This is a genomic window from Streptomyces chilikensis (assembly GCF_001642695.1).
GTDB lineage: Bacteria > Actinomycetota > Actinomycetes > Streptomycetales > Streptomycetaceae > Streptomyces > Streptomyces chilikensis.
This window is the reverse complement of record NZ_LWCC02000118.1, coordinates 1-42,438: the sequence shown is the minus strand read 5'-3', so window position 1 is coordinate 42,438 and position 42,438 is coordinate 1. Positions and strand designations below refer to the sequence as shown.

Here is a 42,438-nt window from a genome sequence, read left to right as displayed (position 1 = left end):
CCGATGCAGTCCGAACCGCATGACGTCAATCGCCAAGGCGGTCCTCACCCTGGAGCGGCAACGCTGAAGAAGCTCACTGACGGCTATGTGATCGACGAGGAGAACCCGTCGTGCAGTGAGACGGCACGGGAGCCCGATCCCTCCGACAGCCTGCGGACGTTCGGCGCGGTGATGCAGGCCCTTCGCGAGCACGCCGGCTACAGCAGAGCCGAGTTCGCCGACATGGTGAACTTCTCCAAGCACACGGTGGAGTCCGTGGAGTTGGGCCGGAGGATGCCCGACGTCGCCCTGGTGGAGCGCTCCGAGGAGGCGTTGGGCAACACGGGCGCACTGCGCAAGGCGTCAAAGCATGTGACGCGAGGCCGTGGCGATGTCGGCCTGGCCGCCTGGTTCCGGCAGTGGGCCCGCCTGGAGCGTGAGGCGGTGAGCCTGTGCACGTACGAGTGTCGGCTGGTGCCGGGGCTGCTGCAGTCGGAGGGGTACGCGCGGGCGGTGTTCGAGGGCACCGTGCCGGTAGCGCCAGACAGCTTGATGGAGAGCTTCATGGCTCGGCGGATGGAACGGCAGCGGATGCTGTTCGAGCGGCCGACGACACCATTCAGCTTCATCGTCGAAGAGCACGTCTTCCGGCGCCGCTTCGGGAACCCGGACCAGATGCGGCAGATACTCGACCATGTCCTTGAGCTGAGCTCGCCGCGCAACATCACACTGCAAGTGGTGCCGGTGGAGGCTGGGTTGCACGCCTGTCTTGACGGCCCGATGCGACTCTTGGAAACCCCCAGCGGGCAGCGGTACGGATACTCCGAGGGGCAGCAGAACGGCCGGCTGATCTCCGACGTGAAAGAGGTGAGCCTCCTCTGCCAGCGCTATGACACACTGCGCTCGCAGGCCTTGAACGCCAAGGATTCACGGGGTCTGCTGGAGCGACTCCGAGGAGAGCTATGAGCGCGAAGTCGGAACTGGCGTGGTTCAAGTCCAGCTACAGCGGCAGTCAGGGTGACGACTGCGTGGAGGTCGCCGTCAGCGAACAAGGCGTGTGCGTGCGGGACTCCAAGGACGTAACGCGCCCCCACTTCGCCATCGGCAGCGAAGGGTGGATGCGGTTCGTGGGGTTCGCGGCCGAGGCCTAAATGAGGTGAGTTTTCTGTCCGGCAACGGGCTGCCGGACACGACAGTAGTACTTCCGCCTAGGGCGGGTGTCGGGGCCGCGACGACGGCAATCGCGGACTGCTTTGCGTGGCGTGAGACCCAGGCAACGGCGGTCCGCGCCCGGCCGTCCGCTTCGCCGAAAGAACTACAGGGTGAGCGGTGACCGAGGCGCAGGGTCTTTGAGAAGTGATCTTGTGTCCGGGTTCGTCATGCCAGGCCGAGGGCGGTGAGGGCCCGTAGGTGGTCCCGGGCGGTGTGGCGGAGGGCTGCTGCGATGTTGGTGTGGCCGTCCTGGCGGTGGACGCCGATGGCGAGGTTGCGCAGGCCGGCCATGACGCGGGGCAGGTGACGGGTGCGGACCTTCGAGGCGTCCTCGTGAAAGGTGCGGTCGCGGACGTGGTGGAGCTGGTTCTCGATGCGCCAGTGGCCGCGGATCCAGGCGGCGAGTTCGCTGCCGGTGGCCGCGCCGGGCGGCAGGCTCGTGACCAGGTAGATCCGCTCGATCGACAGCTTGTCCGTGCCCAGGTCCCTTCTCCAGCGCACGACTTGGAGGGCCTGGCGGGCGTGAGGGTAGTCGAGGTGGGCGAACGCGGCCGTCTTGAGACATGGGGTATCCCCTGCTCGAAGAGCTTGGGGGGGATCTCGTCGCGGTGGTGGCCGCGTCCGCGTTCGTAGTGGTCCAGGTGGATGTCCCGCCAGGGCAGGTGCCGGACCTTCGCGTGTAGGGCGGGGTGGTTCCGCTTCACTACGGCCAGGTAGTGGGCTCCGCGTTCGTGCAGGTAGGCGGCGTGATCGTGCTGGGTGTGCAGGGCGTCCGCGGTGACAACCACGCCGGTGAGCTCGATGTCGTCCAGGAGCGGGGCGAACGCGGGGATCTCGTTGCTCTTGCCGTCGATCTGGCGTTGGGCGAGGACCTGGCCGCTGTGGGTCATCGCGGCGATCAGGGCGGCGGCCGGGCGGTGCGGGAGCCGCGGAGTGTCTTGCCGTCGACGGCGATGACCCGTCGTCCCGGGCCCGAGGTCCGGCGTTCCTGGAGGAAGCCGCCGATGGCGCGGTCGAGGGCGTCGCCGTCCGCGGCGGCCAGGACGAGACGGATGGTCGTGGCGTGGGGCGGCCGGATGAGGCCGGTCAGCGGGTCGGGCCGGAACCCGAGCAGGGCCAGGACGCGCTGGGGGGCGTCGGCGACCCATTCCCCGATCGCCGTGATGGAGGCGGCGCCGGCCAGAACGGCGGCGGCCGCGGCGGTGAGCAGGGCCGTCCACGGGTGACGGATGCCGCGACGGGATCGCGGGTCAGGCACTGCGGTCAGATGACTCCGCAGGTCAGCAACCATTTCGGGCGGGACGGGGCCAGAGGTGTCCCCCAGTTGCCGGAGGCATGAGGGCATGCGGGAAGATGGGCGCGCAGGCATGGACTCGCTCGGTGCTCATACGGACTCGACACCCACATGATCACCGGCGGCCATGCCTGTTCTGCGTCCAGGGGCCTGCCCAGCAGAAGTCGACAAGCTGTCACATCCAGCGCTCAGCAGGCGAACCGCCCACCTCGCCACTTCTCAAAGACCCTGGGCCGTCGCCACCCTCAAATCCTGGCGACTCCTCTGCAAGATCCGTTGCTCGACCACCCGCATTACCGGCCTCGTCCAAGCCGTCCTCTGCCTGCATCTGGCCAGCTCAGACTGAGGATGGAAACGCTCAGGGACGATGAAGACCAGCACCACTGTGTCGTGCCAGCACCGATGCACCGGCGATCAACCCGCTGAAGTAGGTGACAACCCGACAGCGAGCAAAACCTCCAATCATCTTCCATGAAGACGATCAGTTGTCCACTGAAAAGCGCTGCTCAGCGGAACGGCTCACAAGCCGTTACGATGAAGGCGGGTTCCGAGCAGGGGGCGGGCCCAGCAGCCACGTGCTGCGCGCGAGGGGTAGCCAGGAGACTGGCGGTGAAGGGGGCAGGGCGTGGGGCGATACGAAGGATCTGCCGCATCGCCACTCGCCGTTATTGCCCGCGCCAGCACACTGCAGGCTCGAGAGTCTTCAGCACTCGCCCTTGCTCGGCAGTTGGTCGCGGTTGCGGCGGGAAGCAATGAGAAACTGGCCACCTTCCTCGGCATCGATACTCCCCCTTCTTCCGATGTGCGCCCACACTGTTCCTCCGTGCGCGCACGCCGCGTCCTCACCACCCACGGTTTGTGGAACAGTCGGACGTTGCTGGAGCGTTCGATCTCACAACTACTTGCACTGCAGAATTGTGGCCCGCGGAGCGTTGAGGAAGTCCTGGCCGGACTGCTTGTAGCCCTCACCTCGCCCGCCGTACACGAACACTTGCCAATCGAGGACGAAGATCTTCTGAGCAGCCATCACCCCGCAAAAGAAGAAGCGGCGCCTCTCACGGCACAAGGCTTCCTGGCAGCCATTCGCGGGCGAAGGGGTGTTAGATGAGTGAGCTACGTATCCTTCCTCTGGCTGGGAGGTACCGTAACAGCTTGAATAACGTTGTAGAAGATTTCTACATTCCTTGCTTGAGAGTTGGGCGTCGCTACGACCGTGCAGTGGGCTACTTCACGAGCGGTTCTTTGGCGGTGGCCGCAGAAGGAATTGACGAGTTCGAGCGCGCAGGCGGAAAGATACGCCTCGTTGCCAGCCCAAACCTGCGCCAAGATGACATCGAAGACATTCATCGCGGGTATGAGTTTCGCCGCATCGTAGAGCGTTCCATCGTTAGAGAAGTCGAAGCGATCTCGCTACTCTCAGCCGAGACACTCGACAACCTCGGGCGAGTCGGACGTCTCATCGCCCAGGGGCAACTGGATGTGAAGATCGCAGTCATGCGATCAAGCCGCGGCACCGGCATTTACCATGAAAAGATCGGCATCATTAGCGATGGCCATGGCGACTTCGTAGCTTTCACAGGTTCTCTGAACGAAACAGCATCGGCTTTCTTGGACAATTTTGAGTCGATCCATGTCTTCTGTTCCTGGAAAAAAGAGGACTCTCGACGCGCAACAGACGTCCAGCAAGATTTCAACGAACTATGGGCAGGTAGGACACCCTACCTTGAAGTGCTGGACTTTCCGGCAGCAGCCCGCGACAAACTGATTGAAATAGCCAGAAACCGCGGACAATTGAGACCCTCTGCCGGCAGCATCTCCACCGGTTGGCCAACCCTGCCAGGGAACATCGAACTTCATGATTACCAAATGGAAGCCGTTACAGCATGCCTCAAGGCGCGCGGTCGCGGAATTTTCCAGATGGCCACTGGGACTGGCAAAACCATCACTGGACTCAGCGTTGCCGATCAGCTCGGGCGCCAGTTGAGGGCTATAGGGAGCCCTATGGTGACCGTCATCACCGTTCCTCTACTTACCCTCGCTGACCAGTGGACAGGAGAGCTTCGGCGCTTCGGAGTAACACCCATTCAGTGCCGAGATTCGTGGCAAAAATGGGAACCTCCGTTGCGTGACACTCTTGCGTCCATGAGGAACGGCGCTGCTCAGCACCTTGCCGTAGTGGTTACCAACGATACTTTCGCCACCCCACGATTCCAGCAGCTACTCGCTAAAACGGAAACACCAGTCCTCCTAATAGCAGATGAGGTACATAATCTCGGATCCGAGAAGCTTCAAAGTCAGCTCCCAGAGAATGCCACATTCCGATTGGGGCTGTCAGCCACCCCTGACCGCCATCTGGATCCAGAGGGAACCCGAGCTCTTATTAATTACTTCGGGGAAATCTTGATCGAGCTTGGGATTGAAGACGCAATTCGCCTAAAGGCTCTGACTCCATACAGATATTATCCGGTTCTGGTGCCCCTCGGAGACGAAGAAGCTGATCTGTACAACAAGCTAACAAAGGACATCGGCCGGCTGTACGCCCGAGCGTCCAATGACATGGAATCTGAAGAACGTCTTGCACAGCTCCTACGTAAGCGAGCAAACGTGCTAGGACACGCGGAAGGAAAGATCCCCGCACTACGGGAGGCCTTGGCTCAGCGTAGAGAAGAGCCCTTTCAGCTCATCTACTGCGCAGAAGGAGAACGTCCCACTCAAATGGGAATCTCTGGAATCCGGCAGCTAGACGAGGCCGTGACACTTGCTGGAGCAGAGCTAGGGATCCCAACGCATCCATACACGAATAGGGAAAATCCCCGAGTCCGTCGGGAAATCCTCTCTGATTTCACTTCGGGGAAGGGGATCCGTGTACTGGCATCGATGCGCTGCTTGGATGAGGGAGTAGACATCCCTGAGGCACGGGTCGCTTACATGCTTGCCAGCAGTAGCAATCCTCGACAATTCATTCAACGCAGAGGCCGGGTTCTTCGTAAGGCAAACGGAAAGAAACGAGCGGACATCATCGATTTTGTTGCCGTCCCGCCAGGGTCAAGCGAATTGTTCGAGGTTGAAAGGAATCTTTTCCGCCGCGAGCTTGAAAGATGCGTTGAGTTTGCCCGGTATGCAGAGAATCAAGGCTACGCCCTGTCTTGCCTTCGCGAGCTTCGCGAACACTACGATCTGATGGACCTATAGAAGAGGGAGAATCATGGAAGAGGACAAAGAGATCGAAAAGATCTGGGAGAACCTGAGCGATGAGGCACAGGAGCTCTTGAATGATGTCCTCAGGGTGGAGCGTGAAAATCTCCACTACAACAAGCCTGAAGGCATCGTAGAGAAGATCGTAGCAAAGATTGAAGGGATCATTAAGTGAAGATCAGCGAGATCGAGCTCACGAATTTTCGCAACTATGTAGGCAAGCAGAAGGCGATTTTCACAACTCTCGCTGGTAAGAACGTCACGCTGATCTACGGCACGAACGGTGGCGGTAAGACGACTCTCCTCAACGCATTCACTTGGGCTCTTTACGGGAAGCTAAGTCCTGACCTCGAAGATCCAGAGACGCTGATCAACCTGGAGGCTTGGTCTGCTGCCAGCGCCGGCGAAAAACTCACCGTATCCGTCACTGTGGTCTTCGATCACGACGGAAAAATGTACCGCGTAACAAGGGAACAGTCCGCTATCAAGCGAGGGTTGGCCCAGGAACTCGGCAAGGTTGAGTTTAACGTCCGCGTGACCGACCAGGACGGCGTTTCACACAAAATCATGAACCCTTCCGGGGCAATCGAAAAGATCCTTCCGAGTCGGCTCAGCGGGTTCTTCTTCATCAACGGAGAACGAATCGAACAGCTCGCTAAACCTGAAGCGTATTCAGAGATTCAGTCGGCAATCAAGACTGTGGTGGGGATTGAGCCTCTCGAGAGGGCCCTGAAGCACCTCCCCAAGGCTCGAAACCAAATCCGGCACAAGTTGAAGTCGGAGGAGACCGGCGACATCTCGATCGACAAGGTCAACAAAGAAATAGATGACCTTGAAAATCAGCAGGAGGAGGCGAAGGATGAACTCGATCTGCTGAAGTCCGAGATCCCCCATTTCAAGACCGAGTTGGATAGTGTGAATGAGCGCCTGCGCTCGTTGGAAGGGGTCGCAGAGCTACAGAAGGATCGAGCGCAGTTCGAGCGCCTACGCGATGACTCGGATGCTCTCCTAAAGGAGCTGTTGCAGTCTCGAAACCAACTCGTACGTCAGCGCGGCTACATGGTCTTTCTTTCTGGCATGCCGGAGAAAATCACATCCGTCTGTAAGACTCTCCGGGAGCAGGGACAACTGCCTGCCCCACTGAAGCGAACCTTTGTGGAGGACCTGCTCCGCGAAGCGGAATGCATCTGTGGAACTCACCTCGCGGAGGGAAGTCCGCAACGACAGAAGATTCAGAATTGGCTTGAGCGTGCCGGACTCGCTGAGGAACGATCCTGGATGATGTTGGAGGGAGCGATGGGGGGTCTGGCTGAGCAGCGGAAGTCCGCGATAGAGGAGCTTGAAAAGCTGGACGTCCAGATCGCCAGGTGCAGGAAGACCCTCCAGGAACACCGGGCTCGCATCGAGGAAATCTCTTCGAAGATCAAGAAAGCCCCCGGTGAGGACCCCGCAAAACTCGAGGCAACCCGAGACCGACTGCTCTCTGAAATCGAGGCGAAGACCAAGCGACTCGGCGTGGTTCAGGAGCGCATCTCGGAACTGGATTCGCTCCTGAAGCAGAAGTCGGCGCTGGTTGAGAGGCTCGAGGTAAAGAACGCTGCCAACAGGCGAGTTCAGCAGCGAATCGCCGTCGTTCGAGAGGCCGAAGAAGCGCTCGCTAAGACCCGCGACCTCATCTCGGAACGAACTCGCAGGAGCCTTGACAGTAGGGTCCGAAAGGTCTTCGAAAAGTCTTCTGTCAAGGACTACGTGCCGGAACTCACTTCGGAGTTCGAACTACAGCTGTGGACTGGCGTCGGAGACAAGAGGCGACGCGCGCCAAAGTCAACGGGTGAGAACATGTTGCTGTCACTGTCCTTCGTAGCCGCCTTGGCCGAGGAGTGTCGCATAGTGGCAGAGCAAGACACTCATGCGATGAGTGACATGAGCGACTTTCCAGTTGTGTTGGACGCCGCGTTCGGCAATATGGACACCGACTACCGTCGTAGAGTTGCAGACTTCTTGCCCAAGATGGCTTCGCAGGTTGTCGTTCTCACGAGTAAGGCCCAGGCTGAAGGGGCAGCCGAGGAGCGTCTAGCGCCGGCTATCGGCCGCCAATACGTGATCACAACCCACACCCGTAAGTCAGACGTCGAGGAAGTGACTGAGGCGATCAACGTGAATGGAACTGACTGCCCGTATCAGGTCGTAAATTCCTCATTTGATGGTGCCGTTCTTATGGAGGTAGAGGCGTGACAACTGAGGTTGCCCTGCCGGGCGAGTTGCGTGTTCGCAGGCCAAAGGACAAAGAAACCCTCATCCAGCAACTCTTGGCTGAGCACGACGGCATCTTCGCATCCATGGCCGAAGTTCTTCTCTTCGCAGCTGCGTTGGGGTGGTCTCGAGGGGATGATGGAAGAGTCCCGCTTAAGGCGCATGGCGAACCCATCAGATTCGATGTCTTCAAGAAGATGGCCACGGCTGAGGCGTTCATCGAATCGCTGGCCGTAATGGTTTCTCCCGGTGACACCGAGATCCTCAGTGACAGCAGGGCACTCGACAGGGTCCGGATCTTCGAGGAATACGCAAACGGTGGACTAGCAATCTTGCAGGGAGAACTCAATACAAGTAGATCACCCGTCGCTGAAACCCTGATCGACTTGGTGAGGGATGCGTGCGTCGCTGATAGGGATAGGACGAGCAAAGTACCGAGCGACATTCGCAAGATGATTTCGCCTCGCCCTGATTGGTCATAAGAGCGCGCAGGAAGCACCAGACACCGCTTGGCGCAAGACGCCCGACAACGTGGGCGTGGGGGCTTCCCCCGTATCACCACCCCCACGCCCCGGGTGCCCACGGGTCAAGCTGCGACCGCAGACACCATTCCCTCGATGGTCTGCATGTCCTTACTTCCGCCGAGATAGCCGATGCCTCGGTGCAGATGGACGATCAGTGTCTTGGCGACAGCTTCGTCAGTGGGCTCCTGGCCATCGGTCAGACAGCGTTCCTTGAGCAAGGCCAGGTAGAGGTCGCCGTATTGACCGGCAAAGGTCTTCCACGTCATTTCGACATTGGAGTCAGTGACGATGTCCTTGACGAGCGGAGTAGAAGGGTCCTTGAGTGACAGTGTCAGAGCCCACCGACATAGGACGTTCCACTGAGTAATACCTGTGTTGCGCTTCAACCGCACGAGTCGGTCGCGTGCCGGCTGCGAGAGCCGGACCGTATCAAGCGACATGCTGCTCTCCTGCATTCCACCAGTAACCAGCCTTGACGGTGGTGGTGAATGTAGTGTCGTCGTGGACCAGGGTGTAGGTGTGCGCGATCGATTTTTTAAGTCGCCCGAGCAGGTGCTCGTCAATTTCCTCGTCGGTGGAGAGCAGCAGCACCTGGTGACTGGCGTTCGGGAAGTAGCGCTCAACGAGGTGCTCACGGTGGCGGCTGTCGAGCCGGCCGAGCGGAGTGTCGATGACGCTTGGCAGCCGGTTGCCCGCGACTTTCACGAGCCCCCACAGAAGGGAGACGGCAAGTAGCTGCCGCTCGCCGGCGCTGAGGCGGATCGGGTCGATGGGCTCACCCTCGGGATCCGATAGGGAGAGCGTGAATTTGTCCGTGTCGATGCGGAGGCCCTGGACGAGCCCATTCTTTCGCATCAGCTCGTTGAAGCTCTGCTTTACAGCAACTTCGAGGCGGCTGATGTGACGCTTGAGTAGTGCCCCGCCAAAACGCTCCAGGGTTTCTCGCGCCTTCTCGGAGTAGGTGATGACACGCTGGACTTCCTCAACCCTGATCAAGGTCTTCACGCGCTCCTGGTGGCTACGCTCCAGGGCATCACTGATGTTTGCTCGTCGGCGCCTGAGCTCGGCGACCCGCCCCTCAGCACGCTCGACTGCGGCTCGAGCGACGGCAAGAGCATCCAGATGCTCGCTCCGTGCTGTCTGGAGTGCAGCCACCTTGCTCTTGGCCGGCACACCTTCAAGCTGACGCTCCAACTGATGCAGGTGCTCAGCGGCTTCAGCTGCTGCTCGGAGGAGTTCCTGGGCACGAGCAGTATCGCTCAGGAGAGCCTGGTCGAGCGCCGATAGCTGAGAGAGCGCGTTTTGCGGGAGGCCGAAGTTGACCTCGAGCTCGGCAGTCTCCGCCCGCTTCTTACGATCCGCGTCCAGCTGCTTCAGTACCGCATCCCGCGCTTGCGTGGGCACCTCATCACCCAGAAGTTCGAGGATCCACTGATCGCGTTGCTCCAGCACTCCCAATACTTGGTTAGCTTGAGCAGCATCCTGCTCGCGTTCTGCCTGCGCACGCACTTCGTCGAGCTGCTTGCCAAGCATCAGGAGAGGAAGCGGGCCTGCAGCGACATTCACCAGAGCGGCTCTGGTATCGGCCAGCTGCTGGGATACACGGTCCCGCTCACTCTCCAACTCCTTGCGGCGCTCGAAGAGGACTCCCCCCTCCTGTCTGAAGGCAGTTTCGACTGCAGCAAGATCTTTCTTGGCCTTGGAGTACTGATTACGCAGCCCGGACAGTTCCTGGTTCGCGACTTCGACGTCCCGGTCCGCGGACTCAAACTCACGCTCTTGGTTCCGGATTTTCTCCAGTACTTCTTGATCCTCACCCGAGAGGCGCTGCCGCCGCTGAAGCGCGAGGAGGTCAGCACGAAGCTGCTCGACTGTACTGACGCCAAGGAGTGATTGGACCGCGGACTCGATCACAGAGGCGGCACGCTCTGGGTCAGCGAGGGATTCGATCTTTTCGCCGTCAAAGAAGAACAGGGAAGCAACTTCAAGTGGCAACAGATCTTCGATATGATCCGCCCAGTTCTCGCTCAGCGCTGGGCTGATCTTGAATTCTGGCTTTACTGCACGACGGCTGGACTTAACGCGCTCACCGTAGGTGTCGTCGACAAAGACGTTGAGAAATTCTTTGACGGATTTCCCGCTAGTTCGCCAGCTACGTACGACTTTGTAGTAGTGCTCATGTCCCTCGACTGGAACCGTGAACTCGACGGTGATTGCAGCGCCTCGGGAAGGGTCCGCCTTTCGGTTGATACTTTCCCGTAGATAGGTGTCGTAAGCGCGGTTTCCACGGCCGCTGCAACGGGCTCGCGGCCCGTACAGAACGAGCTGAATGGCGTCAAGCAGAGTTGTTTTGCCACAACCGTTGAGCCCACCGATCAGGACGATCGGACGATCCTTCTTGGTCAGCAGATCGAGGGACTGCTTCCCGCTGTAGGCCCCGAACTCTTCAAGGGTGATCTTATGCAGGAGCATCGGTGATGGTCTCTTCGTCCAGAGTCATGTAGGTAGGCGTACTGTCACGGAGTTGCTGCTTACGCCTGGCGAACTCGACAGCATCATCGTGGTCGGCGTAGTAACCCCTCGAGATGGTGTCCTCAAGGGCTTTGAAAAGACCCGCTCGTCGAGTCATGGTGCGGTAGCGACGTTCGACTGAGAGGAGTTCACGGACCATGGCGAAGTGAATGTCGTCGCCCTCGCAAACCTCTTCGAGGATCTTCATTTCATCGGCACCCATGACAAGCAAGTTGTCGAGCGGATCTCCGGGAAAGTCTTCCCCCGTTTCCTCCTTATAGATCCGGGGTAGCGAATCCTCTACTTCGTGCTTCTCAAAGACCCAGAGTCGACGGATCTCGTGGAGCTCGTCGAGCGTAATCAGCTCGATATTTTTCACGTGCTCCGGAGCGTTGGCGCGGATCCAGGTCTGAGCGGAGAGGAGCTTGCGCACCCACTTTTCTCGGAAATCCTGACGGTACGGTCCGTGGATGGCCTCGTCGTTGAAGAGCTGAATCTTGCCATTCATGCGACGGAAGTCCCGGGCCGGCTTATCGGGGCGCGGGTATGGAACCTTCTTACCCGGGGGAAGCTCCGGGTCGTCCTCGTCCTCGATGTACCCGAACGGGGCATCAAGATCGTTCCGCAGTTCGAGGAGGGGCTCCATCCAGTCCTTCTCCTCGTCATTCTGGATCATCGCGGACATCGACTTGTCCTGCTCAACGAGCGTGCAGGTCCAGCAACCGAATCGGCTAGAACCACAGGACGGTGTTGTTGAGTCGACCACCAGCGGACACTCGCCGTCACTGGAAGCGCCCTGGTACATCGTGAGGAGATCCTTGTTGGAGTAGCCCCAGGGGTTGGGCTGCTGCATCAGGAAATCCCACACCTCGTCGTTGGTCCAGTCCTCAACAGGGCTATATACCAGCGAGTTGGGCAGGTTGGCGTTCGGGGAGAGTCGCTCTCGGACTCGGCGTTTCTCGTGCTTCTCCATGGCACGCGCACGAGCTTGACTCTCAGCCTTACGGATACCAAGAACCAGGATCGCCTCGCCATGCTCAGCAACGACTTCCCGAATGAAGTTATTCGACGGCTTGATTTTCAACCGCTCAGTGCACCATCGAAACTTGGGACGGGGCGCCGGGTAACCTCTGCCAATGAGGTTGACCCAGAAAGTGTCTTTTATCTTGGGCGTCAGTCGGTGGGGTTCGACCGGCAGGCCTTGCTCCTTTGCCGCGGCCCGCATCGTTTCAAGGGACTGAGTCACCCATGCCGCGACAACGGGGTTCTCGACCAAAGTGTCTGTGCTGATGACGTGCACAGGCTTGGTGCGCTGCTCAGTCGGCAGCGCCTGCAAGGCGAGCCAGACCAACTGGAGGACAGCCGTAGAGTCCTTGCCGCCGCTATAACCAATCACCCAGGGAACTTCGTCCGCCGTGTAGAGCTCGCGGATCTCGGCGGTCAGCTCCCCAATCACCTCAGCGAGAGACCGCCCGTCAAAGGGTTTACGTCGCACTGGTGTAATGGACAGAGGAAGAGGGATGGTCATGCGTCGCCTCGCAGATATGCGTCTTCAACTCGCTGCTCTTCAGGGCTAAGACTGAGGCCGAGATGATGACGAAGATAATTTACGGTGAGGGTTACATTTTGATGACTTTTTGAAACACGCCCGCCGACGATCGCTCGTCCTTCCCAGTCAGTATTTGAGCGCGCCCAGTCCACTGTTTTTAGTGCGGTCAATCGCTTCTTCCATTTCACCGCACTCGTTGATTCACGAAAGAGTGAATTTCCGATGCGTCCCAGAGCATGCAATGCGATTCCATGACTATGGATATAGTCTCGCCGCATCTCTGAAGCGGACAGCTCCCGCGCTCTCACCATCTTCCATTCAGGGATGGCCACGTCGATGGCCTCCCAGTACGTCTGAGCGAGCTTGGTTGCCTCTTCCGGCTTCAAGTCGAGGCCCTGGAGCAGGGCCTGGCTGCCGTAGTAAAGGGCACTAAGCGTGAACATCTTGCGTGACCTGGCGGAGAGGTTGCTCTTCTCCATCTCGACGTACCCCTTAAAGACGTACGACCGCAGCGACAGGAGCCGGGCGAGCTTGGCCTCCTCGTCGCGGTGGTCGTACAGGACGCCGATGGAGCGGGCCGGGCGGACGGCATGGCGGTTAAGGTCGGCGAACATCTGCTGGCTCCGGGCGAGCCCCGCATCGTGGAAGAAGACCACCGCGATGGTCTCGTCTCCCAGATGAGGGTTCTCCTTCAGCGCCTGTTCGATAGCGGCGCGCCGATGCTGTCCATCGTTGATCAGGAACTTGGCATCCATGGGGATGCGAAGCTGCCCCGTACGCATGCCGGGCCCCTCTGCGGCATGCCCCTCGAAGTCCATGCCTCCGTCAACTGATGCCGTGAGCGCACTGAAGACGTAATCATCGGGATTGTCCAAGATGTACTTCGCCAGAGCAGGGAGCCGCCCCTTGTTGAGGACACGCTGGGCGCGCATCTCAGGGGTGAGCTCGTCCTCATCGAGGTGGAAGATCCTCGGGATCAGACGCAGGGGGCACATCGAGACATAGAACTCGCGTCCCGCCTGGATGCCGCGGATGGCAGGGAACGTGTACTCGAAGCCGGCGGAGGTCCTGGGGCTGACGATCTTGGCCGCTGCTTGGGTCTGCACTTCGGTAACTCTAGCGCAAGTACGTCAGTGACTTAACGTACATCCCATGGATGGCATGCGTGTACCGGGCTAAGGCTTGACGTACATAAGCTGTCGAGCGGAGGGGGATCATGTCCGGCATCCCCAGGGAAGGTGTCTTGCCGTGTCGGTGTTGACACCCGCTGAGCGCGCATCGTCGGCGCCCGCTAACAGGTGTACGTTAACGACTTGACGTACAAGTTCGCTGAGGATCAGCAAGGCTGGTGGATCGCTGTGGTGGCGTACCTGGATGTGGCAGCAACGACTCGCGTCGACGCTCGGGTGGCGGACGTGGTGCTCCATTGGATGACGGAAGATTTCGGCAATGCGGGAAGCCGGACCCACGAGTACGGTCTGCGGGCGAAGAGGGCGGTGCAGGAAGCCCGGGAGTTCCTCGCCAGCACCGTCGGAGCCGAGGCGAAAGAGTTGATCTTCACAAGCGGGGCGACTGAGTCCAACAACATCGCCCTACTCGGGCTCGCAGCGCACGGCGAAGAGTCGGGGAGACGGCACATCATCACATCCGCCGTTGAGCATAAGGCGGTCATCGAACCCCTGCTCCATCTCCAAAGCCGCGGGTTCGAGGTGGAGTTCCTGGAGCCTGGCCCTTCGGGACGGGTCTCCAAGGAGGCTGTGCTGGAGAGGCTGCGTCCCGACACACTCCTCGTCTCCTTGATGCACGTGAACAACGAGACGGGTGTCATCCAACCCGTAGCGGAACTGGCGGAGGAACTACGGAAGACGCAGACATATCTGCATGTGGACGCTGCTCAGGGATACGCGAAGGTACAGCAAGATCTGAGGGCGCCCATCGACATGATCAGCATCAGCGGCCATAAGATTGGGGCACCGAAGGGCGTGGGTGCACTCCTGATCCGCCGGCGAGGCTGGAACAAGGTACCGCTGGCACCGATCATGTTCGGCGGTGGGCAGGAGCGAAAGCTCCGTCCTGGAACGTTGCCCGTTCCTCTGATCATGGGGCTTTCGGAAGCGGCGAAGATCTTCCATGCTGAGCATGCGAGCTGGCAACGGCAAGTCAGGGCAATGAGAGAGGAGTTCCTCGCAGCGCTTGGCCGCACCCGTTTCCGAATCAACGGGGATCCTGCCCATTCTGTGCCGCACATCCTCAACGTTTCCTTCGAGGGCCAAGACGCTGAGAGGCTGATCCTTCGGTTGAAGGATCAGGTGGCAGTCGCGGCAGGATCAGCTTGCACGAGCGCTTCATACACGCCAAGTCACGTACTCGCCGCAATGGGGCTGCCGAAGGAAGTGGCTACGAACGGGCTGCGCTTCTCGTGGTTCCCCAGCGAGGCTGCCAACTTCGACGCCGAGCAACTTGCCAAGACGATCGCGGAGATTCAGGCCGAAGATTTGTGATTGGAGGCGCTATCCCATAGTGCGGCGGATCAGGCGGTGGCCACGGAGCTGCCGGCCGCACCTGATCAGCTCTGCCTCCCAACCGTTCTCGGTGCCGATGAGGTGCGGGTGCTCGTACAGCCCCGCCTTGGCCTCCGAGGCCGTGAGCCGGCGGTAACGTTCTACGTCCGGATCTTCGGGCGCCAAGAACTCGTGCTTCCGATGCAGCAGGGGACGGTTGGTGGAGTTGGCGTAGGACGTATGCGAGGTCTCCAGTGTCTGGAGATCGACCATGTACGAGGACTCGATGCGAGGGTGCGGTTCCGTGTCGAAGCTCGGGTAGTTGAGCCAGGAGACGGCTCGACCCTGGTGCTTCAGCTTGGCGACCGTCCACGCCGCAGGGCGTCCTGCAGCGATTGACGCACAGTGCTCATAGAGGCGCAGAACCGTGGGCATGCTGTCCACGGCTCGCCGATGCACGTAGAGGGCTGTCGGAGTGAGCTTGCCTGCCCGGGACGCGTTCATCGCTCCTCGGACGTATCCGTCGTCCCGCAGCTTCAGCAGGAGGCGATCCGCGCGTTGGCAGGCTTCCTTATACGAGGTGAAGAACGCCCGGACGTCCACCTGCACGCTCACCGGCAGACTGCTGAAGGGCCCGCGGCCGTTGAAGAGCTCCACGGCCAAGTACAGGAGGGTATTGAGGGTCGAGCGCTTCGCGCTGTCCGCGATCTTCTGCGCGTCGGCGGAGTCGCGGACAAGACGCCTCAGCTCGTTCGGCTTCAGGTGGGCAAGGAGTTCGGCGGTGGCTCGTGGCATCTCCTCGATCTTGGGAGGCCGTCCACGTAGCTCCACATAGACTACGAGAGACGCGATTGCGGATGCGGTGTCCTCTGACGCGAGCCACTCCGCATCGGGAACGATGCGCCTCGCGAGATAGCTCAGACGCGCCTTGTCGTCTTTGAACGCGTACACGATGCCGGGCGCGGCTGATACGACTCTGCCGCCGGTGACCTGCTCGACGTAGGAGCGCAGCTCGCTCGCCCCGAAGAGGTGCTGGAAGGTTTGCCGGCTGGTCAGCAGGCCGTCATTGAAGGATTCGCCGCGCACCTTGGATTTCTCCCAGGTGAGGCGAGCGGAGACGATCAGTACGGTAGTAGCAAGTTCCCAGGCTCTCAGCAGGATTTGCCGCCGCTCGGCCTGATCCTCGATGACGTTCAGCACGTAGGTGAGGAGCACAACCGAGGAGGGCTCGAGCTTCGTACCCGACCTGTAGTACGGATCCCAACCGACCACCCTGCAGTCAAGTCTCTGCAGGGCCCGGACGTCATCACCTCGGCCGCAGCCGTAGTCGAGCACAGTCCGGTCCGGAGCGAGTTGGCCGTCAGCCAATGCCTGCCGCGCCGGCACGGACAGGGCCGTTCGGCCGATGGCCGTGCGGCGGCGATCGCTGTTCCAAGTCTGTGTCATGGCTTCTCGCACAAGAGGTTTGCTGAGACCGTTGCAGGCTATCGTCCTCGCCCAACGACAGATCGGCGGCAAGAGCAACAAGATCTCCGCCTTCGCTCCACTTCTGGACAGCATCGACATCACCGGCGCCGTCATCACCGCCGACGCCCTGCACGCCCAGCACGACCACGCTACCTACCTGCACCAACGAGGAGCGCACTACTTGGCCGTCGTCGAGCGGAACCACCCCGGGCTACATAACCGGGTCCGCCGCCTCCCTGGCGTGACGTCCGCCTGGATCAATCGAGCGCACCCGGGCCCACCACCGTGATGAGATCCGACAGTTGAAGACCGCTGCGCTCACCCACATCGACTACCAGACCAGACGCAGTGCAGGTCGGCGAAAAACCGTGGTGCGCGGGACAGCTACGAACTCGGCGTGATCCGTGGGGCATGAGGACATAAATCAAGCGGGAAGCCGAAGCTCAGTTGAGTGTCGTTCTGTGCCGAGCGGGGATAGCGTCACCCCTCCAGGGGGATTTATCACTCCACGCGTGCGGTCGGATACCTTCTGTGCGGTACGTTCGCGTCGACAACGTGCTCCGGCGTGCCGAGGGTTGGCGCGCGCATGGAGCGGCCCCCGCGAGCGGTAGCGAGCCGTGCGCGAGGGCCTGGACCACGAGTGGATAGGCGTCCACCTGTGATTTACCGGCACTTTATCGCGCCCTCGCGCGCGTACACGCCCTTCTCGAACGAGATCATCCGGCATCCGCGGCTCGGTTCCGACGCGCACCGGATTCTGACGTGGCAGCTGTCGCTGCCGGCCGACGCGGGGCAGTTGCTGTCCGAGACGGCGAAACGCTGCCGGATCGGGGCGGTGGCGTTCCAGCGGGCGAAGCGGGAGTTGATCGAGGAAGGGTTTCTGCACGAGCGGCGGCTGCAAGGGCCGGGGGGACTGTGGTTCACGCAGCAGATCGTGTCGGGCGAACCGTTGAGCGCGGCGGAGGCCGGCGAGATCTTCGGGCGGATGCCGGTGGGGCGGAAGGGGGTCACGCGGGTGTTTCCGCAGGCTGGTCCGAGTGACGGCGTACCGGCCGTCGGTGGGCCGGGTGGTCGGCGGACCGGCGGTTATCCATCCGAAGAAGACCCTGTGGAGAAGATCTCCAACCATCCGGCCGGGGCGGGCGGTTCGTGGGCGACGGCCAAGCAAGCGCCCGTGCCGGAGCCGGAGCCAGAACTTCACGCGGTACCCGACGTGCACGAGCCCGAGGTGCAGGCCGAGCCTCAGCCGCAGGCTCAGCCCCGGGCGGAGCCGGAGCCTGAAGCCGCCCCAGGGCTGCAGCAGGAGGCCCGGGAGTTCGTCCGTGCTCTCCCCCGGCTGACGCCGGACCTGTACGGCGTCCCCGTGGCCATAAGGCAGGAGCTGACCGGGCTGGTGCTGCGGTGGCTGGAGGCGGGGCACAGCGTCGGGGACGTCCGCGCGCATCTGCTGCGCGGGATGCCCGCGGACGGCTCCGTCGTGCGGCGGCCCGGCGGGCTGGTGCGGTACCTGCTGCGGGAGGTCCCGCCCGTGCGGACGGCGCGGAGCCGCGCCGCCGACGACCACACCGCGCCCGACGCGCCCGGCGCTTCCGCAGCTCCCCCGCCGCCGCCCGCAGGCGAGCTGCGGGAGTGCAGGGGCGATCACGACTACGTCACCGTCTTCCGGCCACGCGGTGACGAGATGCTCTGCGAGCGCTGCCTCCGCGAGGGGGTTACGCCGGCGCCCACGGGCGTGACCATGCCGGTGGTGTTCGTGCCCGCTCCCCGCAGCGGCCACCCGGACGGCCAGGCCCCCAGTCAGGTCCCCGGCCGGCTCACCAGCCTCGGCTGGCGCGAACGGCTCAGCCTCCTGCGGCCCGCGGGGGCGGTCTGACGGCACGGGGACAGCAGCAAAGGCATGGCGGCCGCCGTCGGCCCCTGGCCGGTTTTACCGCAACGCAACCCCGTCAGGGCACGTTGTGGTCGAGGTGACCCGACAAGGGGTGAACGGGACAGACTGGACGCCACGCGACATCAACACTACCGTTGATGTATGAACGCTCCGATGCCTGAGGTGGCCTTCACCGAGTTGTTGCGCAGCCCAGCCGACACGGCCGAGCGGCTTCGCTCGGTGCGGGCGGTGCGTTTGCGGCGGCGGGACGCCGATGACCTCGTCCTGATGCGCGCCGACCGGCTGAACGGTGAGGCCGAGGTGGTGGACTTCACCGCCACACTTCTCGCCGAGATGCTGCGGGACGACGAGGGCGGCACGTCGGCCATAAGGCGTGCCCTGCCCCGCGTGCTGCCTTGGCTGCGCTTTCTGCCGGAAGGCTCGGACACCGAGATGCTCGAGGAACTGACGGATGTGGCCGTCGCCAGCCGGGGCCTGGACACCGTGGCACCGGTGGCCCAGGTTCTTGCCGAGTGGCGGCATACCGCAGAGATCTACGCCGACCCCCACCTGTTGTCGGAACTGACTCGCGATCGGGGCGGCGACGCGGGCCCGGTGACCTTTCCGTCGGAACCTGAAGCGGGCTCGGAAGACGCACGGTGAGTCCACGTCGGGGGGACCGAGCAGCACCGCCGCCCAGCAGCGCGGAGTGGGCTCTACGCTTCGAGAACAACGATGCTGCCGCCGGCTGGGAAATCCTGTGCAAGCAAGCGCCCGGCAACGCTCGTACCGTCTGGTACGTACTCACCACCGAGCCGCGTGCGCGGCCTGCCACCACACGCCATCACCGCTTGAAGCGGGATCTGGCCACGGTGCGCTTCAAGGGTGTGGCGCTCGAGCAATGGCAGTACGAGATCACGGGCTCGGGGCGCATCTGGTACCTCATCGACGATGAACACCGCACCTGCTGGATCACCTACGCCGGGATCGGCCATCCCAGGGCGACGGACTGAGCAGGAGGGCCACAGGAACAGGGGCGACCGGATGGGCGCGGCCGCCGCCATGGCACCCTGGATGGGTGAACCTCTCGCTCCGCAACCCCGTCGGCGGGCACGTTCCCGTCGCCGGCGGCCTCAGCACCGTCGGCCTCTCCTACGCCCGTGAGCTCGGCGCCGAGACCGTGCAGGTCTTCGTCGCGAACCCCCGCGGCTGGGCCACGCCCACCGGGAACCCGGCCCAGGACGAGGCGTTCCGCGAGGCCTGCGCGCGGGAGGCGATACCGGCCTACGTGCACGCCCCGTACCTGATCAACTTCGGCTCGCACACCGAGGCCACCGTGGAGCGCTCCGTGGACTCGCTGCGGCACTCCCTGCGCCGGGGCCGTGAGATCGGCGCCCTCGGCGTCGTGGTGCACACCGGCAGCGCCACCGGCGGCCGGGAGCGGTCGGTCGCGCTGAAGCAGGTCCGGGAGCACATGCTGCCGCTGCTGGAGGAGCTGACCCACGACGACGACCCGTTCCTGCTGATCGAGTCGACCGCCGGGCAGGGCTTCTCGCTCTGCTCCCGCGCCGAGGACTTCGGGCCGTACTTCGAGGCCCTGGACTCCCACCCCAAGCTGGGGATCTGCCTGGACACCTGCCACATCTTCGCCGCCGGGCACGACCTGACCGGCCCGCACGGCATGCGGCAGACGCTCGACGAGCTGGTGGCGACGGTCGGCCCGGGCCGGCTGAAGCTGATCCACGCCAATGACTCCAAGGACGTCGTCGGCGCGCACAAGGACCGGCACGCCAACATCGGCGAGGGTCACATCGGCGAGGACCCGTTCCGGGAGCTGCTGCGCCACCCGGCCACCGAGGGCGTGCCGCTGGTGATCGAGACGCCCGGCGGCAAGGAGGGCCATGCGGCCGATGTGGAGCGGCTGAAGAAGCTGCGGGAGCAGCAGCAACCGTAAGGCAGCCCTACAGCCCTACAGGTCGGGCCCTTCGCCCGGCTGCTCCTGGTAGGAGTAACGCTGCTCCGTCCAGGGGTCCCCGACGTTGTGGTAGCCCCGCTCCTCCCAGAAGCCGCGCCGGTCCGCCGTCATGTACTCGACGGCGCGGACCCACTTGGGGCCCTTCCAGGCGTACAGGTGGGGCACGATCAGCCGCAGCGGGAAGCCGTGCTCGGCGGTGAGGAGCTCGCCGTCCTTGTGGGTGGCGAAGATGGTGTGCTCGGCGGCGAAGTCCGACAGCCGCATGTTGGAGCTGTAGCCGTACTCGGCCCAGACCATCACGTGGGTGACGTCCGGCGCGGGCGGCACGGCCTCCAGGACGAACCGGGCGGGCACGCCGCTCCACTCGGCGCCCAGCATGCTGAACCGGGTGACGCAGTGCAGGTCGGCGACGACCGTGCTGCGCGGCAGGGCGCCGAACTCGGTGTGGTTCCAGGAGTGCTTGCGGCCGTCGGCGGTGGCGCCGAAGACCTGGAACTCCCACCGCTCCGGCCGGAACCGTGGCACCGGCCCGTAGTGGGTCACCGGCCAGCCGCGCTGCAGGCGCTGTCCGGGGGGAAGTCCCGGCTGTGCCGCTTCCCCGGACGCGTGTTCCTCCGGCTGACCCATGTCACCCATGTCACCCATCCTGACAGACCCTCCGCGAGCCGGAGGAACCGCCTCGGCCGAGCGAGGGGAGAAAAGGAACAAGGCGGGTAAGTGTGAACTTACTGGACGCGGCGACGGCTGGTTGTCATCATGCGGGCGCAGCAGCAGTCACGCGGCGCAGCACCCGTCGCATCCGATCCACGCCTGGAAGGACCCGCCGCATGCAGGGCGACCCCGAGGTCATCGAGTTCCTCAACGAGCAGCTGACCGCCGAGCTGACGGCGATCAACCAGTACTTCCTGCACTCCAAGATCCAGGACCACAAGGGCTGGACCAAGCTGGCCCGGTACACCCGCGCGGAGTCCTTCGACGAGATGCGGCACGCGGAGGTGCTCACCGAGCGCATCCTGATGCTGGACGGCCTGCCGAACTACCAGCGGCTCTTCCACGTCCGCGTGGGGCAGAGCCTCACCGAGATGTTCGAGGCGGACAAGCAGGTGGAGGTGGAGGCGATCGACCGGCTGCGGCGCGGCGTCGAGGTGATGCGGGCGAAGAACGACATCACCTCGGCCAACATCTTCGAGGCGATCCTCGCCGACGAGGAGCACCACATCGACTACCTGGACACCCAGCTGGAGCTGATCGAGAAGCTGGGCGAGTCGCTGTACATCTCGACGGTGATCGAGCAGACCCAGCCGGACTCCCAGCAGGTGGGCTGAGCGCTCTCCGTGGCCGGTGTGCCCGCAAACGCATGCCGTGGCAGGGAATTGCGGGCACGCCTCTGGACGGCACGCCTCCGGGCGGGCACCCGGGGAGAGCCAGGCGGGCGCCCGGGAGCGCTCAGGCGGCCTCGGGGTAGGCGCGTGGGGCCGCGGAGGGGCCGGGCACGGGCTGGGCGCCGTCGGCGGGGAGGACCAGCGCCTCGGCGGGGCGGCCCTGGTCGATCAGTTCGCGGCGGGGGCAGGCGCCCCGGCCGAGGATGGCCTGGATCCGCCGGACGCAGCCGCCGCAGTCGGTGCCGGCCTTGCAGGCGGAGGCGACCTGCCGGGGGGTGCACGCACCGGCCTCCGCGTGGCGCCTCACCTGCTCCTCGGTCACGCCGAAGCAGCTGCACACGTACACGAAGGTTCACCCCGGTCCTGGGTCCGCCCGCTCGAACAGGCCTCTTCCGGAACCGCGGGTTCCGTTTGGTGAGGCAAACCTAACCTAACCCACCCGGCGGTGCCCGGAAAGACGGACGGGGCGCGGATCCCTGTGATCCGCGCCCCATCCCCGGGTTCGCCCCCAGGTCCGTCCCCGGGCCGTGCCCGGCACCCGCCTCAGCAGGTCAAGGTCACTGCGAGCGGTACATCTCCGCCACCAGGAACGCCAGGTCCAGCGACTGGCTGCGGTTGAGCCGCGGGTCGCAGGCGGTCTCGTAGCGCTGGTGCAGGTCGTCGACGAAGATCTCGTCGCCGCCGCCCACGCACTCGGTGACGTCGTCGCCGGTCAGCTCCACGTGGATGCCGCCGGGGTGGGTGCCGAGCTCCTTGTGGACCTCGAAGAAGCCCTTGACCTCGTCGAGCACGTCGTCGAAGCGGCGGGTCTTGTGGCCGGAGGCCGCCTCGAAGGTGTTGCCGTGCATCGGGTCGGTCACCCAGGCGACCGTCGCGCCGGAGGCGGTGACCTTCTCCACCAGCTCGGGGAGCTTGTCGCGGACCTTGTCGGCGCCCATCCGGACGATGAAGGTCAGCCGGCCCGGCTCGCGGTCCGGGTCGAGGCGCTCGATGTACTGGAGCGCGTCCTCCGCGGTGGTGGTGGGGCCGAGCTTGATGCCGATCGGGTTCTGGACCTTCGAGGCGAACTCGATGTGCGCGTGGTCCATCTGCCGGGTCCGCTCGCCGATCCAGACCATGTGCCCGGAGACGTCGTAGAGCTTGCCGGTGCGGGAGTCCACCCGGGTGAGGGCGGTCTCGTAGTCGAGCAGCAGCGCCTCGTGGGAGGCGTAGAACTCGACGGTCTTGAACTCCTCGGGGTCCGTGCCGCAGGCGTGCATGAAGTTCAGGGCGTTGTCGATCTCCCGGGCGAGCTGCTCGTAGCGCTGGCCGGACGGGGACGACCTCACGAAGTCCTGGTTCCAGGCGTGCACCTGCCGCAGGTCGGCGTAGCCGCCGGTGGTGAAGGCGCGCACCAGGTTCAGCGTGGAGGCGGAGGCGTGGTACATCCGCTTCAGCCGCTCCGGGTCGGGGATCCGGGACTCCTCGGTGAACTCGAAGCCGTTCACCGAGTCGCCGCGGTACACCGGCAGGGTCACCCCGTCGCGGGTCTCCGTCGGCTTGGAGCGCGGCTTGGAGTACTGCCCGGCGATGCGGCCGACCTTCACCACCGGCACGGAGGCGGCGTAGGTGAGGACGGCGCCCATCTGGAGCAGCGTCTTCAGCTTCGCGCGGATCTGTTCGGCGCCCACGCCGTCGAACGACTCCGCGCAGTCGCCGCCCTGGAGCAGGAACGCGTCCCCCTTGGCGACGGCCGCCATCCGGGCCTTCAGCTGGTCGCACTCACCGGCGAAGACCAGGGGCGGGTAGCTCGCAAGCTCCGTGACGACCTTGCGCAGGGCGTCCTGGTCGGGATACTCCGGCTGCTGGGCAGCGGGCAGGTCACTCCAGGTCGGCACGAAGGCGGCGGGGCTCTCAAGGTTCACGGTCACGCCAGCAAGCGTAAGGGGTGCCTTCCTCGGACCGGATGAAAAGCCCAAAGTGTGGGACGGACCATCCGGACCCCGTACACCCGCCGCCACGGTGCGGTACTGTTCCCGGCATGTTCGCGCACTCGCACCAGACGCTCACGCACCGCAACTGGTGGTGGACCGCTCCCTCGGCGGCCCACTGACTGCGCGTATCCAGAACTCGCGAAGGCCGCCCGAGGGGCGGCCTTCGGCGTTCTCGCGACCGGGCCGCTCCTCCCCACCACTTCCCACGGAGGAGCACCCGCCATGGACCTTTCGCTGCTGCCCGGCGACGGACGCCCGTTCGCCCTGCTGCGCCGCCGCACCCCCGGCCGTGACCACGACCTCGTCGAACTGCTGGTCGGCCCGGTCGCCGCGTACGAGAAGCTGGCCGACCTCCCGGACCGGGCGCTGGCCCTGGTGCCGTTCCGGCAGATCCGCGAGCGCGGCTTCGACGTCCGCGACGACGGCACGCCGCTGCTGGCGCTGAGCCCCGAGGAGACCTGCGAGATCCCGCTGGCCGAGGCCCTGGAGCAGCTTCCCGCGCACCCGGTGCGGGTGGAGGACGGCGGCTTCGACCAGGACGACGCCTCCTACGCGGCCACCGTGGAGCGGGTGCTGCGGGAGGAGATCGGGCGCGGCGAGGGCGCCAACTTCGTGATCCGCCGCACCTACCGGGGCCGGATCGACGGGTTCGGCGCGGCCGACGCCCTCGCCCTGTTCCGGCGGCTGCTGGAGGGCGAGCGGGGCGCGTACTGGACGTACGTGGTGCACACCGGGGAGCGCACGCTGGTGGGGGCGAGCCCGGAGGTGCACGTGCGGATGTCGGGGCAGGCCGTGGTGATGAACCCGATCAGCGGCACCTACCGCTACCCGGCCGGCGGGCCCACCCCGGAGGACCTGCTGGAGTTCCTGGGCGACGCCAAGGAGACCGAGGAGCTCTCCATGGTGGTGGACGAGGAGCTCAAGATGATGTGCACGGTCGGCGACATGGGCGGCGTGGTCGTCGGGCCGAGGCTGCGGGAGATGGCGCACCTGGCGCACACCGAGTACGAGCTGCGCGGCCGTTCCACGCTGGACGCCCGCGAGGTGCTGCGGGAGACCATGTTCGCGGCGACGGTGACCGGTTCCCCGGTGCAGAACGCCTGCCGGGTGATCGAGCGGCACGAGCCGCAGGGGCGCGGCTACTACGCGGGCGCGCTGGCGCTGCTGGGCCGGGACGCGGGCGGCGCGCAGACCCTGGACTCCCCCATCCTGATCCGCACCGCGCACATCCGCGCGGACGGCGGACTGCGGGTGGACGTGGGGGCGACGCTGGTGCGCGGCTCCGACCCGGCGGGCGAGGTGGCCGAGACCCACGCCAAGGCGGCCGGGATCCTGGCGGCGCTGGGCGTCCGCCCGGGCCGGCCGCGTGAGGAGCGGGCGGCGCCCCGGCTGGCGGACGACCCGCGGGTGCGGGCCGCGCTGGACGCCCGGCGGGGGGAGCTGGCGCCGTTCTGGCTGCGGATGCGGGGGCCCGTCGAGGGCGCCGCCGAGGCCCCGGCGCTCACCGGGCACGCGCTGGTGGTGGACGCCGAGGACACGTTCACCGCGATGCTCGCGCACCTGCTGCGCGCGCTGGGCCTGACGGTCACCGTGCGCCGCTTCGACGAGCCGGGGCTGCGCGGGGCGGTGCTCGCCCACGAGGGGCCGGTGGTGCTGGGTCCCGGCCCGGGCGACCCGGGCGACGGGGCGGACGCGCGGATGCGGTTCCTGCGCGGCCTGACGGCCGAGGTGCTCCGGGGGCACCGGCACGGGGTGCTGGGCGTCTGCCTGGGCCACGAGCTGATCGCCGCCGAACTGGGCCTGGAGATCGTCCGCAAGCGGGTGCCGTACCAGGGCGCGCAGACCACGGTCGACCTGTTCGGGCGGCCGGAGACGGTCGGCTTCTACAACAGCTTCGTCGCCCGCTGCGACGACCGCGCGGCGGCGGAGCTGGCCGGGCGCGCGGTGGAGGTGAGCCGGGCCCGGGACGGCGAGGTGCACGCCCTGCGCGGGCCCGGGTTCGCCGGCGTGCAGTTCCACCCGGAGTCGGTGCTCACGGTGCGCGGCATCGAGGTGGTCCGGGAGCTGCTGGCCGGGCTGGGCCGGGAGCCGGGTCAGGCGGCGGGCCTGGGCACCAGCACGTTCTCCGAGCGGCGGCCCGCCAGGTAGTCCACCACGTTCGACGCGGTGGTGTGCGCGATCTGTCCCACCGCGTCGGCCGTGTAGTAGGCCTGGTGGCCGGTGACCAGGACGTTGGGGAAGGTGACCAGGCGGGCCAGGGTGTCGTCGTCGACGAAGTCCAGGGACTTGTCGAGGAAGAACAGGCCCTCCTCCGCCTCGTAGACGTCCAGGCCGACGCCGGTGAAACGGCCGGCCCGCAGTTCGGTGACGAGCGCGGCGGTGTCCACCAGGCCGCCGCGGCTGGTGTTCACCAGGATCGCGTCGTCCTTCATGGCCCGCAGGGAGTCCGCGTCGATGAGGTGCTCGGTCTCCGGGGTGAGCGGCACGTGCAGGCTGACCAGGTCGGAGCGGGCGAGCAGGTCGGCGATCGGGACGTAGGCCATGCCGAGTTCCAGGCACCGCGGGTTCTCGGCGACGTCCCAGCCCAGCAGCCGCATGCCGAAGCCGTGGGCGATCCTGGCGAAGGCGGCGCCGATCTTGCCCGTGCCGATCACCCCCGCGGTCCGGCCGTGCAGGTCACGGCCCATCAGGCCGCCGATCCGGAAGTCGAAGTCCCGGGTGCGCCGGGCGGCCCGCGGGATGCTCCGGTTGCACGCCAGGGCCAGCGCCCAGGCGTGCTCGGCGACCGAGTACGGCGAATAGGCGGAGACCCGCGCCACGGTCATGCCCAGCCGTTCGGCGACGGGCAGGTCGATGTTGTTGAAGCCGGTGGACCGCTGGGCGATCAGCACGGTGCCGCCGGCCGCGAGGGCCTGCAGCACCTGGTGGTCCAGCACCGCGTTGACCGGGGTGACCACCACCTCGTGGCCGAGGGCCAGCGCGGCGGTGTCCGCGTCCAGGTTGACGTCCAGGCAGCGCAGTTCGTGCCCGAGCGGGCCCACCGCCTCGGCGAAGGCCGCCTCCAGGAGCGGCTTCTCGTCCTGCTGGACTCCGAACGCGAGGATCTCCATGCGGTCGACCCTACGCACCGCGCGCCGTGTCCGCGAGCGGCCGAAGGGCCCTTTCCGGCCGGTTTCAGTCCTCGTCGAGACCGGTCTCGATGGCGTACCGGACCAGTTCCACCCGGTTGTGGAGCTGCAGCTTGCCGAGGGTGTTCTGGACGTGGTTCTGGACCGTCCGGTGGGAGATCACCAGCCGCTCCGCGATCTGCTTGTACGACAGGCCCTTGGCGACCAGGCGCAGCACCTCGGTCTCCCGCTCGGTGAGCCGGGGCGCGGGCGTGGCGGGGGCCGGCCCGGACGGCCCGGACGTCCCGGCGGCGAGCCGCCGGTACTCGCCGAGCACCAGTCCGGCGAGGCCCGGGGTGAAGACCGCCTCGCCGACGGCGGTGCGGCGGACCGCGTCCAGGAGCTCCTCGGTGGAGGCGGACTTCACCAGGTAACCGGTGGCGCCGGACTTCACGGCCTCCAGCACGTCGGCGTGCTCGCCGCTGGCCGAGAGCACCAGCACCCGCAGCGAGGGGTCGGCCCCCACCAGTTCGCGGCAGACGGTCACGCCAGGCTTCAGCGGCAGGTTGAGGTCGAGCACCAGCACGTCGGGCCGGGCCGCGCGGGCGCGCCGCACCGCCTGCTCGCCGTCACCGGCCGTGGCCACCACCTCGAACCCCGCGCCGGCCAGGTCCCTGGCCACCGCGTCCCGCCACATCGGGTGGTCGTCGACCACCATCACCTTCAACGGGCTCTCCCCCATCGGTTCCGTTCTCCTCGGCTCTTCGTGCGTCTTCGGCTCTTCGTCCGTCTTCGGCTCTTCGTCCGTCTTCGGCTCTTCGTGCGTCTTCGTGGTGCGGGGCCGTCAGGCCTCGGGGACGGCCTTGGGGACCCGCAGTTCGACCTCGGCCCCCTGGCCGGGCACCGAGAACAGCTCGGCGGTGCCGCCCAGGTCGCGCAGCCGGCCGCGGATGGACTGGGCGACGCCCAGCCGCCCCTCGTTCTCGGCCGCCTGGAGCCGGCCCTCGGGGATGCCGGGGCCGTCGTCGCGGACGGTCACGATCACCTGGCCGGGTTCGTCCTCCAGCAGGATCCAGGCCCGCGCGTCCTCCCCCGCGTGCGCCCGGACGTTGTCCAGCGCGGCTCCGACCGCCGCGGCCAGTTCGCCGGCCACGGGGCCGGGCAGTTCCACCGGGGTGCCCGGTTCGGCCAGGGCGATCCGGGGGCCGGTGGCGTGCCGGGCCAGCAGGGCGCGCAGGTCGACGGGGCCGTCGGGGTGCTCCCGGCCGGGCTCCTGGCCGCCGTCGCGGGCTCCTTCGCGGGGACCGGCGTCGCGCGGGCCGGGCAGGCCCCGGGAGATCAGCGCGCGCAGCGCGGACTCCTGCTCCCCCGCCAGCCTCACCAGCTCCGCGGTGTCCGCCCCGCCGCCGGTGGCGCCGTCGGCGGCGCGCCGCCGGATCATGGCGAGGACCTGGAGCACGCCGTCGTGGATGTCGCGGGCCAGCCGCTCGCGCTCCCTGGTGGCGGCCTCGATCTCCAGGGCGCGGGCCAGCGTCCGCTCGGAGGCCCGGGCCACCTCGACCACGTATCCGATGGCGATGGCGGCGACCCAGACCAGGATCACGTTGTGCACCGTGTCGCGGGTCGGGGCGCCGCGTTCCACCAGGTTGGCGGCGGCCACCAGGGTGGAGGCGAAGGCCGCCCAGCGCCAGCCGCCCTTGACGGCGTAGGCGAGGACGGCGCCCGCCGTCCATATCGACGGCAGGGTGGGCCCGCCGGCGTGGATGCGGGCGGCGGAGTCGGCCAGCGGGGTCAGCAGGATGCCGGTGACCGCGATGCCCAGGTCGACGGCGAGGAAGCCGCGGGTGCAGCTGCGCGCGTCGGAGACCTTGCGCACGGTGGCCAGGGTCCACACCGCCAGCACGGCGAGGTAGCCGACGGCGACCCGCGGGCGCACGAAGTGCTCGTGCGCCGACGCGAACAGGGCGACGGCGTACAGAACGGTCAGCACCCGGTAGGCCTTCAGCGCCTGCCAGAGCGGTTGCTCGACCGACATCCGGCCGTGTGTCTCCCGGGCCACGTGGCCCTCCCCCCGTTTCCCCCGTGGTGTCCCCGTGCGGCGGCTGGGCCGCCCGGGGATCAGTGGCCTTCCGGCGTCCTGCCGCCCGCCGCGGCGGCCTTCTCGGCCTTGGCCCGCTCGGCGGCCTTCTCGGCGCCGGCCGCCTTCTGCGCCTTGGCGGCCTCCGCGAGCTGCCGCTTGGCGGCGGTGGCGTACATGTCGACGTACTCCTGGCCGGAGAGCCTCATCAGCTCGTACATGACCTCGTCGGTCACCGCGCGCAGCACGAAGCGGTCGTTGTCCATGCCCTGGTAGCGGCTGAAGTCCAGCGGCTTGCCGATCCGGATGCCGGGGCGCATCAGCTTGGGCATCGCCCGGCCGGGCGGCTGGATCTTCTCGGTGTCGATCATCGCGACCGGGATGACCGGGGCGCCGGTGGCCAGCGCCACCCGGGCCAGGCCGCCGGGCTTGCCGCGGTAGAGGCGGCCGTCGGGCGAGCGGGTGCCCTCGGGGTAGATGCCGAAGAGACCGCCGTTCTCGATCACCTTGATGCCGCTGCGGATCGCGGCCTCGCCGGCGGTGCGGCCGCCGTCGCGGTCCACCGGGAGCTGGCCGACGCCCTTCATGAAGGCGGCGGTGAGCCGGCCCTTGACCCCGGGGGTCGTGAAGTACTCCGCCTTGGCGATGAAGGTGACCGGACGGTCGAGCATCACCGGCAGGAAGATGGAGTCCGAGAAGGACAGGTGGTTGCTCGCGAGGATCGCGGGCCCCTCGGCCGGAATGTTCTCCAGGCCCTCGACCCAGGGTCTGAAGGCCAGCTTCACCGGTGGCGCGATGATTGCCTTCATTATCTCGTAGATCACCCGACTGCCCTCCTGTGCATCGGGTCCGAACCTTATCCCGAGGCCGCGGCAAACGCTCGACGCCCCTGGCCGGTGCAGGCACGGTCGCGTACGGTGAAGTACCCACTCCACCCCTGTGCCGTGCGGGTACCCGCCGGCACGACCCAGTCACGAGGAGACCGAAGGTGCCGGTCCTTCCCGGAGCCGAGCCGTTCCGCCACGAGGGCGGGGAGACCGGCGTGCTGCTCTGCCACGGCTTCACCGGTTCGCCGCAGTCCATGCGCCCCTGGGCGGAGTACCTCGCCGGACGCGGGCTGACCGTCTCCCTGCCGCTCCTGCCGGGGCACGGCACCCGCTGGGAGGACATGCAGGTCACCGGCTGGCAGGACTGGTACGCCGAGGTGGACCGCGCGCTGCGGGAGCTCACCGCGCGCTGCTCGCGGGTCTTCGTCTGCGGCCTGTCCATGGGCGGCGCGCTCGCCCTGCGGCTGGCCGCGAAGCACGGCGACGCGGTGAGCGGTCTGGTCCTGGTCAACCCGGTGAACAAGGTGCACGGCGCCGCGGCGCGGGTGCTGCCGGTCGTGCGGCACCTGGTGCCGGCCACCAAGGGGCTGACCAGCGACATCAAGAAGGACGGCGTCCTGGAGACGGGTTACGCCAAGGTGCCGCTGCACGCCGCGTACTCGCTGGCGGTGTTCCTGCGGACGCTCGACCGCGAGCTGCCGCAGGTGACCCAGCCGCTCCTGCTGCTGCACAGCGCCGAGGACCACGTGGTGGACCCGGCCGACTCGGCGCGGATCCTGGCGCGGGTCTCCTCGGTGGACGCCACCGAGATCGTGCTCGAGGACAGCTACCACGTGGCGACCCTGGACAACGACGCGGAACGGATCTTCGCGGAGAGCCTGGCCTTCGTGGAGCGGCTGGCTCCCGGCGCGGGCGCCCCGGGATCCGACCGGGAAGGGACGGCCTCCGTTGGCTGAGAACGACACCGGGCGGGACCCGGACCGCGAGGAGCAGGAACCCGACCTTCCCGCGTTCGACGAGCGGGCGGCGTGGGAGGCGATCGTCGCCTCCTACGGCGAGGAGCCGCCGGATCCGCCGGGGGTGAGACCGTTCCGGCCGGTGGAGGACCTGGCGCTGCCGGACGAGGACGTGCGGCCCGGGCGCGGCCCCGGGGGCGCAGGCGGCGCCGAGGGCTCCGCGGCCGACGCCGACGCCGCGGCGGAGCCCGGCCCGGAACCGGAGCCGGAGGTGCGGCCGCTGGGCGGCTCGGTGACGTTCGCGCCCGGCGTGGGCGCGGGGGCCACCGCGACGGCGCCGCCGGCCGGGCCGCGGGACTACGGGCTCACCGAGCCGGCGGAGGAGGACCACTTCGTGCCGCCGGAGCCGCCGCCGCTGCCGGAGACGGACGCGACGGCCAGGTTCGCGTGGCTCGGGATCATCGGCGGCCCGGTGCTGCTGCTGGTCGCGGTGCTGCTGGGGTGGCACATGACGTGGTGGCTCACGACGGTGTGCGTCGGCGGTTTCCTCGGCGGCGCGGCGGCGCTGGTCCTGCGCATGGACCCCGACGCGGACGACTTCGACGACCCGGGCCGCGGCGCGGTCGTCTGAGCGCCCGCGCACGGCGGTCCGCTCCCCCGGGCCGGGTCCCGGGGACGCGACGAGGGCGGGCCCGGGTCACGTGACCCGGGCCCGCCCTCGTGTGTGCGCGCCCCGTGGGGGCCGGCGGCGTCAGCGCCGGTAGAGCGCCTCGATCTCGTCGGCGAAGTCCTTCGCGACGACGTTCCGCTTCAGCTTGAGCGACGGCGTCAGGTGCCCCGACTCCTCGGTGAACTGCGCCGGGAGCACGCGGAACTTGCGCACCGACTCCGCCTTGGAGACCGCCGCGTTGCCGTCGTCGACCGCCGACTGGATCGCGGCCAGCAGGTCCGCGTCGTCCCGCAGCCCCGCCGCGGTCGTCCCCTGCGGCTTGCCGTTCTCCGCGCACCAGCGGCCGAGGAACTCCTCGTCCAGCGTGACCAGCGCGGCGACGAACGGCCGCCCGTCGCCGACCACCATGCACTCGGCGACCAGCGCGTGCGCCCGGATCCGGTCCTCGATCACCGCCGGGGCGACGTTCTTGCCGCCCGCCGTGACGATGATCTCCTTCTTTCGGCCGGTGATGCGCAGGTAGCCGTCCTCGTCGAGGGTGCCGAGGTCGCCGGTGTGGAACCAGCCGTCCTCCAGCGCCTCCTCGGTGGCCGCCGCGTTGTTCCAGTAGCCGGTGAAGACGTGCTCGCCGTGGAGCAGCACCTCGCCGTCGTCGGCGATGCGGACGACCGAGCCCGGCAGCGGCTGGCCGACCGTGCCGATCTTCTGCTTGTCCCACGGGTTGAAGGCGGTGGCCGCGGCGGACTCCGTGAGGCCGTACCCCTCGAGGATGGTGAAGCCGATGCCGCGGAAGAAGTGGCCGAGGCGCTCGCCCAGCGGCGCGCCGCCGGAGACCGCGTACTCGCCGCGCCCGCCGAGGACCGCGCGCAGCTTGCCGTAGACCAGCTTGTCGAAGATCTTGTACTTGAGGCGCAGGCCGAAGGACGGGCCGGAGGGCTCGTCCAGGGCGCGGCTGTAGGCGATCGCGGTGGCGGCGGCCTTGTCGAAGATCTTGCCCTTGCCGTCGGCCTGCGCCTTGGCGCGGGCCGAGTTGTAGACCTTCTCGAAGACGCGCGGGACGCCGAGTATCAGCGTGGGGCGGAAGGACGCCAGCTCGCCGGTCAGGTTGGAGATGTCGGGGACGAGGCCCAGGCGGATCGGCGCGAGCATCGCCGCGACCTCGACCAGGCGGCCGAAGACGTGGGCGAGCGGCAGGAACAGCAGGACGGAGCAGCGGCCGGTCTCGAAGAGCGGGCCGAGGCGCTCGACGGCGTTGCCGGCCTCCGCGAACCAGTTGCGGTGGGTGAGCACGCAGCCCTTGGGGCGGCCGGTGGTGCCCGAGGTGTAGACGATGGTCGCCGGGTCGTCGGCCTTGGAGGAGCGGGCGCGCTCCTCCAGGGTGTCCTCGGAGACGTCCTGGCCGAGGCGGCCGAGTTCCTCGACGGCCCCGTCGTCGATCTGCCAGACGTGCTTGAGCGCGGGGAGCGCGGCGCGGACCTGCTCGACGGCGGCCGCGTGGGCCGGCGTCTCGACCACCACGGCGGTGGCGCCGGAGTCGCCGAGTATCCACTGGATCTGCTCGGGGGAGCTGGTCTCGTAGACCGGCACGGTGACCGCGCCCGCGCTCCAGATCGCGAAGTCCAGCAGGGTCCACTCGTAGCGGGTGCGGGAGATCAGCGCCACCCGGTCGCCGGGCTGCACGCCCGCGCCGATGAGGCCCTTGGCGGCGGCGTTCACCTCGGCGAGGAACCGCCGGGCCGTGACGTCCTGCCACCCGCCGCTGTCGTCCTTGCGGGCGATCACCGCGGTGTCGGGGTGCTGCGCGGCGTTTCTGCGGACCAGGTCGGTCAGGTTGCCGTCCGCAGGGACTTCGTACAGAGCCGGAAGGCTGAACTCGCGCAAGACTACTGCTCCTCATTGGCGCCGACGCCACGACGTTGTGTGGGTGCGACGGTGCGGTCCATGGCTGGACGCGTGCCCGGACGGGGTGCGGACACGGTCCGCCCTGGACCCGGGCACGCCCTGAACCTGACACTGCTGGGACCGACCGGACGTTACCCCTGGGTAGCTTGGCTCCGGAAGGGCATCCGGTGCGGATGTTCGCCGCGTCACACGACTGGTGTTCCGTTGCGCACAGTAGTCCACGCCATTCTCGTGCAGCCAGGGTAACCGCAGGTCCGGCCACCTCTGGTCACGGTCGCACCACGCCTCTAGGCTTCGTCGGCATGGCAGCGACCCCCCTCCGTGACCAGGGCGTCCGGCCCGGCACCCGCGTGCACGTGGTCAGTGACGTGCACGGCAACGCACGCGACCTGGCGAGGGCCAGGGAGGGCGCCGACGCCCTGATCTGCCTGGGCGACCTGGTCCTGTTCCTGGACTACGCCGACCACGCGCGCGGGATCTTCCCCGAGCTGTTCGGCAAGGAGAACGCGGACCGGGTCGTCGAACTGCGCACCGCCCGCCGCTTCGAGGAGGCGCGGGAGTTCCAGGCGGGGCTGTGGGCGGCGGCGGGCGAGGACCGGTCGGTGCTGATCGAGCGCGCGGTGCGCCGGCAGTACGCCGAGATGTTCGCGGCGATGCCCGCTCCGACGTACGCCACCTACGGGAACGTGGACATCCCCCGGCTGTGGCCGGAGTACGCGCGGGAGGGCACCACCGTCCTGGACGGGCAGCGGGTGGAGATCGGCGGCTGGACCTTCGGCTTCGTCGGCGGCGGCCTGCGCACCCCGATGCGGACCCCGTTCGAGATCAGCGACGAGGAGTACGAGGCCAAGCTGGCCGCGGTCGGCGAGGTGGACGTGCTGTGCACGCACATCCCCCCGGAGGTCCCCGACCTGGTGTACGACACGGTGGCCCGCCGCTTCGAGCGCGGCAGCCGCGCCCTGCTGGACGTGATCCGCCGCACCAGGCCGCGGTACTCGCTGTTCGGGCACGTCCACCAGCCGCTGCGCCGCCGGATGCGGATCGGGTCCACCGAGTGCGTCAACGTCGGCCACTTCGCGAGCACCGGCAGGCCGTGGGCGCTGGAGTTCTGAGGCCGCGGCCCCCCTGCGGGGGCGGCGGGGCCGTCCGCGCGCGATAGCCTGCACCCGCAGACCTGCCGGACCGGATCTGGAGGAGCCACGGCGATGGCGGAACACACCAGCTCGAACATCACCATTCAGGCCGCACCGGCCGCCGTGATGGAGGTGATCGCCGACTTCGCCCGCTACCCCGAGTGGACCGGTGAGGTGAAGGAGGCGGAGGTCGTCGCCACGGACGACCGGGGCCGCGCGGAGCAGGTCCGGCTGGTGATGGACGCCGGCGCGATCAAGGACGACCAGACCCTGGCCTACACCTGGAAGGGCGGCACCGAGGTCTCGTGGACCCTGGTGAAGTCCCAGATGCTCCGCTCCCTGGACGGGACCTACGCCCTCCGGGACCGCGGCGACGGCTCCACCGAGGTGACCTACACCCTCACCGTGGACGTCAAGATCCCGATGCTGGGCATGATCAAGCGCAAGGCCGAGAAGGTCATCATCGACCGCGCGCTGGCCGGCCTGAAGAAGCGCGTCGAGTCGAAGGCGGCCTAGGACCCGGGCCCCCGCCGCCGATGCGGACCGTACTGATCACCGGGCCCGGCGGCTCCGGCCGCACCACCGTCGCCGCGGCCACCGCCCTGCGCGCCGCCCGCGAGGGCGCCCGCACCCTGCTGCTGACCTGCGACGGCGCCCTGCCGTCCGGTCTCCTGCCCGACGGCGTTCCCGGCCTCGCGGTGCGCCCGTCCGACCCCGACGGGGGGTTCCGGGACGCGCTGGGGGCCCTCCAGGAGCGGGCCGGCTCCGCCCTGGACCTGCTGGGCGCGCGCCCGCTGGAGCGCGACGAGCTCCCCCCGCTGCCCGGCGCCCGGGAGCTCGGACTGCTGCGCGACCTGCGCGCGGCGGCGCTCTCCGGCGCCCACGACGTGCTGGTCGCCGACCTCCCGGCGGCCCCCGAGGCCCTCGCCCTCCTCGCCCTGCCGGGCGTGCTGCGCCGCTACCTGCGCCGGCTGCTCCCGCCGGAACGGCAGGCCGCCCGCGCGCTGCGGCCGCTGCTGGGCCGGCTGGCCGGGGTGCCGGTGCCGGCCGACTGGCTCTACGCGTCCGCCGCCCGCCGGGACGGGGAACTCGCCGAGGTGGAGGCCCTGCTGGGGCGCGCCTCGGTCCGTCTCACCGCCGAACCCGGCCCCACCGCCGCCGACGGGGTGCGCACGGCGCTGCTCGGTCTCGCCCTGCACGGCCACCGCCCCGAGGTGCTGCTGGCCACCCGGGTGGTGCCGGACTCCTCCCCCGACACCTGGCTGGCCGTGCTCGCCGCGCAGCAGGCCAAGGTCCTCCACGAGTGGGCCGCGGCCCTGCCCGTCCACGCCGTCCCGCACCTCGGCCGGGACCCGCGCGGCGCGGACGACCTGGCCGCCCTCGGCGTGCCGGGCGTGGACGCGGATCCCGGCGCGGAGGTCCCCGCCGGGATCGAACGGCCGGTGGAGGACCGCACCGCCGAGGACGGCACGCTGGTCTGGCGCATCCCGCTCCCCGGCGCGGTCCGCGAGGAACTCGACCTGGTGCGTCGCGGCGACGAGCTGCTGCTCACCGTGGGCCGCTTCCGCCACGCCCTCGCGCTGCCCCCCGCGCTGCGCCGCTGCGCGGTGACCGGGGCGGCCCTGCGGGAGGGCGCGCTCGCCGTCCGCTTCGTCCCGGACCCGTCGGTGTGGCCGCGCGCTTCTCGCGAGCGCTGAACGCGCCGGGGACGTTCGGGTACCGTCGACAGTGTCCGAGCCGGACGCGGGCGGGGACACGCGGAAGAACGGAAGAAGGGGTCCGGGATGAGCGAGAAGCCCGAAGGACGCGTCGGCGGCTCCGACGCCTGGGCCGAGGCCTGCGCCGAGGACCTGCGGGCGGAGCGGGAGCGCCGCCGCGAGCGCCGGGATCCCGGCGGCGGGACGGGTTCGGCGGCCGAGGAACTGCGCAGGCTGGCCTCCGCGGTCGCGGACCGGCTGGGCTCGTTGCAGGGCCAGGCGCAGTTGCTGGGAGCGGCCGAGCAGGTCGTCCGGCAGGCCAGGGCCGCGGTCGAGCCGGTGATCGAGCGGAACCCGGAGGTCTTCCGGCACCTGTCCGCCGCCGGTTCCGAGCTGCTCGCCGCCTACCGGTCCGCCGTGCAGGGCCAGGAGCGCCGCTGGACCACCGGTGAGGAGCGTCCCGCCGGCCGCGCCGGGGAGGGCTCCGCCGACCGTCCGGAGGACGACGGGCGGGGCGACGGGCCTGCCGGAGGGCAGCGGATCGACGTGGAGTGACGGCCCTCCGGTACCGTAAGCCCCAGCGGGCACGACCATTTACCGAGGGACACATGGGACTCACCATCGGCGTCGACATCGGCGGCACCAAGATCGCGGCGGGAGTCGTCGACGAGGATGGCAACATCCTCTCGACCTTCAAGGTGCCGACCCCCGACACGGCCGAGGCCATCGTCGACGCCATCGCGTCCGCGGTGGACGGCGCCCGGGCCGGCCACCAGATCGTCGGCGTGGGCATCGGCGCCGCCGGCTACGTCGACCGGCAGCGGGCCACGGTCTACTTCGCGCCCAACATCGACTGGCGTCAGGAGCCGCTCAAGGCGAAGGTGGAGGCCCGCGTGGACCTCCCCGTCGTCGTCGAGAACGACGCGAACGCGGCGGCCTGGGGCGAGTACCGGTTCGGTGCCGGCCGGGACAACCGCAACGTCATCTGCATCACCCTGGGCACCGGCCTGGGCGGCGGCATCATCATCGGCGACAAGCTGCGCCGCGGTCACTTCGGTGTGGCCGCCGAGTTCGGCCACATGCGGATGGTGCCGGACGGCCTGCTGTGCGGCTGCGGCAAGCAGGGCTGCTGGGAGCAGTACGCCTCCGGGCGCGCCCTGGTGCGTTACGCGAAGCAGCGCGCCTCCGCCACCCCGGGCAACGCCGAGCTGCTGCTCTCCCTGGGCGACGGCACGCCCGAGGGCATCGAGGGCAAGCACATCTCGACGGCGGCCCGTCAGGGCGACCGGGTCTCGGTGGACTCCTACCGGGAGCTGGCCCGCTGGGTCGGCGCGGGCCTGGCCGACCTGGCCTCCCTCTTCGACCCGGAGGCCTTCATCATCGGCGGCGGCCTCTCCGACGAGGGCGAGCTGCTGCTGGAACCGGTCCGCAAGTCCTACCGGCGCTGGCTGGTGGGCGGCGGCTGGCGTCCGGTCGCCGAGGTGAACGCGGCGACGCTGGGCGGGAAGGCCGGCCTGGTGGGCGCGGCCGACCTGGCGCGGCAGCCCGCCGCCCCGATGTAGGACGGCACCCGGTGACGGCCGGCGCGTCCCGCGCGCCCGACGCCCTTCCGCCGTTGCCGGCGTCCCGGACCGGGGCCGACGGGTCGGCGGTGGTCCGGGCGCTGTCGTACAACGTGCGGTCGATGCGTGACGACACGGCGGCACTGGCCCGGGTGATCCGCGCCTGCGCGCCGGACGTGGTGCTGGTGCAGGAGGCGCCGCGGTTCGCCGGCTGGCGCAAGCGGCTGGCGCGGCTGGCGCGGGAGTCGGGCCTGGTGGTCCTCTCCGGTGGCGCGCCCGCCGCGGGTCCGGCGCTGCTGTGCTCGCCGCGGGCTGCGGTGGAGCGCACCGAGGACGTGCTGCTGCCGCTCACGCCCGGGCTGCACCGGCGGGGGTTCGCCACCGCCGTGGTGCGGTTCGGGCGGGCGGCGCGGCTCGGGGTGCTGAGCTGCCACCTGTCGCTGCGGTCCGCGGAGCGGTACGAGCAGGGGGGCATGCTGCTGGAGCGGGTTCGGGACCTGGGCGTCCCGCACGTGCTGGCGGGCGGCGACCTCAACGAGAGGCCCGACGGGCGGACGTTCCGCCGGGTGGCCGGCGCGTTGCGGGACTGCCGTGCCGCGGCGCCGTGGGGCGGGGAGTTCACCTCGCCCGCGGCGGCTCCCGCGCAGCGGATCGACGCGCTCTTCACGACGCCGGGCATCGAGGTCCTCGCCTGCGGCGTCCCCGCCGGCCTCCCCGGGGTCGCCCCCGCCGACCTCCGCCGCGCCACGGACCACCTCCCGGTCCTCGCCGCGCTGCGGGTACCGGCCTCCTGACCCACCCGCCGGCCCGCCGCCCGGCCGCCCGTCGCGGGCGGTCGTGGCCGCCGCGCCGCCCAACCCGCGGGCGGCGCGGGAACCACCCATCCCTTCACACACCCGCGGCGACCCGCGCGGGAACTCGGTAACGGCAGACCCCACCCACCCGCCGCCCCGCCGCGGGCGGTCGTGACCGGCGCGCCGCCCGGCCCGGGCGGGGCGGCGGGGACGATCCTCCCGTCACGCGCTCCGCGGCGACTCGCGCGGGGGCTCGGCGCCGGCGGGCTCCGCCGGCGCGCCGGGGGCGGCGCCCACGGTGACCTCCCACAGCCGGTCCGCCGCCATCACCGTCGCGGCGACCAGCAGCCCGTTCCGCAGGAGCAGCAGCGTGAGCCCCAGCGGCGTGCTCCCCACCACGTCGCCGAAGTACAGCGGGAACTCCAGCAGCGTCACCGCGCAGGCGGCCACCACGACCCACCCCGTCGGCCCCGCCCCGCCGCCGCGGAACGACACGCACACCGCCGCGACGCCCACCAGCCACACCATGTACTGCGGACTGATCACCCGGCTGGTCACGGTGAACATCAGCACCGCCACCAGCCCGGCCAGCGCCGGCACCGCCGGCCCCCACACGACCCGCCGCGCTGCCTCCCCCGGGCCCGACGGGCGCCCCGGGCGGGCCCGCCACCGCCAGAACAGCAGCCACCCGAACGCCGCCGCCGTCAGCAGCATCGCCGCCCGGCTCACCGTCTCCACGTGCGGGCCGATGAACTCCATCGAGCCGTAGTTGAGCAGCACCTGCCCCTCCCACCCGTACTGCCGGGCGACGTGGAGGACCAGCGCGCCCAGCGACTCCACCTCGGTCCCGCGGTCCCGCTGGAAGGTGAGGAAGGCGAACGCCCCCGGCATCGTCAGGGCGAACCCGGCGGCCACCACGCCCGCGGTCACCGCCGCCCCGGCCCAGGTGGCCCTCCGGACCGCCCCGGCCAGCAGCAGCGCCGGCCACACCTTGAGCATCGCGCCGAACCCGATCAGCGCGCCGGCCAGCCGCGGCCTCCGTTCCACGGCGAGCAGCGCGCCCACCGCGACCGCCGTCACCATCAGGTCGTAGCGGGAGTAGACCGTCGGGCCGAGCAGCGGCACGCCCGCCGTCCACAGCCAGGCCCCGTGCGACGACCGTCCGCCGTCCCGTCCGGCGCGCAGCAGCAGCGCGAACACCAGCAGGTCGACGAGGAAGGCGAGCACGAAGAACGCCTCCGCGTACCCCAGCCACGGCAGCATGGCCGGCGAGAGGATGGCCAGCGCCGCGGCCGGCGGGTACTGCCAGGTGACGTCGGTCAGCGGGAACGTTCCCTCGCCGAGCACCCCGTACCAGTTCCGGTAGATGACGTGGACGTCGGAGGTGACGTCCGGTCCCGGCATCACCCAGACCTTGAGGACCAGGAGCAGCAGCACCGCCCGCGAGGCGAGCCACAGCGCCCACAGCGCCCACCGGGTCCACCGGGCGGCGGACCCCGGGGCCGGGGCGGGTGCCGGGGCGGGGCTGGAGGCGGACGGAGGATGCGCGCGGCCCGTGGTCTGCATGCGGACATGATTGCCCATGGGGCGGTTGGATAGGGTCGGCGGCGATGCACAAGACGCTGATCGTGACCAATGACTTCCCGCCGCGCCCCGGCGGCATCCAGGCGTTCCTGCACAACATCGCGCTGCGGCTCGATCCGGAACGGTTCGTGGTGTACGCGTCGACGTGGAGGCGGAGCCGCGAGGGCGTGCGGGCCACCGCGGACTTCGACGCCGAGCAGCCGTTCACCGTGGTGCGGGACCGCACCACCATGCTGCTGCCGACGCCGGGCGCCACCCGCAGGGCCGTCGGCCTGCTGCGCGAGCACGGCTGCACCTCGGTGTGGTTCGGCGCCGCCGCCCCGCTGGGACTGATGGCCCCGGCGCTGCGGAAGGCCGGCGCGACCCGGCTGGTGGCCACCACCCACGGTCACGAGGCGGGCTGGGCGCAGCTTCCCGCCGCGCGGCAGCTGCTGCGGCGGATCGGCGGGTCCACCGACGTGATCACCTACCTGGGCGAGTACACCCGCTCGCGGATCGCGGACGCGCTCACGCCGGAGGCGGCGGCGCGGATGGTCCAGCTCCCGCCGGGGGTGGACGAGAAGACGTTCCACCCGGGGTCGGGCGGCGACAAGGTGCGCGCCCGGCTGGGGCTCACCGACCGGCCGGTGGTGGTCTGCGTGTCGCGGCTGGTGCCGCGCAAGGGGCAGGACACCCTGATCCGGGCGATGCCGCGGATCCTGGCCGCCGAGCCGGACGCGGTGCTGCTGGTCGTCGGCGGCGGCCCCTACGAGAAGGACCTGCGGCGGCTGGCCCGGGAGACCGGGGTGGAGCGGTCGGTGGTGTTCACCGGCCCGGTGCCGTGGTCGGAGCTGCCGGCGCACTACGGGGCGGGCGACGTGTTCGCCATGCCCTGCCGCACCCGGCGGGGCGGGCTGGACGTGGAGGGCCTGGGCATCGTCTACCTGGAGGCGTCCGCGACGGGCCTGCCGGTGGTGGCGGGCGACTCCGGCGGCGCTCCGGACGCGGTCCTCGACGGCGAGACCGGCTGGGTGGTCCGCGGCGGCTCCCCGGCGGACGCCGCCGAACGGATCGTCACCCTGCTCGGCGACGCGGAGCTGCGCCGCCGCATGGGCGAGCGGGGCCGCGCCTGGGTCGAGGAGCGCTGGCGGTGGGACCTGCTCGCCGACCGGCTGCGCGAGCTGCTCTGACGGCGGTCCGGCGGGCGCCGAGTTCCCTGCGCAGGTCCGCCTGCCACAGGGCGGTGAACCCGGCCCGGTCCACGCCGAGGACCTCCCGCAGGGCGGCCTCCTCGCCGTCGGCCCCGGCCGCGTCGTAGAGGGCGCGGACGGTGCCCTCCCCCCACCGGTCCGCGACCAGCCGGCAGGCCAGCCAGGCCCCCTCGTAGGCCCGGCCGACCGTTCCCGCGTCCCCGCCGAAGGCGAACTCCCGGTCGGTGGGCAGGTGCGGGGGCGTCCGGCCGCCGCGCACCTCCCGGGCGAGCGCGGGCGCGGCCTCGGCGGGATCCCGTCCGCTCCCGCGGTAGGCCGTCCAGTCGGCGCAGCCTTCCGAGAGCCACATCGGGGTGCGGCCGGTGGTGCGGGCGCGCAGGGCCACGTGGGTGGTCTCGTGGGTGACGACGATCTGCCGCGCCTCCTCGCCGAGGGTGCCGAACGCCTCCGGGTTCACGACGACGCGGGGGGCGTCGCCGGGGGTGGTGACGGCGGCGGTCCGCCGGTGGGCGGAGGCGGGGGCGTCCAGGAGGCGGGCCATGGCGTCGGTGGACTCCGGCACGAGGACCACGGGGCGGACCCGGGTGTCCCACGCCTCGCCGACGGCACGGGCGGCGGCGTCGCCGAGCGGGGTGTAGTCGCGCGGGTCCCCGTCGCCCGCGGCCACCGCCAGGGTCCTGGGGGTGGCCGCGGTGCGCAGGCCGGCGTCCTGGTCCCAGAGCTGTTCCGCCTCGCCCCGGGCGGGGCGGTCGGCGGTGACGCGCCAGGTTCCGCCGTCGTCGCGGGTGAGCGTGAGGACGCGGCGGGCGGTGGCGTCACCGGCGTCCCGGTCCAGCCGGTACCGCAGCTCCGTCTCCACGGTGGCCGTGTCCTCGCCCCGGCCGGTCACCTCGACCGCCCCGTACCGCCAGGCGGCCAGCGGGAGGGCGTGCAAGGGCTCCCACCGCGAGGCGTCGCCGGTCGCCGCGAACGCGGCGCGGTCCCCGTCCAGCAGGGCCTCGGCCCGCCGCGTCAGCAGTTCCTGCGCCCCGGGCGTCCCGGGCGCGCATCCCGCCGCCGCCAGGCCCAGCACCGCGACGACCCCCACCACCCGTTTCCTCTCCACGCCCCGATCGTAGGGGCCGCCGGCCTCCGCATCGGACGGGGCGGGGCCCGGCCCCGCGCCGACCGTCCGCGGGTGCGCGCCGTCCGCCCTCGGGGCCCGGCGGGCGTTCCCGTCGTCGCCCGCGGACGCGGGCGGGCCCCCGGCGGCCG

The 42,438-nt window shown here is 68.6% G+C and carries 40 protein-coding genes and 2 pseudogenes; 24 read left to right on the top strand and 18 right to left on the bottom strand.

The features are described 5' to 3' along the window. Positions 1 to 87: 87 nt before the first annotated feature. Together A2U95_RS25585 and A2U95_RS25580 are read left to right on the top strand one after the other, a co-directional pair. Positions 88 to 945 (top strand): helix-turn-helix domain-containing protein, encoded by an 858-nt coding sequence (locus tag A2U95_RS25585; protein ID WP_240958116.1) that lies wholly within the window; start codon positions 88 to 90, stop codon positions 943 to 945. Further along, a complete protein-coding gene (locus A2U95_RS25580; RefSeq protein WP_166027224.1) occupies positions 942 to 1,130 on the top strand; it encodes a DUF397 domain-containing protein in 189 nt (62 codons plus the stop codon). The genes A2U95_RS25585 and A2U95_RS25580 overlap by 4 nt, the downstream gene beginning before the upstream one ends. Positions 1,131 to 1,356: 226 nt before the next feature. On the opposite strand, the gene A2U95_RS33445 is transcribed toward A2U95_RS25580, so the two are convergent. The 3 genes and pseudogenes from A2U95_RS33445 to A2U95_RS32985 form a co-directional block, all read right to left on the bottom strand. Next, positions 1,357 to 1,692: a transposase gene (locus A2U95_RS33445; RefSeq protein ID WP_277350986.1), complete on the bottom strand. Its 336-nt coding sequence runs from the start codon at positions 1,690 to 1,692 to the stop codon at positions 1,357 to 1,359. Between the two features lie 245 nt (positions 1,693 to 1,937). Next, positions 1,938 to 2,081: pseudogene (locus A2U95_RS33440) on the bottom strand (ISAs1 family transposase); the annotation flags it as partial. Between the two features lie 8 nt (positions 2,082 to 2,089). Continuing rightward, entirely contained in the window at positions 2,090 to 2,449 is a 360-nt protein-coding gene (locus A2U95_RS32985) for a transposase family protein (protein WP_240958115.1), read from the bottom strand. A gap of 268 nt (positions 2,450 to 2,717) precedes the next feature. Here A2U95_RS32985 and A2U95_RS25570 point away from each other — a divergent pair. The 5 genes and pseudogenes from A2U95_RS25570 to A2U95_RS25550 form a co-directional block, all read left to right on the top strand. Further along, positions 2,718 to 2,831, top strand: a pseudogene (locus A2U95_RS25570) (IS5/IS1182 family transposase); the annotation flags it as partial. A gap of 806 nt (positions 2,832 to 3,637) precedes the next feature. Next, positions 3,638 to 5,677, top strand: a complete 2,040-nt coding sequence (locus A2U95_RS25565; protein WP_166027222.1) for a DEAD/DEAH box helicase family protein — start codon at positions 3,638 to 3,640, stop codon at positions 5,675 to 5,677. 13 nt (positions 5,678 to 5,690) lie between these two features. Continuing rightward, positions 5,691 to 5,855, top strand: a complete 165-nt coding sequence (locus tag A2U95_RS25560) for a hypothetical protein (protein ID WP_166027220.1) — start codon at positions 5,691 to 5,693, stop codon at positions 5,853 to 5,855. After that, the gene (locus A2U95_RS25555) at positions 5,852 to 7,915 is read left to right on the top strand and encodes an AAA family ATPase (RefSeq protein WP_166027218.1); all 2,064 of its coding nucleotides are present in this window, start codon (positions 5,852 to 5,854) and stop codon (positions 7,913 to 7,915) included. The genes A2U95_RS25560 and A2U95_RS25555 overlap by 4 nt, the downstream gene beginning before the upstream one ends. Next, positions 7,912 to 8,415 carry a DNA phosphorothioation-associated protein 4 gene (locus tag A2U95_RS25550; RefSeq protein ID WP_166027216.1) on the top strand — a complete coding sequence of 168 codons (504 nt, stop codon included), beginning with the start codon at positions 7,912 to 7,914 and terminating at the stop codon, positions 8,413 to 8,415. The genes A2U95_RS25555 and A2U95_RS25550 overlap by 4 nt, the downstream gene beginning before the upstream one ends. A gap of 104 nt (positions 8,416 to 8,519) precedes the next feature. Here A2U95_RS25550 and dndE read toward each other — a convergent pair whose 3' ends face one another. From dndE to dndB, 4 genes are read right to left on the bottom strand one after another with little or no spacing between them, the layout of a single operon-like run. Next, complete coding sequence (dndE, locus tag A2U95_RS25545; protein ID WP_166027214.1) at positions 8,520 to 8,897, bottom strand: DNA sulfur modification protein DndE; 378 nt, start codon at positions 8,895 to 8,897, stop codon at positions 8,520 to 8,522. Next, entirely contained in the window at positions 8,887 to 10,929 is a 2,043-nt protein-coding gene (gene dndD, locus A2U95_RS25540; RefSeq protein WP_166027212.1) for a DNA sulfur modification protein DndD, read from the bottom strand. The genes dndE and dndD overlap by 11 nt, the downstream gene beginning before the upstream one ends. After that, positions 10,916 to 12,496 carry a DNA phosphorothioation system sulfurtransferase DndC gene (dndC, locus tag A2U95_RS25535; protein ID WP_166027210.1) on the bottom strand — a complete coding sequence of 527 codons (1,581 nt, stop codon included), beginning with the start codon at positions 12,494 to 12,496 and terminating at the stop codon, positions 10,916 to 10,918. The genes dndD and dndC overlap by 14 nt, the downstream gene beginning before the upstream one ends. Further along, a complete protein-coding gene (gene dndB, locus A2U95_RS25530) occupies positions 12,493 to 13,623 on the bottom strand; it encodes a DNA sulfur modification protein DndB (protein WP_166027208.1) in 1,131 nt (376 codons plus the stop codon). Before dndB ends, dndC begins: the two co-directional genes overlap by 4 nt. Before the next feature lie 207 nt (positions 13,624 to 13,830). Between dndB and dndA the strand changes: the two genes are divergently transcribed. Then, positions 13,831 to 15,018 (top strand): cysteine desulfurase DndA, encoded by a 1,188-nt coding sequence (dndA, locus tag A2U95_RS25525; RefSeq protein WP_240958112.1) that lies wholly within the window; start codon positions 13,831 to 13,833, stop codon positions 15,016 to 15,018. Between the two features lie 9 nt (positions 15,019 to 15,027). Here dndA and A2U95_RS25520 read toward each other — a convergent pair whose 3' ends face one another. After that, entirely contained in the window at positions 15,028 to 16,464 is a 1,437-nt protein-coding gene (locus A2U95_RS25520; RefSeq protein ID WP_166027206.1) for a DNA phosphorothioation-associated putative methyltransferase, read from the bottom strand. Between A2U95_RS25520 and A2U95_RS33840 the strand changes: the two genes are divergently transcribed. From A2U95_RS33840 to A2U95_RS25495, 5 genes are all read left to right on the top strand, one after another. Beyond that, positions 16,424 to 16,774: a transposase gene (locus A2U95_RS33840; protein ID WP_420857053.1), complete on the top strand. Its 351-nt coding sequence runs from the start codon at positions 16,424 to 16,426 to the stop codon at positions 16,772 to 16,774. The genes A2U95_RS25520 and A2U95_RS33840 overlap by 41 nt on opposite strands. Positions 16,775 to 17,071: 297 nt before the next feature. Next, positions 17,072 to 18,358 (top strand): hypothetical protein, encoded by a 1,287-nt coding sequence (locus A2U95_RS25510; RefSeq protein ID WP_206283060.1) that lies wholly within the window; start codon positions 17,072 to 17,074, stop codon positions 18,356 to 18,358. A gap of 159 nt (positions 18,359 to 18,517) precedes the next feature. Continuing rightward, on the top strand, positions 18,518 to 19,018 hold the full coding sequence (locus A2U95_RS25505; protein WP_166027204.1) for a hypothetical protein: 501 nt from the start codon (positions 18,518 to 18,520) through the stop codon (positions 19,016 to 19,018). Between the two features lie 188 nt (positions 19,019 to 19,206). Continuing rightward, positions 19,207 to 19,368, top strand: a complete 162-nt coding sequence (locus tag A2U95_RS32975; protein ID WP_240958110.1) for a hypothetical protein — start codon at positions 19,207 to 19,209, stop codon at positions 19,366 to 19,368. A gap of 65 nt (positions 19,369 to 19,433) precedes the next feature. Then, on the top strand, positions 19,434 to 20,309 hold the full coding sequence (locus A2U95_RS25495; protein ID WP_166027200.1) for a deoxyribonuclease IV: 876 nt from the start codon (positions 19,434 to 19,436) through the stop codon (positions 20,307 to 20,309). 15 nt (positions 20,310 to 20,324) lie between these two features. Here the strand turns inward: A2U95_RS25495 and A2U95_RS25490 are convergent, their stop codons facing one another. Next, positions 20,325 to 20,957 (bottom strand): sulfite oxidase-like oxidoreductase, encoded by a 633-nt coding sequence (locus A2U95_RS25490; RefSeq protein ID WP_166027230.1) that lies wholly within the window; start codon positions 20,955 to 20,957, stop codon positions 20,325 to 20,327. Between the two features lie 200 nt (positions 20,958 to 21,157). Here A2U95_RS25490 and bfr point away from each other — a divergent pair, with 200 nt between their 5' ends. Then, entirely contained in the window at positions 21,158 to 21,655 is a 498-nt protein-coding gene (gene bfr, locus A2U95_RS25485) for a bacterioferritin (RefSeq protein WP_166027198.1), read from the top strand. 121 nt (positions 21,656 to 21,776) lie between these two features. Here bfr and A2U95_RS25480 read toward each other — a convergent pair whose 3' ends face one another. Continuing rightward, complete coding sequence (locus A2U95_RS25480; protein WP_166027196.1) at positions 21,777 to 22,058, bottom strand: (2Fe-2S)-binding protein; 282 nt, start codon at positions 22,056 to 22,058, stop codon at positions 21,777 to 21,779. Between the two features lie 211 nt (positions 22,059 to 22,269). After that, on the bottom strand, positions 22,270 to 23,622 hold the full coding sequence (locus A2U95_RS25475; RefSeq protein ID WP_166027194.1) for a class II 3-deoxy-7-phosphoheptulonate synthase: 1,353 nt from the start codon (positions 23,620 to 23,622) through the stop codon (positions 22,270 to 22,272). A gap of 285 nt (positions 23,623 to 23,907) precedes the next feature. Here A2U95_RS25475 and A2U95_RS25470 point away from each other — a divergent pair, with 285 nt between their 5' ends. Further along, the gene (locus tag A2U95_RS25470) at positions 23,908 to 25,833 is read left to right on the top strand and encodes an anthranilate synthase family protein (RefSeq protein WP_166027192.1); all 1,926 of its coding nucleotides are present in this window, start codon (positions 23,908 to 23,910) and stop codon (positions 25,831 to 25,833) included. Here A2U95_RS25470 and A2U95_RS25465 read toward each other — a convergent pair. The 4 genes from A2U95_RS25465 to A2U95_RS25450 all read right to left on the bottom strand — a co-directional run bounded on the left by A2U95_RS25465 (position 25,779) and on the right by A2U95_RS25450 (position 29,690). Next, positions 25,779 to 26,795 (bottom strand): 2-hydroxyacid dehydrogenase, encoded by a 1,017-nt coding sequence (locus tag A2U95_RS25465; protein WP_166027190.1) that lies wholly within the window; start codon positions 26,793 to 26,795, stop codon positions 25,779 to 25,781. The two genes, A2U95_RS25470 and A2U95_RS25465, sit on opposite strands and share 55 nt — an antisense overlap. Positions 26,796 to 26,859: 64 nt before the next feature. Beyond that, positions 26,860 to 27,534 (bottom strand): response regulator, encoded by a 675-nt coding sequence (locus tag A2U95_RS25460; RefSeq protein WP_166027188.1) that lies wholly within the window; start codon positions 27,532 to 27,534, stop codon positions 26,860 to 26,862. 102 nt (positions 27,535 to 27,636) lie between these two features. Then, on the bottom strand, positions 27,637 to 28,827 hold the full coding sequence (gene macS, locus A2U95_RS25455) for a MacS family sensor histidine kinase (RefSeq protein ID WP_166027228.1): 1,191 nt from the start codon (positions 28,825 to 28,827) through the stop codon (positions 27,637 to 27,639). Between the two features lie 83 nt (positions 28,828 to 28,910). Further along, positions 28,911 to 29,690 carry a lysophospholipid acyltransferase family protein gene (locus tag A2U95_RS25450; RefSeq protein WP_420857054.1) on the bottom strand — a complete coding sequence of 260 codons (780 nt, stop codon included), beginning with the start codon at positions 29,688 to 29,690 and terminating at the stop codon, positions 28,911 to 28,913. A 167-nt stretch (positions 29,691 to 29,857) separates the two neighbouring features. On the opposite strand from A2U95_RS25450, the gene A2U95_RS25445 reads away from it, so the two are divergent. Next, positions 29,858 to 30,652 carry an alpha/beta hydrolase gene (locus A2U95_RS25445; protein ID WP_166027186.1) on the top strand — a complete coding sequence of 265 codons (795 nt, stop codon included), beginning with the start codon at positions 29,858 to 29,860 and terminating at the stop codon, positions 30,650 to 30,652. Beyond that, positions 30,645 to 31,283 (top strand): hypothetical protein, encoded by a 639-nt coding sequence (locus tag A2U95_RS25440; RefSeq protein ID WP_166027185.1) that lies wholly within the window; start codon positions 30,645 to 30,647, stop codon positions 31,281 to 31,283. The genes A2U95_RS25445 and A2U95_RS25440 overlap by 8 nt, the downstream gene beginning before the upstream one ends. Positions 31,284 to 31,403: 120 nt before the next feature. Here A2U95_RS25440 and A2U95_RS25435 read toward each other — a convergent pair whose 3' ends face one another. Continuing rightward, on the bottom strand, positions 31,404 to 33,203 hold the full coding sequence (locus A2U95_RS25435) for an AMP-dependent synthetase/ligase (RefSeq protein WP_166027183.1): 1,800 nt from the start codon (positions 33,201 to 33,203) through the stop codon (positions 31,404 to 31,406). Positions 33,204 to 33,526: 323 nt separating this feature from the next. On the opposite strand from A2U95_RS25435, the gene A2U95_RS25430 reads away from it, so the two are divergent. The 6 genes from A2U95_RS25430 to A2U95_RS25405 all read left to right on the top strand — a co-directional run bounded on the left by A2U95_RS25430 (position 33,527) and on the right by A2U95_RS25405 (position 38,410). Then, the gene (locus tag A2U95_RS25430; protein WP_166027181.1) at positions 33,527 to 34,336 is read left to right on the top strand and encodes a metallophosphoesterase family protein; all 810 of its coding nucleotides are present in this window, start codon (positions 33,527 to 33,529) and stop codon (positions 34,334 to 34,336) included. A gap of 93 nt (positions 34,337 to 34,429) precedes the next feature. Then, positions 34,430 to 34,873, top strand: coding sequence for an SRPBCC family protein (locus A2U95_RS25425; protein WP_166027179.1), 444 nt, complete (start codon positions 34,430 to 34,432; stop codon positions 34,871 to 34,873). Between the two features lie 20 nt (positions 34,874 to 34,893). Beyond that, entirely contained in the window at positions 34,894 to 36,054 is a 1,161-nt protein-coding gene (locus tag A2U95_RS25420; RefSeq protein WP_166027177.1) for an ArsA family ATPase, read from the top strand. Between the two features lie 87 nt (positions 36,055 to 36,141). Beyond that, positions 36,142 to 36,609, top strand: a complete 468-nt coding sequence (locus tag A2U95_RS25415) for a DUF5304 family protein (protein WP_166027175.1) — start codon at positions 36,142 to 36,144, stop codon at positions 36,607 to 36,609. A 53-nt stretch (positions 36,610 to 36,662) separates the two neighbouring features. Then, positions 36,663 to 37,616: an ROK family glucokinase gene (locus A2U95_RS25410; protein ID WP_166027173.1), complete on the top strand. Its 954-nt coding sequence runs from the start codon at positions 36,663 to 36,665 to the stop codon at positions 37,614 to 37,616. Positions 37,617 to 37,627: 11 nt separating this feature from the next. Beyond that, positions 37,628 to 38,410, top strand: coding sequence for an endonuclease/exonuclease/phosphatase family protein (locus A2U95_RS25405; RefSeq protein WP_420857052.1), 783 nt, complete (start codon positions 37,628 to 37,630; stop codon positions 38,408 to 38,410). Between the two features lie 222 nt (positions 38,411 to 38,632). On the opposite strand, the gene A2U95_RS25400 is transcribed toward A2U95_RS25405, so the two are convergent. After that, positions 38,633 to 39,976 (bottom strand): glycosyltransferase family 87 protein, encoded by a 1,344-nt coding sequence (locus A2U95_RS25400; protein WP_166027169.1) that lies wholly within the window; start codon positions 39,974 to 39,976, stop codon positions 38,633 to 38,635. Between the two features lie 44 nt (positions 39,977 to 40,020). On the opposite strand from A2U95_RS25400, the gene A2U95_RS25395 reads away from it, so the two are divergent. Continuing rightward, positions 40,021 to 41,163, top strand: coding sequence for a glycosyltransferase family 4 protein (locus A2U95_RS25395; protein WP_166027167.1), 1,143 nt, complete (start codon positions 40,021 to 40,023; stop codon positions 41,161 to 41,163). On the opposite strand, the gene A2U95_RS25390 is transcribed toward A2U95_RS25395, so the two are convergent. Then, complete coding sequence (locus A2U95_RS25390; RefSeq protein WP_206283059.1) at positions 41,048 to 42,289, bottom strand: hypothetical protein; 1,242 nt, start codon at positions 42,287 to 42,289, stop codon at positions 41,048 to 41,050. The two genes, A2U95_RS25395 and A2U95_RS25390, sit on opposite strands and share 116 nt — an antisense overlap. Between the last annotated feature and the right edge of the window lie 149 nt (positions 42,290 to 42,438).

Excerpts from the sequence above, each read along its gene's own strand:
- A2U95_RS25580 (WP_166027224.1), top strand. The coding sequence starts at position 942 with ATGAGCGCGAAGTCGGAACTGGCGTGGTTCAAGTCCAGCTACAGCGGC.
- A2U95_RS25560 (WP_166027220.1), top strand. The coding sequence starts at position 5,691 with ATGGAAGAGGACAAAGAGATCGAAAAGATCTGGGAGAACCTGAGCGAT.
- dndE (WP_166027214.1), bottom strand. The coding sequence starts at position 8,897 with ATGTCGCTTGATACGGTCCGGCTCTCGCAGCCGGCACGCGACCGACTC.
- dndD (WP_166027212.1), bottom strand. The coding sequence starts at position 10,929 with ATGCTCCTGCATAAGATCACCCTTGAAGAGTTCGGGGCCTACAGCGGG.
- dndC (WP_166027210.1), bottom strand. The coding sequence starts at position 12,496 with ATGACCATCCCTCTTCCTCTGTCCATTACACCAGTGCGACGTAAACCC.
- A2U95_RS33840 (WP_420857053.1), top strand. The coding sequence starts at position 16,424 with ATGGCCGTGCGGCGGCGATCGCTGTTCCAAGTCTGTGTCATGGCTTCT.
- A2U95_RS25520 (WP_166027206.1), bottom strand. The coding sequence starts at position 16,464 with ATGACACAGACTTGGAACAGCGATCGCCGCCGCACGGCCATCGGCCGA.
- A2U95_RS25510 (WP_206283060.1), top strand. The coding sequence starts at position 17,072 with ATGGAGCGGCCCCCGCGAGCGGTAGCGAGCCGTGCGCGAGGGCCTGGA.
- A2U95_RS25505 (WP_166027204.1), top strand. The coding sequence starts at position 18,518 with ATGAACGCTCCGATGCCTGAGGTGGCCTTCACCGAGTTGTTGCGCAGC.
- A2U95_RS25490 (WP_166027230.1), bottom strand. The coding sequence starts at position 20,957 with ATGGGTCAGCCGGAGGAACACGCGTCCGGGGAAGCGGCACAGCCGGGA.
- bfr (WP_166027198.1), top strand. The coding sequence starts at position 21,158 with ATGCAGGGCGACCCCGAGGTCATCGAGTTCCTCAACGAGCAGCTGACC.
- A2U95_RS25470 (WP_166027192.1), top strand. The coding sequence starts at position 23,908 with ATGGACCTTTCGCTGCTGCCCGGCGACGGACGCCCGTTCGCCCTGCTG.
- A2U95_RS25465 (WP_166027190.1), bottom strand. The coding sequence starts at position 26,795 with ATGGAGATCCTCGCGTTCGGAGTCCAGCAGGACGAGAAGCCGCTCCTG.
- A2U95_RS25460 (WP_166027188.1), bottom strand. The coding sequence starts at position 27,534 with ATGGGGGAGAGCCCGTTGAAGGTGATGGTGGTCGACGACCACCCGATG.
- macS (WP_166027228.1), bottom strand. The coding sequence starts at position 28,827 with ATGTCGGTCGAGCAACCGCTCTGGCAGGCGCTGAAGGCCTACCGGGTG.
- A2U95_RS25430 (WP_166027181.1), top strand. The coding sequence starts at position 33,527 with ATGGCAGCGACCCCCCTCCGTGACCAGGGCGTCCGGCCCGGCACCCGC.
- A2U95_RS25425 (WP_166027179.1), top strand. The coding sequence starts at position 34,430 with ATGGCGGAACACACCAGCTCGAACATCACCATTCAGGCCGCACCGGCC.
- A2U95_RS25420 (WP_166027177.1), top strand. The coding sequence starts at position 34,894 with ATGCGGACCGTACTGATCACCGGGCCCGGCGGCTCCGGCCGCACCACC.
- A2U95_RS25415 (WP_166027175.1), top strand. The coding sequence starts at position 36,142 with ATGAGCGAGAAGCCCGAAGGACGCGTCGGCGGCTCCGACGCCTGGGCC.
- A2U95_RS25410 (WP_166027173.1), top strand. The coding sequence starts at position 36,663 with ATGGGACTCACCATCGGCGTCGACATCGGCGGCACCAAGATCGCGGCG.
- A2U95_RS25400 (WP_166027169.1), bottom strand. The coding sequence starts at position 39,976 with ATGCAGACCACGGGCCGCGCGCATCCTCCGTCCGCCTCCAGCCCCGCC.
- A2U95_RS25395 (WP_166027167.1), top strand. The coding sequence starts at position 40,021 with ATGCACAAGACGCTGATCGTGACCAATGACTTCCCGCCGCGCCCCGGC.